We start from the raw sequence: 44,419 nt of genomic DNA on the forward strand, positions 1-44,419 counted from the left end.
GCCCCAGCCCCAGCCCCCACGAGTGTCGTAGTAGTCGACACGCGCACTGCGAACAAGCTCACCAAGATCCCAGGCTGCACCTTCGCCCACCGCGAAACGCTCCACCGAGAAGCACGATTCACCACTCTCGGCGTCTCATGTATCCGATAGACGGCAGGTAGCACAAACGAAGGTTTTTGCAACAGCCGAGGACCGCGGCTGACCGATTGGTGCGAAGCCGCCGACCCGAGCGCCCGAGTGTTCCGATAGGGCCATCCCTAGATTCCCCCTGTCCGAGAGTGTGCATCTGAGGGGGTTCCTACTTGCGTGGGGTGGGGTACACCCTATTTGCACTAGCACGGGCGGATCGGACGCGCATGCGAATAGGGTCGGTAACCGTCTTTTTGCCCACTTTGCGGGTAGGGTCTAGACATGCCGGGTCAAATCGTGGGGTACGCACGCGTCTCGTCGACGTCACAGAATCTCGCTAGGCAGCTCGAAGCGCTTGGGGGCGTCGATGAGCTGTTCACTGACCATCAATCGGGCAAGAGCCGAGCCGATCGCGCTGGCTTGTCGGATGCGCTGCGCTACGTGCGTCGCGGTGACACGTTGCGCGTCGCGTCGATGGATCGGCTCGCGCGATCGCTGGTCGACCTCGAGCAGATCGTCTCCGACCTCACCGCGCGCAAGGTGAGCGTCGAGTTCGTCAAGGAACGCCTCACCTTCTCACCCGACGCCACGGCCGACCCGTTCGCGACGTTCCAGCGCCAACTCATCGGCGCCGTCGCCGAACTCGAGCGTTCCCTCATCCGCGAACGCCAACGTGAAGGCATCGACCTGGCAAAAGTACGCGGCGTGTACAAGGGCCGCGCCCGCCGCCTCACCGACGAACAGGTTGCGCACGTGCGTCAGGCAGCAGCCGCCGGCGCGAACAAGGCCAAGCTCGCGATCGACCTTGGGGTCTCACGCCGCCTTATCTATGACGTCATCGCCGGCAACGGCGCCTACGCATCACCATCTCAGCCTGGACGCTGCGGTGGCGATGAGCTGACATCGGCGGGCAGTGACGGCTGAGCAATGCTCGCCGGATGGCGCGTGGGTGGTACAGCTAGGACTGGTCGTTCGGGCCAGAAAGCTGTAAGCAGTGGAAGCCGATCGGCATAGGTAGCTGACCGTTTTGCGACGCTGCGATGAGGAGCCACTGCACGCTCTGGTGCAGCTGCGCGAAGCCGGCGCCGCACAGCGCGATCGGCTTGCCTGGGCCCATGTGGTTGTCGGCAAGACGAATGCCCTGATCCTGCAGGAAAGCTTGGGTTTCTTGACTGGCGTGGAGAAGGTCGGTGCCTTCAGGGAAGACGATGATCATGCCTGCGGCTTGCAGGGGGCTGAGTAGGTGGGCATCAGGTACCGCGCGTTCGAAGGAGTCTTGTGGTGCGGTCATGACAAGGATTTCTTCGGGACACTCGCCCGCGTAGGTGCGGGGTCGGATGCGTGCCGTGGGGTGCCATGGCCCAGCCTTGGGGCGGCACTCCAACTCGGCATTGAGTGTTGTACAGGCTAGGGCGAGCCGCTCGGTGACGAGGTCGTCGAATCGGCCTGCGAGGAAGCGAGCCTGAAGCATCCTCAATTGATCCGGAGTTGCTGGTGAGGCGATCTCACCGTGTCGCACATAGACCGTGCCGGCCCGTGCTTTTCCGAAGTCGCGTTGGAGGACACGTAGCGGATCGCCGTCAGCGGGAGGAGCTACTTCGATCACGAGGACTGTCTTTTCCCCCCTGGCTACGTGGTGCGCTGTCCAGGCGGGCGCTTCAAGGCCAGTTCCTAAGAAGGTCGCCAGTTTTTGCTGTATCTCGGTGGCGCTGAAGGCGGGTGCGCCGTGAAGGCCGGACTCGCTCGCTCCGACGACAAGGTAGCCGAACCCCCCGTAGTCAGCTTGTGCCGTTGAGACGTCGCGGTTGGCCAGAGCGAGTATCTCTTTGGCGAACTCGAATATGCCAGCTTTGGCACCCAGGTCGCATTCGCTCTTCCACTCGAGCCAGTGAGTCTCTCCATGCTTGTCCGCGGCGGTGATGATGGCGTCGATGAGATCTTCACGGCGCTGCGGCGTCGCGATGGGGATAGTGGTGTCGAACGCGACCGGCATGACCGTTCTCCTTCAGTGGGCGACGAGAGAACTCGTACTGTCGAGGCTGGCTTTTGGAAGGGCCGCGTGCACGAACTTGCGGCTCTTGAATTGCGACCGCGATCCGTGTGCACGGTGCACCCGGCCACATCGACGCCGTCAGAACTCGTCACGCTTCGCTTGCGAGCCGTGCCGAGGTTCTTGTTCGCCACGCCATCCCCTGTAGGTGTTCATCTCGTGTGAGGTGCGTCCTGCCCAATTATGGGCCACGACGGGCCGCCTAGGTTGGCTCACCCCGGCTCAGAGCCCCCATCCACCGACGTGGGGTAGCCGTAGCGGCGGCGGTGGTCATCCCAGCTCGACGCGTACGCCTGACGCAGGGGCTCAGCCAGATTCGCGAACCACACGCGTCGCTCCTCACGGCGCCGCTCGAACTCGCGTCGATCCTGCGCCTCGAGCCAGTCCGCATGTCGCCGCGACGGGTCGAGACCACGGCGTAGGTTGCGTTCCTCCCACACACGCTTACGCTGCTGTTGACGCCACACACTCAGACGCGAAAACTCCCCACTCAGCCGCTGCACCCGCTGCACCCGCTCACCCGCGTCCAGACCCGCCCACCAGCGCTGCGCGCTCCTGACACGCAGCGACCGACGCGCGCCGCGCCAGCACCCAGGTCGACGCACGCTCACGAAAGACCTGTCGTTCCAACGAGATTCGGTCACGCACCACCTGCTGCCCGACAGACGCCGCCTCGAGCGTCGGCAGGGTCTGGGGGCGCGTCCACTCGCCGTTCGCCGAGACCTGCGCCAACCCGTGCGTCTGCAGGTGCGCCAGATGACGCAGCACCTGCCGTCGCGTCCACCCCGACACCTCACCAGGGGTGGGGCACAGTTGCGCCTTCAGCGCCACATCCTCGACCGCCAGACCCACCCGCGAATCCAACGAGGCCAGCACCAACCACGCAGCAGGGGGAGTTCACCGGGGAGGGCGGCGGCCAAGGGGATGTGATGATCGCGGCGCTCGTGCTGCTGGGGTTGGGTTGGAACGCTGGATTGCTGGCCGGCACGACGATGCTCGTCGACGCCACCTCCAGCGCCACCCGCGCCTGCACGCAGGGCACGTGCGACGTCCTCGTCTCGCTTGCCGGAGCGGGCGCGGCATCGGCGCAGGCTTCGTCGCCGGCGCCACGACCTACGCGACGCTGTGCTGCCTCACCGTCGTCGCAGCCGTTGCGCTGCTCGCATTCGTGCCCCGCCGAAAGTCGGCGTGACGTTTTATTCATCGTCATGACACAAAGGCGTTAGGGTGAACGTCATTCCTTTCTTTCCCATGTGACGAAAAGAGCGGCGCCATGACGGTCCGTCCCACCCCACTCTCGGCTCCCGCGAGTCGAACCGAGCGGCTCGATCGGTTGCCGTTCACGGCGCGTCATCGCTCGATGCTCGTCGGTTCGGGCGTCGGCTGGGCGCTCGACGCGATGGACGTCGGGCTCATCAGCTTTCTCATGGTGGCGGTCAAGAAGGAGTGGGGGCTGACGACCGGCGACCTGTCGGTGCTCGCCTCGATCGGCTTCGTCGGCATGGCGATCGGCGCCGGTGTCGGCGGCGCCCTGGCCGACCGCATCGGCCGCCGCACCGTGTTCGCGGGCACACTCGTCGTCTACGGCATCGCGACGGGTCTGTCGGCGCTCGCGCCGAGCTTCCTCGTCCTGTGCGCCCTGCGCTTCGTCGTCGGGCTCGGCCTCGGCGCGGAACTCCCGGTGGCCTCGACCCTGGTGAGCGAGTTCGCCCCGAAGCGCCTGCGAGGACGGATGGTCGTCGCCCTCGAGTCGTTCTGGGCGCTCGGGTGGCTGCTCGCGGCCGTCATCGGATTCACGATCGTGCCGCACGACAACGGGTGGCGCTGGGCGATGGCGCTCGGGCTCGTGCCCGCTCTCTACGCAATTCACGTGCGCCGCGGGTTGCCCGAGTCGGTGCGCTTCCTCGAGAAGGTCGGCCGCGACGACGACGCCGAACGCATCGTGCGCTCGTTCGAGGCCGCGGCGGGTCCGGCGCAGCGCAGCGGCGGCGCGCACCTCGACGACGCTGCCGACACCCACGCGGGCGCGCAGGGAACCACCGTCGACGTCGAGACGACCAGAACGTCACAGCTCGCGAGCCCGTTCTCCGCGCCGTATCGAACGCGGACGGCCGCTCTATGGGCGACGTGGTTCGGCGTCAACTTCGCCTATTACGGGGCCTTCTTGTGGATCCCGACATTCCTCGTCGCGAACGGCTTTCCGGTGGCGAAGTCGTTCGGTTTCACCCTCGTCATCACGATCGCACAGTTGCCCGGATACGCGGTGGCTGCGGTGTGCGTGGAGAAGATCGGGCGTCGACCGACGCTCGCGATCTTCCTCGCAGGTTCGACGGTGTCGGCGCTGCTGTTCGGTCAGGCCTCGTCGGAGACGGCGATCATGGCCGCCGGGTGCGCACTCAGCTTCTTCAACCTCGGCGCGTGGGGTGCGCTGTACGCCATCACGCCCGAGATCTACCCGACGCTCATGCGCGCGGGCGGCGCCGGCGGCGCGACGGCGTTCGGGCGCATCGCCTCGATCGTGGCGCCGCTCGTCGTGCCTTGGGTGTTCACCCATCACGGCGAGGGCTGGACGTTCGGTGTCATCGCCGCAGCCTTCGCGGTCGCGACCCTCGCCGCTCTCGCGCTGCCCGAACGTCGGGGGCAGGCGCTCGACTGACCCGGCGGGGACGAGGCGTCAGCTCTCCTGTGGGTCGCGCAACGCCGCGGTGAACGTCAGCCCCGTCAACAGCAGGCCCGCGACGAACGGCAGGATCATCGCGCGCTGGATGCCGAAGTGGTTGCTGAGGAAGCCGATGATGCCGGGCCCGGCGAGAAACGCGGTATAGCCGAAAGCGGTGACGATGGCGAGCACGCGGCCGCCGCCGATGTGGCCGGCGATGGCGTAGATCTGCGGGGCGATCATGCCGACACCCAACCCGACGAGCAGCCAGCCGACGAGGATGAGCGGCAGCGACGACGTGGTGATGACGACGCCGAACCCGGCCACCGCGACGGGCGCGCCGAAGCGCACGACGGCGGCGCGCCCGAATCGTGCCACGAGTGAGTCGCCGAGCAGCCGGATGACGACCATCGTCGCGGACACGCAGACGAGACCGGCGGCGCCGACCCCCGGGTCGACGTGCGCGACGTCCGTGACGTGGATCGAGGCCCAGTCGATCGCGGTGCCCTCCGTGAACCCGAAGAACAGGGCCATGACGCCGAGCAGCCACGCCTGCGACGGGATGCCGGGTCGCGGCGGTGCGTCGCCGCTCGTGGGGCTGATCGGCGCGGCCTCGTCCGTGCTGTCCTCGACATGCGGTGCCTGCGGCGTCAGAGCGAACAGTGCGGTGAGCCCCGCCCCGGCAAAGATCGCTGCCGCGACGAGGGCCCACCTCGGATCAGCCCCGTCGCCCTGCAGTTTCGCCGAGCCCATGACGAGCAGGGCGCCGAGGAAACCTCCGAGCGAGAAGAACGCATGGAACCGGCTCATGACCGCCGTACCGGAGGCCCGCTCGGCGTCGACGCCGAGGGCATTCATCGCGACGTCCATGACACCGTTGCACGCGCCGATCATCACGCCGCCGACCACGAGGGTGGGGTAGTTCGGGGCGAACGCGACCACCAGCAACCCGATGGCGAGGCCGACTCCGCCGACGAGTGACGGCAGGCGCGGTGTGAGCCGGTCGGAAACGCGGCCGCTCACCTGCATGGCCACGATCGCGGAGCCCCCGGCCAGCAGGAGGACGAGCCCGATCCCCGACGCGTCGGTGTGCAGGCGTTCACGGAGGCCGGGCAGCGAACCGCCCCAGGCCCCGATCATCAGGCCGTTGACGAGAAAGATGCCGAACACCGAGCTGATGAGGGCGTGGCTCTGCGCTGCGGTGAACGACGTCGTGGGAGTCGAGGTGGGCATGCGCTCCATTGTCACCGCTGCCACCTACCCTGGTCGAATGGACGACAAGGCCACGCTGAAGACGTACCTCGACTCGCTGCGTTCGGCGATCCTGTGGAAGCTCGAGGGCCTCGACGAGTGGCAGCTGCGCTGGCCGATGACGTCGACGGGGTCGAACCTGCTCGGCATCGTCAAGCACCTCGCAGCGATGGAGTACGGCTACCTCGGGCACGTCTTCGACCGCCCCGGCGAGGAACTGCCGTGGATGGGGCAGGACGCCGAGCCCAACGCCGACCTGTGGGCGACGTCCGACGAGACCGTGGAGAGCGTCGTGCGCCTCTACCGCCGGGCCGTCGCACACGCCGACGAGACGATCGCGAGCCTCGACCTCGACGCCACCGGCCACGTGCCGTGGTGGCCGCAGCCCGACGTCACCCTGCACCGCGTACTCGTCCACCTGAGCGTGGAGGTGGCCCGCCACGCGGGGCAGGTCGACGTCCTGCGCGAACTGCTCGACGGACGCGTCGGCATGCGTGAGGCGAACCCCAACCTGCCGTGGGGCGACGAGTTCTCCTGGGAGAGCTACGTGGAGAGGCTTCGTCAGATCGCGATCGACGCGCAGTGGCCCGGTGCCCGACCCGGTCTGTACGGGTTCGCGGGCCCGCAGCGGGACGCGCTGCTCGCGCCGATCCTTCGCGGTGCCAAGACGGCGACATCATCCCTGGCAGCCGCGTATTCAGCGGACGATGAACTGCCGCGGGTCGGTGAGCGCGAGGTGCTCATCTCGTCGGCGGGGATGCCCGTCGGCGTCACCGAGACAGTCGAGGTGCGCGTCGTCCCGCTGGGAGAGGTTGACCTCGAGCACGCCGTCGACGAGGGGGAGGGGTTCCGCAGCGTCGACGAATGGCGCGGGGCGCACGAACGCTTCTGGGCCTCCGACGCGATGCGGGCCGAGCTCGGCGACCCCGACCTCGTCGTCGACGATGCGACGCCCGTCGTGCTGCAGCGCATCCGGCTCGTCGAGACGCTCTGACGGGTGTGCCGGCGCGGTGGCACTGGAGGTTCGCCGGTGTCGAGATGCCCGCCATTCCGAGGACCGCGGGCGCTCGTGGACCGAGTGGTTCGAGGCGCAGTGACGACGGAGCAGCGCCTCGCCGATGCGTCGTGATGACGCACCACGCGCCGCGCCCGGCGCCGTCATCACGCCTGATGCCCGGTTGTCCTGGTCAGCGTGGGCGCGTCATAGCGCCCTGATCGCCGCGCTCAGGCGAACAGGTCGTCCTGCTCGGCGTGCTCGTTGCGCAGCGACTCGAGGAAGCCGACGAACGTGGCGCCGAGCTCGCTGAGCTCCTCGCCGCTGTCGCGCTCGACGTCGACCCAGCGCGTCGGGTGACCGGGGACGACGCCGAAGTCCCAGTCCTCGCCGCGGCCGAAGACGACGATGTCGCCGGTCTTGGTCACCGAACTCGGGTGCAGCACGCGCAGGTAGGGCCCGTCGGTGCCGTCGGCCATGTGGACGTTGCCGTTGTACGTCGCCGTCGTCAGCCAGAAGGCGCGCAGGTCGTCGGGAAAGGTAACGCCGAGCTTCTCCTCGGCGTGCGTGAGGTCGTCCTCGGTGGCGGGGGAGTCGAAACGGTCAGGGCTGAAGTACTCCGTAAAGGACATGCCGTCAGCCTAGGGCCTGCGACCCGTGAGCGGGCCGCGACGAACGACGAAGCGAGTAGCGCGATGGTCCGTGGGTGCTTCCGCCCCGTGAACCGGGCCGCGACGATCCCAGCGTCCTGTCGGCGCGATCCACAGCGTCTTGTCGGGGCGATGCGTCACAATGCGCTCATGATTCGTCCTGCTCCGCTTCGCTCGAACCCCCCGCGCGCCGGTGAGCCGTCATGATCGAGGGTCTCGATATCGCTGACGCGCGGGTGTGGCGCAGGAAAGAGGCGAAGGCGCGCTCCATCGAGGCGGGTGCGCTCGCCGACGCGATGCGCGACGAGGAGAACCTCGTCTGGGTCGACCTGCTCGACCCGTCGCCGGAGCAACTGCGTCAGCTCGTCCTGCGGTTGGGCGTGAGCGGGACTGTGGTCGAGGATGCTCTCGCTCCGCACGAGCGCGCCAAGGTGACGGCTCACGCCGACCATCTGTTCTTCACCGTGTACGCCACGCAGCTCGCGACCGACACCCTCGCCGAGCACGCTGACGGGGGCAGCCACCTCAGCGTCACGCGCATCAGCGGCATCGTGCTGCCGCGGGCGCTCATCACGATCAGGGTCAGGTCGCCGCATTGCGAAGCGTTCGACATGGGTGAGGTCGTGAAGCGCTGGGATGATTCCGCCTCACTCATGACGCAGGGCAGCGGCGCGCTCGTGCACGGGTTGCTCGACTACGTCGTCGACGGCCATTTCGACACAATCCAGTCGCTCGACGACGCTCTCGAAGGCCTCGAGGAGACGTTGTTCGCGGAGCGGCGCACCGGCAGCGAGTTCGTCCGCACGACGTACGCGATCCGCAAGGATCTCGTCGCGCTGCGCCGCGTCGTCCTGCCGATGCGTGAGGTCGTCAACGCGCTCATGCGTCACCGCGGGCGCACGGGCGGGCCGCTCGACGCCTGGTACGACGACCTGTACGACCACGTGCTGCGTGCCTCGGAGTGGACCGAGTCGCTGCGTGACATGGTGAGCACCGTCTTCGAGACGAACCTGTCGCTGCAGGACGCGCGGCTCAACACGATCATGAAGAAACTCGCCGCGTGGGCCGCGATCATCTCGGTGCCGACGGCCGTGACGGGCTGGTTCGGCCAGAACGTGCCCTACCCCGGTTTCCAGGCGCATTCGGGGCTCGTCATGAGCGTCGTCGTCATCGTCGCGTTGTCGGGCGGGCTCTACGCGATCTTCCGCCACAACGACTGGTTGTGACCTCCCGCCCACCTGCGTCCAAGTGCGCCCGGGTGCATCTGGACGCAGAGGGTTACGGCTGGGCGCTGACGACGAGGGTGGCCTCGCCGCGCACCCCTCCGGGCGTTCGCGATCGTGGTGAGGCGTGCCTAAGCTGGAGGCATGGTCAAGCGCATCGAAACCGACAGCATGGGTCAGATCGAGGTCGACGAGAACGCCTACTGGGGCGCGCAGACGCAGCGCAGCATCGAGAACTTCGACATCGGCCGTGACACGTTCGTGTGGGGGCCCGTCATGGTGCGGGCACTCGGCATCCTCAAGAAGGCCGCCGCGCAGGCGAACGCCGATCTCGAGCAGCTCCCGAAGGACGTCGCGGAGCTCATCGAGAGGGCCGCGGACGACGTCATCGACGGCAAGCTGAACGATCAGTTCCCGCTCGTCGTGTTCCAGACAGGCTCGGGCACGCAGTCGAACATGAACGCCAACGAGGTCATCTCCAACCGCGCGATCGAACTCGCCGGCGGAGAGCGCGGCTCGAAGAAGCCCGTTCACCCCAACGATCACGTCAACCGCGGTCAGTCGTCGAACGACACGTTCCCGACGGCGATGCACATCGCCGTCGTCCTCGACCTCGTCGAGCGCCTCTATCCGGCCGTCACCGAGCTGCGTGACGTGCTCGACGCCAAGGCGAAGGAGTTCGACGACGTCATCTGCGTCGGGCGCACCCACCTGCAGGACGCGACGCCGATCCGTCTCGGTCAGGAGATCGGCGGCTGGGTCGCGCAGCTCGACTTCGCGCTGTCGCAGGTGCGTCAGGCCGAGCAGGCGACGCGGGCGCTCGCGATCGGTGGCACCGCCGTCGGTACGGGGCTCAACGCGCACCCCGACTTCGGCATGCTCGCCGCGCAGAAGATCTCCGAGATCACGGGCGAGAGCTTCCACCAGGCCGACAACCTGTTCGCGTCGCTGTCGGCGCACGACGAGCTCGTCGCCGTCAGCTCGTCGCTCAGGCTGCTCGGCGGGGCGCTCATGAAGATCGCGAACGACGTGCGTTGGCTCGCGTCCGGGCCGCGCAACGGCATCGGCGAACTCGTCATCCCGGAGAACGAGCCGGGCAGCTCGATCATGCCGGGCAAGGTCAACCCGACGCAGTGCGAGGCGATGACGATGGTCGCCACCCGCGTGTTCGGCAACGACGCGACGGTCGGTTTCGCCGGCTCGCAGGGCAACTTCCAGCTCAACGTGTTCAAGCCCGTCATGGCGCACGCCGTGCTGGAGAGCATCCGCCTCATCTCGGATGCGTGCCGTTCGTTCACCGCGCACTGCGCACGTGGCATCGAGCCGAACCGGGAGCGCATCGACGCCAACCTCGCCTCGAACCTCATGGTCGTGACGGCGCTCAACCGTCACATCGGCTACGACAAGGCCGCCGCCATCGCGAAAAAGGCGCACAAGGAGGGCACGACGCTGCGCGAAGCGGCGCTCGCGTCCGGTGACGTCACGGGCGAGGACTTCGACCGCTGGGTCGTGCCCGCCGACATGACGCACCCGTCCGCCTGACGAGCCCTCCCACCGGCGAAGGGGTTGTGGAGGTTCGTGCGCTCAGACGCGCAAACCTCCCCAACCCCTTTCGTCGTCTGTCGTCGTCTCGGAGCGTTCAGTCGCGTAGCCCCGTCGAGTCGACGACGCCGCTGAGTACCTTGGCGGAGTGGGCGAGGGCGTCGCGTTCGGCGTCGTTCAGGTCGAGTTCGACGACGCTCTTGACTCCGCTGCGCCCCAGCACCGTGGGCACACCGATGAACAGGTCGTCGATGCCGTACGTGCCGTGCAGCTTCGTCGAGACCGGCAGTGCGGTGTACTCGTCGCGCAGGATGGCGCGGGTGATGCGCGCGAGGGCCATGCCGATGCCGTACGACGTCGAACCCTTCGCGTCGATGATGCGGTAGGCCGCCTCACGCGTGTCGGTGAAGACACGCTCGATCTCCTCACGGCGCCCCGGCACGCTCTCGAGGTCGCGTGACAGCGGCGCGCCCGCGACGTTCGCGGACGACAGTGCGGCCACCTCGGTGTCGCCATGCTCACCGATGATCGACGCGTGCACGCTCGACGGTGCGACGTCGTACAGCTCGCCGAGCATGAAACGCAGGCGCGCCGAGTCGAGCGTCGTGCCCGAACCGATGACACGCTCGGACGGCAGACCGCTCAACTTCCAGGTGGCGTAGGCCATCACGTCGACCGGGTTGCTGGCGACGAGGAAGATGCCGTCGAAACCCGTATCCATCACGGAGCCGACGATCGAGCGGAAGATCTCGACGTTGCGCCCGACGAGGTCGAGCCGCGTCTCACCCGGGCGCTGCGCCGCACCCGCGGTGATGACGACGAGGTCGGCGTCGGCGCAGTCGTCGTATGACCCCACCGTCACGCGCGTCGGCGACGGCGCCCACACGACGCCGTGGTTGAGGTCCATCACCTCGCCCGTCACCTTCTGAGTGTTGATGTCGATGATGGACAACTCGTGGACGAGACCCTGGTTGACGAGGGCGTACGCGTACGCCACCCCGACGTCACCGGCACCGATGAGAACAACGCGATCGCTCATGACCTCAACGCTACGCCGCCGGCCCGGTCTGTTCCGTCGTGTGGAGCACCTTGCCGGTGCAGTGAACATGAACATCGAATGACAGGCGGGGAGGGCTCGTCACGTGACCGCTGGCCTCAGAGGCCCGAGCTTGGGAGTTTGGCAGCCGACCCGCGACCCCGCGGGCCTCCGGGGCCCGAGCTTGGGAGTTTCCGCCGCGTGTATTCAGGCTGTACTGCCTCGACAGGAGCCCGCGGGGGTGCGGTGCCGCGCCGCCCCGCAGGGTCAAGGTGTCGCGATCTGCACCGTAGAGTTCGTCACTGAAAAGCGAACAGCAGCAAGGGAATCGACGATTGCGTCGGCGTCCGTTGTCGCGTCGAGGTTGGCGACGTTCGTCGTCGACGTCAGCGCGAGCGTCGCGCATCCTGCGGCCTTCGCCGCGCGCAGACCGCTTGGTGCGTCCTCGACGACAAGGCATTCTTCGGCGGCGACCCCGAGACGCTCGGCAGCCACGAGGAACGGGTCGGGGTGCGGCTTGCCGTGCTCGACGTCGTCGAACGTCACGACCACGTCCGGGAGCGGGATGCCCGCGGCCTGCAGGCGCGCCAACCCAAGTTCATGCGTCGCCGACGTCACGACCGCACACCGACGGGGCAGCAGCGCCGCGACCGCGTCGACGGCTCCGGGCAGCGCGACGACCCCGTCCGTGTCTGCGAGTTCCATCGCCGTGATGCGGGCCAGCGCGACCTCCGCCTCGCCGGGGCTCAGATGCGGCGCGATCTGCGCGATGATGCCCGACGCCGGCACCCCGTGATGCTGGCCGAGCAGGTGCGGGTCGATGTCGTACTCGCGCGCCCACGCCACCCATGAGCGGATGACGGCGGGCGTCGAGTCGACGAGCGTGCCGTCGTTGTCGAACAGCACGGCCGCGAACGGGCGGCCGGCCAGGGCGGAGAGGTCACCGAGTCGAGGCATGGCTCGATCCCATCACGCCGCCACGCGACGTGCGAGTCCGTAGGCCTCCGCCTCTGGGGTGACCTGCCGAGACGTCGGTGATCGCCTGCCGCCGGGTGGCGGTCCTCCGCTTCCTGGGGGACGACGCCTCGTGGACGTACGCTTGAGGCCGTTTTCGAGGAGGAGGCCCTCATGCTGCGCACCCTGATGCGAGCCAAGATTCACCGCGCGACCGTCACGCACGCCGACCTGCACTACGTCGGCTCGTGCACCATCTCGTCCGACCTCATGGAGGCCGCCGACCTCGTCGAGGGCGAGCAGATCGACATCGTCGACGTCGACAACGGCCACCGACTCACTACCTACGTCATCGCCGGCCCTGCGGGTGAGGGGCGCATCGGCATCAACGGTGCCGCCGCTCACCTCGTCGGGGTGGGGGACACCGTCATCCTCATCGCGTACGGAATGTTCGGTCCCGACGAGGTCGCGACGCACGAGCCGCGTGTCGTGTTCGTCGACGGCGACAACCGTATCGTCGAACGCGGCACCGACCCCGCCCACGCGCCCGAGGGCTCCGGTCTCGTCGACCCGCGCGACGGCTGAAGCCCCCGCGGCCGGTGCACAGGCCCGACGCTGACGTGCGGCCGGCGGGCCGGCGGATCAGCTGCTCGACTTTTGTGCATCTGCACGAGGAATGTGCCGCACATTCCTCGTGCAGATGCACATTTCTCGTGCAGCTGGGCTCTCGTGGCGCGGTGAGGCGGGTGGCCCGCTCGTTCAACGGCGCGGCGGGTGCCCGCCCGAGGTCGCTCGTTCAGGAGGCTCGTGCCGCAAGCGCGACGGCCTCGCGCACGAGTGACCTCACGCGCTCGTGGTGGTCGAGGTCGCGGTAGAGCACGCGGACGACGTGGTAGCCGAGTCGCTGCAGGGCGACCTCGCGGAGCTTCTCGCGGCGCAGCGCTTCGCGGTCGGTGTACTTGAGCAGCCCGTCGACCTCGACGATGACGTTCGTCCCCGCCACGAGGAAGTCGGCGCGCGCCACGAACCGTCCGTGCGCGTCGTACACCTCGAACTGCGGGATGACGGTGTACCCCAACGTCGCCAGCACCCAGCGGGCCCGTGATTCCGCAGCCGACTCGGTTCGCGGATCCGCGAACCGTGCCACCGTTCGTGCCTGATGAGCGCCCGCGCGAGTTCCGAAGGCGTCCGCCGCGGCGACGAGGGCATCGGCGTCGAGGCCCAGACGGCGAGCTGCGTCGGCGACGACGAGACCGTCGGGGATGCCGTGGTGGGCCGCGATGTCGATGCCGACTTGGGCCAGGCCCTGCACGGGCCGCGCGATGCCGGCGAGGGGGACGTCGGCCGGCCCGGCGCCCCACGGCCGACGCATCGCCAGGCCGGGGCGGGTGCTGGGTCCGTACGGGCGACGGGACATCTCGACCGTGGTCGGCATGGTGAGCACCGGCAGCTGGTGGGCCAGCGCGGCCGTCACACCGGTGAGGTAGCTGCCGGGAATGGCCTCGAGCAGTGCGACCGCCCGCCGCAGGTGATCCTCACGGGCTGCCTGCCAGGGGTCGTCTGGCCCATCTGTGCGCGTGACGCCGCCGGCCATGCCGGGCGCGGGCTGTACGGCGTAGAGACCCTGACCGAGGCGGGTCAGCACACCCGCCTGCCCCCAGCGTCGCAACTGCGAATCGGTGACGCCCGCGCCCAGGGCCTGCGCCCGCGTGAAATGCCCCAGCCGTGACAGTGCGAGGAGCACGTCGGGAATCGTCACGCCGGGGGCGCTCGCGTCGGAGGCGGCCGCACCACGGGCGTTCGGTGAGGGGTCGGTATCGGGGTCGACCGGGTGGTGGACGCTCGCGGCGGTGTCGTTCGGAGTGAAGGCCCGAGCGCCCTGAGGGGCGGTGTCGGAGCGGACCGCGCCGCCGGCGCTCGCGCGGGGGATCGTCGTCATGAGCCCAGCCTGGTCGAGAATGAGGCCCGGCCGCTGAGGCCCTGTGGACAACTCGTCACATCGACGCGGACGGCGCAGCACCTCGTGTCCTGATGGAACTCCCCGCGGGGAGCCAGCCATTCACTGAACCAAACCCAGCTGCGCGAGAAATACGCATCTGCGCGAGGAATGTGCGTCACATTCCTCGCGCAGATGCGCAAAAGTCGAGCAGCTGCAGCGTCAGCCGGGCAGATGCGGACACCCGGGCAGACCCACCGGTCGTACAGGTCAGACAGCCGCTCAGGTCAGACAGCTCAGGCGACGCCCGTGCCGACGAGCGAACCGACGCCGAAGGTGATGGCCATGGCGAGTACGCCGCCACCGACGTTGCGGGCGACGGCGCGTCCACGCTTCGCCCCGCCGATGCGGGCGCTGACGAAGCCGGTGATCGCGAGCGCGATGACGACGGCGACAACCGTCACCGGCACCCTGAGCGACGGCGACGGCAGCAGGATCGCGAGTAGCGGGATGAGAGCACCGAGGGCGAACGACACGAACGACGCACCGGCGGCCGTCCACGGGTTCGCGAGGTCGTCGGGGTCGAGGTTGAGTTCGGCGTCGGCGTGCGCACGCAGCGCGTCCTTCTCGGTGAGCTGGACGGCGACCTCGCGAGCGAGGGGTTCGTCGAGACCCTTGTCGACGTAGATCTGCGTGAGTTCGGCGAGTTCCTCGTCGGGCATCGTGGCGAGCTCGAGCTTCTCCTTGGCAAGGAGCGCCTTCTCGCTGTCGAGCTGCGTCGAGACGGAGACGTACTCGCCGACGGCCATCGACAGTGCACCAGAGACGATGCCCGCGACACCCGCGATGATGATGGGGGTGCGCTCAGCCGTCGCTCCGGCGACACCCATGACGAGGCCGGCGACGGAGACGATGCCGTCGTTGGCTCCGAGAACGCCGGCGCGCAGCCAGTTGAGCTTCGCGGCATGCCCGGCATCGTGGGCCTCGCCGCTGTGGGGAGTCGTGGTCGTCATGACGCGCATCGTGCGCGATCGACGATGCGAGCGCCACGTAGGTGAGGCTTCGATGAGTCCGGTCACGTTGGCTTCGGCTCGGCCCGTACCCCGAGGGCGCGGCCTTGCGGCCGGTCGAACCATCAGGTGCGTCCATCATCCGCACCCCGAGGGCGCGGCCTTGCGGACCCTCGGATGGACCGCGTCCCCGGCAGGTCGAAAACCCTGCGACAATGGCAAGCATGGCTTTGAAGTCTCGTAACGACGTTCGCAACGTCGCCATTGTCGCCCACGTCGACCACGGCAAGACCACCCTCGTCGACAAGATGCTCTGGCAGGCCGGCGTGTTCGCCGAGCGCGCCACCGTCGAGACCACCGGAGAGCGAGTCATGGACTCCGGTGACCTCGAGCGTGAGAAGGGAATCACGATCCTCGCGAAGAACACCGCGATCCACTACGCGGGCCCCGCCGCGAAGGAGGTCGCGGGCCTCGACGACGGTGAGTTCGTCACGATCAACATCATCGACACCCCCGGTCACGCCGACTTCGGTGGTGAGGTCGAGCGCGGTCTGTCGATGGTCGACGGTGTCGTCCTGCTCGTCGACGCCTCCGAGGGTCCGCTGCCGCAGACGCGCTTCGTGCTGCGCAAGGCCCTCGACGCGAAGATGCCCGTCATCCTGTGCATCAACAAGGTCGACCGTCCCGACAGCCGCATCGCCGAGGTCATCGACGAGGTCTACGAACTGTTCATGGATCTCGACGCGGACGAGGACCAGATCGAGTTCCCGATCGTCTACGCGTCGGCGAAGAACGGCATCGCCTCGACCGTGCGTCCCGACGACGGTGGCCTGCCCGAGGGTGACTCCGTCGAGCCGCTGTTCAAGACGATTCTCGAGACGATCCCCGCCCCGACGTACGAGGAGGGCACGCCGCTGCAGGCGCACGTGACGAACCTCGACTCGGACAACTTCCTCGGCCGACTCGCGCTGCTGCGCGTGTTCAACGGTGAGATCGCCAAGGGCCAGCAGGTGACGTGGTGCAAGGCCGACGGCACGCAGCAGAAGGTGAAGATCACCGAACTGCTCATGACGGAGGGCCTCGAGCGCAAGCCGTCCGAGAAGGCCGCGGGCCCCGGCGACATCATCGCCGTCGCCGGCATCCCCGACATCACGATCGGCGAGACCCTCGCCGACGCCGAGAACCCGGAGCCGCTGCCGCTCATCACGGTCGACGAGCCCGCGATCTCGATGACGATCGGAACGAACACCTCGCCGCTCGTCGGCAAGGAGCGCGGCACGAAGGTGACCGCGCGTCTCGTCAAGGACCGCCTCGACAAGGAGCTCATCGGCAACGTGTCGCTGCGCGTCCTGCCGACCGAGCGTCCCGACGCCTGGGAGGTGCAGGGCCGCGGTGAGCTGGCGCTCGCCATCCTCGTCGAGCAGATGCGCCGCGAGGGCTTCGAGCTGACCGTCGGCAAGCCGCAGGTCGTCACGCGTGAGATCGACGGCAAGCTGCACGAGCCGTTCGAGCGCCTGACGGTCGACACGCCCGAGGAGTACCTCGGCGCCATCACGCAGCTGCTCGCTGCCCGCAAGGGCCGCATGGAGCAGATGACGAACCACGGCACCGGTTGGATCCGCATGGAGTTCGTTGTCCCCGCGCGTGGCCTCATCGGCTTCCGCACCGAGTTCCTCACCGAGACGCGCGGCACGGGTATCGCGCACTCGACGTCCGAGGGCTACGAGCCGTGGGCGGGCACCATCACGACGCGCGTCGCCGGGTCGCTCGTCGCCGACCGCACGGGCCCCGTCACGTCGTACGCGATGGTCAACCTGCAGGAGCGCGGCACGCTGTTCGTCGAGCCGGGCACCGAGGTGTACGAGGGCATGATCGTCGGCGAGAACAGCCGCGCCGACGACATGGACGTCAACATCACCAAGGAGAAGAAGCTGACGAACGTTCGCGCGTCGTCCGCCGACAACTTCGAGAAGGTCATCCCGCCGCGTCAGCTCTCCCTCGAGCAGAGCCTCGAGTTCTGCCGTGAGGACGAGTGCTGCGAGGTCACCCCGACGGCCGTGCGCATCCGCAAGGTCGTGCTCAATGCCGGTGAGCGCGCGCGCACCGCGTCGCGTGTTCGCAACGCGAACAAGAGCTGACCTGATCAGCTGATGATCGACGAACGGCCGGCCACTCTCGAACGAGGGTGGCCGGCCGTTTCGCGTGCGGCAGAGTGGGGCCATGAAGAAGAACCGGGAGGGCGTCTGGATCGTTCAGCACGACGAGACGCCCCACAACACCGTCCTCGGGGTGTTCGCGACGGCCGAGGAGGCGGCAGAGTACGCCGACGCGGTGCATGTGAACTACGCCGATGGCGTCATCACCATGGCGTTTCCGATCGGGTTCCGGTTCGAGGACGGGGCGGCGCGCTACCGCCGCTGAGCCTTCGACCCCAGGCATGCAGCCACTGCGCTCTTTGCGTTTCGGCGCGTGGAGGACGAAGGTTGACCTCATGGCTCGGCTTCTCTTCGCGCATGCGCATCCTGATGACGAATCGCTGTGGACGGGTGTGACGATGGCGCATCACGTCGCGCGGGGTGACGAGGTGCACGTGCTCACGTGCACGCTGGGGGAGGAGGGCGAGGTCATCCCTGACGACCTCAAACACCTCGAACTGCCCGCCGGCTCAGCGCGTCCCGACGACGTCGCGGACGAGCTCGCTCCGGTGCGTCGCGAGGAACTGCGCCGCGCGATGACGGCGATGGGGGTGACGTCGTCGGTCGTCCTCGGTGACGACGCCTTCCGCGCCCTCGCGAACCGCCCTGAGGCGCGCACGTACCGCGATTCGGGCATGGCAGGCACGCCGTCGGCATCCCACCCCCGGGCGTTCACGGGCGCCGACATCGAGGCCGTCGCTGCCGACGTCGCCGCGTACGTCGACGCGCTCGCGCCCGACGTCGTCGTCACGTATGACGAGCAGGGCGGCTACGGCCATCCCGACCACATCCGCGCACACGAGGTGACGGTCGCCGCGCTCGCCGCATCGACCGCGCGTCCGAGGCTGTTCATCACCCTGACGCCGCAGTCGTGGGCACAGGAGGACCGCGCCTGGCTGCACGCGATGTGCTCGCCCGAGTTCCTCCGGGAGACGGGCTTCGTCGTCCCCGAGCGCGGCGACGCCTACCCGCCGTCCGTCGTGCCCGACGACGAGGTGACGCACGCGGTCGTCGATGACGCGGCCGTCAGCCTCCAGATCAAGGCGCTGCGCGAGCACCGCACGCAGGTCAGCGTCGCCGACGAGGTCTACGCGCTCTCCAACGACGTCGCCGCACGTCTTTCAGGACGTGAGGGGTTCACCGAGTACGACGCCCGCGCTCGCCGCCGCATCGTCGGCGCCGAGAACGCCACGCCGAGCGCGACCCGCCCGGAGCTGATCGCATGACCTCCCACCACGAACCGGTCGACCCCGACCACTACCGCAAGGCCATCGGCCGTCTCGCGACGGGCGTCAGCGTCGTGACCACGCGCGTCGGCGACATCGACCACGCCATGACGATCAACTCGTTGACGAGCGTCTCGCTCGACCCTGTTCTCATGCTCATCAGCGTCGAACGCGAGGCCCGCTTCTTCGAGGCGGTCATGGAGCGCGGCGAATGGGCGGTCTCCGTGCTCGGTGCCAGTGCGAAGCCGATCGCGTCGTGGCTCGCGACGCGCGGGCGTCCGCTGCACGGCCAGCTCGACCGCGTGCCGCACCACCGCGGTGACGCGACGGGCCTCGCCCTCGTCGACGACGCCCTCGCGGAGTTCGAGTGCCGCACGGTCTCGACCCTCGACGCGGGCGACCACACGATCGTCGTCGGTGAGGTGCTGACGCTCGCCGTCGGCGACGCTCCCGAGGACGCCCTCACGTATTACCGGGGCGCATTCGGCCGGTTGCGCTGACGCGTCGCTCGTGCCCAGATCGTCGGACGCCGCCGTTCGTGGTGCAATGGTGCGACCCGTGGCGCGGGGCTTTCGCGGGTTCGAGACATGCAGGAGGTCACCGTGGCGGACGACGAGCAGGTGCAGGCGACGCAGCCGGACGGCACGCGTCGGCGCAGGCATCTGGCCTGGTTCGGGGGCGCCGGTGTGCTCGCCGTGGCGGCGATCGGCTACGTCGGGGCCTGCTACCACTACAAGGACACGATCGCGGGCGGTACGACCGTCGCGGGCCGCAGCATCGGCGGGATGACGATGGAACAGGCCTCGCGTCAGGTCTCCGGCCTGCCGGGCCCGGGGGCGCAGCAGCAGGCCACCGTCACGGCCGACGGGCAGAAGTTCGCGTTCGAGCCGTCCAGCGCCTGGAAGCCGGACGTGGCGCGCACGCTCGACGGCGTCACCGGGTTCAGCCTGTCGCCTACCCGCCTCATCCATCACATCAGCGGTGACGGCGGCGCCGTCACGCCGCGGTACACGGTCGACGAAGCGGCGCTGGCGCGTCTCGTCAAAAGCTCGGCGGGCACCTCGATCAAGGGCGCGCCCACGCAGGGCAAGGTGAAGTTCATCACCGGTGAGGTCGTCGTCGTCAAGGGCGCGCCGGGCAAGAGCGTCGACGAGAAGGCGGTCGCGAAGGACGTCGCTGAGCACTGGCCGGGCACCACGGCCTACACCACGAAGCTCGTCGACAAGCAGGCCGACGCGACGCAGGACGCCGTCACCGCGTTCGCGGCGGGCGATGCGAAGAAGGCGATGTCCGAGCCGCTGCAGGTCAAGGCCAATGGCGAGACCGTGACGATGAAACCCTCCGATGTCTCCGAGGTCATCTCCTCCGACACGGACGCGCACGGACAGCCCTCCATCAAGGTCGACGCGGACGCACTGCTCGCCCACGTCCTCGAGCGCAGCACCGACATGCAGAACGACATCGCGACGGACGCGAAGGTCGTGTGGAAAGACGGGAAGCCGAGCGTGCAGCCGGGCAAGGCCGGCCAGCAGATCGACGCCTCGAAGGTGCAGTCGGTCGTCGCGGCAGCACTGACGGGCAACCACGTCGCGAACCTGCCCATGAAGCCGATGCAGCCGCAGGTGACCGAGAAGGACATCGACGTCTCGTCGCTGCCCACCACATCGATGGCGCACTTCGAGTCCAAGTTGCCCGGCGGCGCCGAGAACGCCGCGCGCACCCACAACATCGAGACGGCGCTCGCGACGCTCAACGGGATGGTGGTCAGACCCGGTGAGCAGTTCTCACTGTTGCGTGCCCTGGGGTACTCGTTGACGAAGGAGAAGGGCTACGTCGAGGCGGGCACGCTGCAGGGCGGCATCCACGTCGACGGCATGGGCGGCGGCGTCTCCCAGGTCTCGACGGTGCTCTACAACACGGCGTTCTTCGCGGGCGTGCAGCTCGACGAGCACACCCCGCACGACGTCTACATCGATCGCTACCCGATGGGTCGTGAGGCAACCCTGTGGAACCCCGGCGTCGACAACACGTGGACGAACGACACCGGCCACCTCATCCTCATCAAGGCGGGCACGAGCGGCAACAAGGTCGTCATGGACTTCTACGGCACACGCCAGTACGACGTGTCGACGAAGACGGGGCCGAAGACCGACGTGGTGCAGCCGAAGCAACGCACCGTGAAGGACGTCAAGGGGTGCGAGAACTCCGTCGGAAACGGCACGCCAGGCTTCCAGGTCGACGTGTGGCGCACCCTCAAGAAGGGCTCGAACGTGGTGCGCACCGACAAGATCCACACGAAGTACCAACCCGACGACATCATCACCTGCGTCGGCTCGTGATGTCGGCGCGCCGGTCTTACAGGCCCGCGTGCTCGATGACGAGGTCGGCGACGTCGCCGGCGTGCGAGCGCACGGCCCAGTGCCCGGCGTCGAGAGGCCGCACGCGGGCCGTCGCGGCGTAGGCTGCGCCGTACGTAGCGATGGGTTCGCGGACGTAGCGGTCCTTCGTCGGCACGACGATCTGAGTCGGCACGTCGGTGCGACGAGGCCCGGAGGTCGCGTCCGCGCTGGAGCCGTGCCGACGCAGCCCCATGTTGGCGCGGTACAGCTCGAGGCCGTCGAGCATGTCGCGGCGCTCGCGCTCGGCGCCGTCGCCGCGCTGCAACAGCCGCCCGAACGCGCCGCTGCGGATGGCGAGTTCCGGAAGCAGCGGGGTCTGGAAGAACGCGATGTACGTCGACGACGCGGCCTGCTGCGCGAGGAGCAGACGATCGTGGGTCGAACCACGGGCCATCGCGTGCATCCAGCGCGACGCATGATCGAGACATGGGCCCGAGATCGTCGTGAAGCTGCTGACGCAGGAGGCCGCGCCGTCGTCCGTCACGGCCTGCCAGGCCTGGATCGAACCCCAGTCGTGGGCGAGCAGATGGACCTCATGCCCGTTCTCGGCGGCTGCGGTGACGGCCCGATCGACGTCGCGGCGCAACTTGTCGAGGGCGTAGCCGTCGCGTGACGGCGGCGCGTCGGAACGGCCCGACCCGCGGGTGTCGTAGGTGAGGACGTCGGCGCGCGGGATGAGGTGGGGGATCATCGCGTCCCAGACCCGCTGGTCGTCAGGGTAGCCGTGCACCGCGATGACGACGGGACGCTTCGGCGTGCGGCCGGTCGGCATGCCTTCGTCAGACGAGTCGCCAGCCGACGATTCGTCAGCCGACGAGACGGCGAGTCGGTGCCACGTCGCGGCGAGCGTCAGGCCGTCATCGGTGGTCAGGGAGGTCTGTTCGACAGTAGCTTCGTGCGTCGCGGTCGTCATGACGCCACTGTGCCGTACCAACCCGGGGCCTGTCTTGATCTGCGACGCTGCCCGACGCGCCCAGGGGCGGCGCGGCACAATGAACGCGTGAGTACGCCGAGCATCCCGTTCACGCCCGCCGCCGACGTCACGGCGCATGCCGCCACGATCGACGTCGGGCGCATCGCGCACGAGCTGCGTCATCACGAGGTCACCGACGTCCTCGTCAGCGGTGTCGAGCGTGCCGCGTACTCGAGCGACGCGAGCCTGTACCGCGTGCTGCCGCGCGCGATCGTGCGTCCGCGCCACACCGATGACGTGCTCGAGACCCTCGCCGTCGCGCGCAGTCTGGGCGTGCCGATCACCGCACGCGGCGCGGGCACGTCATGCGCCGGCAACGCCGTCGGGCCCGGCATCGTCATGGATTTCAGCACGCACATGAACAAGGTGCTCGACCTCGACGTCGCGAACCGGCGCGCCGTCGTCGAACCCGGCGCGGTGCATCAGAGCCTGCAGCGCGCGGTACTGCCGCACGGGGTGCGCTTCGGGCCGGACCCGTCGTCGCACACGCGATGCACGATCGGCGGGATGATCGGCAACAACGCGTGCGGGTCGCGGGCGTTCGCGTATGGCAAGACGAGCGACAACCTGCTCTCGCTCGAGATGGCGACGGCCGGGGGCGAGCTCGTGCGCCTCGATCACGGGGCGTCGCGCGACGCGCTGACCGCCGCGCACCCCTACCTCGGGCGCCTCGACGACCTCGTCGGCGCGAACCTCGCGACGATCCGGCAGGAGTTCGGGCGCTTCGATCGTCAGGTCTCCGGCTACGCGATGGAGACGCTGCTGCCGGAACGCGGGTTCGACGTCACACGCTTCATGGCCGGCACCGAGGGCACGCTCGGGGTGCTGACGGAGGCCACTGTCGGGCTCGTGACGGAACCGGCGTTCCGCATCCTCGTCGTCCTCGGCTACGACGACATGCCGGCCGCCGGTGACGCCGCGCCGCTCGTGCGTCAGTTCACGCCGACGGCGTGCGAGGGCATCGACCGGCGGCTCGTCGACGTCCTCATCGCGCGACGCGGCGCGCAGGCCGTCCCGGCGCTGCCGAAGGGGTCGGGGTGGCTGCTCGTCGAGATCGCCGGCGACGATCGCGACGAGGTGCTCGCGCGCGCCGAGGCGTGTCTCGTCGGCTGCGGGGCGATCGACGGGCGCGTCGTGCTCGACGCCGCGGAGACGAGTGCGCTGTGGAAGGTGCGTGAGGACGGCGCCGGCCTTGCGGGGCGCTCGCCGAAGGACCTGCCCGCGTGGCCCGGCTGGGAGGACGCCGCCGTCCCGCCCGAAAAGCTTGGCACGTACCTGCGTGACTTCGACGCGTTGCTCGACACTTACGACCTCTCCGGGTTGCCGTATGGACACTTCGGCGACGGGTGCCTGCACATCCGCATCGACTTTCCGCTCAGCGCGCCGGGCGGCACGCAGGTGCTGCACGAATTCCTCGACGAGTCGGCGCAGCTCGTGGCGCGCTACGGCGGGTCGATGTCCGGTGAGCACGGCGACGGGCGCGCCCGCAGCGAGTACCTCAGCTCGATGTACTCGTCGCAGGCGCTCGCGTTGTTCGCCGGCGTCAAGGAGATCTTCGACCCGACGAACCTGCTCAACCCGGGCGTCCTCGTCGATCCCGCGCCGGCGGCGGCCGACGTCCGCATGGCGCACGTACCGCCACTGACGAAGGACCTCGCACTCGCGTACGCGCATGACGGCGGCGACTTCGCGCGCGCCGTCCACCGCTGCACCGGCATCGGCAAGTGCCGCGCGAGCACGATCGGGACGACGAACGTCATGTGCCCGAGCTACGCGGCGACCGGTGACGAGAAGGACTCGACGCGCGGACGCGCGCGGCTGCTGCAGGAGATGGTGCAGGGCGGGCTCTCCGGCGGTTTCGTCAACGACGGTTGGCGCTCGCCGGAGGTGCACGAGGCGCTCGATCTGTGCCTGTCGTGCAAGGGCTGCACATCGGACTGCCCGACGGGTATCGACATGCCCGCGTTCAAGTCGGAGGTGTTGCATCAGACGTACAAGGGGCGCGTGCGTCCGCGCTCTCACTACGCGTTGGGGCAGCTTCCGCGCTGGGTTCGGTTGGGACACAAGGCGTCCGGCGTGTTCAACCTGGCGCTCGCGGTGACGGGCAAGGTGCCGGTGCTCAAGAAGCTCGCCGGCGTCGATCCGCGACGCTCGGTGCCGTCATTGGCGCGTGAGTCGTTCCGTGACTGGTGCCGCACGAACGATGTCGGGTTCTTCGAGGACGCCGACCGTCGTGGCGTGGTGCCGGAGAACGCCGTCGTCATCATGGTCGACACGTTCACCGACCATTTCTCGCCCGAGGTCGGTCAGGCCGCGGTTCGTGTGCTGCGGCGCGCAGGCTGGGAACCGTTCGTCGTAGAACGCGCCGGCTGTTGCGGTCTGACGTGGATCTCCACGGGCCAGCTCGACGGGGCGAAGAAGCAACTGCGCGGGTTGATCGGCGACCTCGCGCCCGTCGCGCGTCGTCACGTGCCCGTCATCGGGCTCGAACCGTCGTGCACGGCCGTGCTGCGCGGTGACGCCGCCGAGCTACTGCCCGGCGACGAGGACGCCGCGCTGGTGGCGCGCTCGACGTCGACGCTCGCGGAGTTCCTCGCCGGTGACGACCGGTGGACGGCGCCCGACCTGTCCGGTGTCGACGTGGTCGCGCAGCCGCACTGTCACCACCACGGCGTCATGGGGTGGTCACCCGATGCGGCGCTGTTGCGCGACGCCGGCGCCAACTTGCAGCAACTCGGCGGATGCTGCGGCCTCGCAGGCAACTTCGGCGTCGAGCAGGGGCACTACGAGGTGAGCGTCAAGGTCGCCGAACAACAGCTGCTGCCGGCGATGGACGCCAAGCCCGACGCTGCGCTGCTCGCCGATGGGTTCTCGTGCCGCACCCAGATCGCCGACCTCACCGAACGTCGCGGCATCCACCTCGCGCAGTTGCTCGACGACGCTCAAGGTGGTCAGGGCGTCTGAGCCCTGAGTGCAGGCAGGGGGTCAACGGCGTCTCTCGAGGCATCGCCCTGCCTGCGCGCGTGGATCTCTGACCGGATTCGCGTCGTGCGCGACGCGTTTCCGGGCGATGATCGCGGAGGCCGGTGCCTCGGTGGTCAGTTCGGCTGGAGGTAGACGTACCTGTGGTGCGTCGTGAAGCCGAGCGATTCGTACAGAGCGATGGCCGGTGCGTTGTCGGCGGCGACCTGCAGGTACATCGACGAGGCGTCGGCGCGGAGCGCTTCGTCGGCGCAGGCGCGCAGGAGTTGTCGTGCGAGGCCCTGACGGCGGGCGTCGGGGCGGGTGGCGAGGGCGAACACTCCGGCCCATCCCGGCGACAGCGCCAGGCGAGCGTGGGCGACGGCTCCCGAGGGCGCGCCCGCCGCACCGGAGGTGATGCCGTCCGTGTCAACGGGCGGCGTGAGCGCGAGGAAGACCTGCTTCTCGGAGCCCTCCAGGACGCGCCGGGCGTCGCTCTCGTGCGTGCGGGCCCGGTCATCGGCGAGCGACCACCACGCGTCGTCGAGGGCGGGGGAGACGTTCGTGCGCATCGAGCTGGTCGACGTGCGCCGCGCAGCCGCAGCGACGTCGGCGCTCGCGGCCGTCATGACACGTACCGGGCGGAGCGCCTCCCAGCCGAGAGTGGTGGCCTCCTGGACGAGGGGGTCGTCGTCGGCCGAGAAGCCGGGTGAGAGAGGCACCTGGATCAGGGGCGGCAGCGCTCGAGCGTCGTACCAGCGTCGAACGGTGGCAAGCGAGTCGGCCGTCGACGGGCCGGGTTCGCCGAGGACGAGAGCCGAGTTGGCACGCCCGGTGTAACCGCCGGCAGCCCGCAGCATCCAGCGTCCGAACCACTCACGTTCGTGGGGCGGCCAGCCGTCCGTCATGAGCTCTTCGAGATCCTCGACGGAGACCGCGCGATGCGGCGCGCCACGCCGGCCGGGGCGTGGGCCGAGCGCCTTCGCCGTCACGATGTGCGTGATGGCGACGCGCACCTCGCCGCGCCGGGTGTCGACGACGACATGGCCAACGTCGACGGAGCGGACGGTGCCGACGATGTCCGTCAGGGTCGCGTTCGCGTCGAGCGTGCCTGCGGCGGCGGCGATCTCGCCGGCTGTCAGCCGCCGGCGAATCATGACCCGTGCGCCCTCTCGCAGGGTGGAAGCAAGGGTGGGCTTGTTTTCGGCGGAGTCGCGCACATCGGCATACTAGGAGGCAACCATCCGAACATCGCACCGTGACGCTCGGATACCAAGAACGTTCGCTGTCCGCATCTCGCCTCTGCACGGGTCGGCCGGCGGGCGCAACGCGACCACCGAGGAGCTACCCGTGACGTACGTCATCGCCCAGCCCTGTGTCGATGTCAAGGACAAGGCCTGCATCGAAGAGTGCCCCGTCGACTGCATCTACGAGGGTGAGCGTTCGCTCTACATCCACCCCGACGAGTGCGTCGACTGCGGCGCGTGCGAGCCGGTGTGCCCCGTCGAGGCCATCTACTACGAGGACGACACGCCCGAGGAGTGGGCCGACTACTACAAGGCCAACGTCGAGTTCTTCGACGACCTCGGCTCGCCCGGTGGCGCCGCCAAGATGGGCGTCATCAAGAAGGATCACCCGATCATCGCTGTCCTGCCTCCGCAGAACCAGGACTGACGACCAGGGGTGGTGGGCAGGGCTGACGGACGGTGAGGCCTGACGAGGACCGGCAGGCCGACGTCTGTGCCCCAAAGGTGCTGGGCGCTTGCGTGCCTGCACGCGAACCTCGCTCGCGCCAACAGAATCCTGCCCTTTCGAACCCCGCGCCAATCGAACCCCCGCGCGAGCTGCTGACGGCTCGTGCGGGGGTTCGTCGTGTCCCGCACCCATCTGCGATCTACGTCCACCTTCGCGATCTACGTCCCCTCCGGCGATTCCTGTCCACATCGGCGATTGTCGTCCACATTTACGTCGTCGCCGCGGCACGGGGGTCGACCGCGAAGATGGACGAAAATCGCGACAGTGGACGAAGATCGCAGCGGGGGAGGCGGTTCGCAGAGATGGACGGAAATCGCGAATGGTGACGAAGATCGCAGGAGTGGACGCCGTTCGCCGATGGGCACGCGGCCCTGGCGGCGCGGGGGTTCGGGCAGGGTGGGGATGTCGGTGGCAGGTGCGAGAATGGCGGCATGGCGCTCAACCTTCCTGACTTCCCCTGGGATTCGCTGGCCGCGGCCAAGGCGCGCGCGAGTGAGCACCCTGACGGCATCGTCGACCTCAGCGTCGGCACGCCCGTCGATCCGACGCCGCAGATCCTGCAGGACGCACTCGCGGCCAACGCCGACGCCCACGGATACCCGCAGGTATGGGGGACCCCCGATCTGCGTGAGGCTATCGCCGCCTGGTACGCACGCCGCCGCAACGCGAGCCACGTCGACCCCGACGGCGTCATGCCCACGGTCGGTTCTAAAGAACTGGTCGCGTGGCTCCCGACGCTGCTCGGCCTGGGCGCCGGGGACGTCGTCGCCTTTCCCGAGGTCGCCTACCCGACGTACGACGTCGGCGCTCGCCTCGCGGGCGCGACGCCGCGTCCGATGCGGGGCCTCACCGAGTTCGGGCCGCAGGCGCCGGAGCTGCTGTGGATGAACAGCCCCGGCAACCCGAACGGCAAGGTTCTCGGTGTCGAGCACCTCAAGAAGGTCGTCGACTGGGCACGCGCGCGTGGCGTCATCGTCGCGAGCGACGAGTGCTACGCCGAGCTCGACTGGCGTGACGGCGCCGGCGAGGCGGGGCAGCTGAGCGCCCCGAGCATCCTCGACGACCGCGTGTGCGGTGGAGATCACACCGGGCTGCTGTCGGTGTACTCCCTGAGCAAGCAGTCAAGCCTTGCCGGATACCGAGCCAGCTTCGTCGCGGGTGACCCAGCGATCGTCAAGCAGCTCGTCGACGTCCGCAAGCACGCCGGCATGATCGTGCCGTGGCCGGTGCAGCGGGTGCTCAAGACGGCGGTCGAGGACGACGCCCACGTGGCCGCCCAGAAGGCGATCTACGCGCGCCGCCGCGCCGCTCTCAAACCTGCGCTGGAGGCGGCAGGCTGGCGGATCGACGATTCCGAGGCCGGTCTGTACCTGTGGGCGACGCAGGGACGCCCCTGCCGCGAGTCGATCGACGCGCTCGCCGAGCTCGGCATCCTCGCTGCGCCGGGCGACTTCTACGGCGTCGCGGACGAGCAGCACGTCCGCATCGCGCTGACGGCCACCGACGAACGGATCGACGCCGCTGTGAGGCGCCTCACAGCGGGTTGACGGAGAGTCAAAGTTTTTACTCTACCCGGTGGTAGCGGATTAAAAGCAGCGGAAATTCTCAGGTAACGTCTCATTCGCTAACCCGGTACACCCCTGCCGGTCCGCAAGGAGGAAAACCCACATGACTTCTCAGGGCAACGCCACGTTCACGGCCGACGACAAGGAACTCGAGTTCCCGATCGTCGAGGCCGTCGAGGGCTGCAGCGGCTACGACATCTCGGCGCTCATGAAGGAGACGGGCAACGTCACCCTCGACGTCGGCTTCGTCAACACCGCGTCGTGCAAGTCCGCCATCACCTACATCGACGGTGACCAGGGCATCCTGCGCTACCGCGGTTACCCCATCGACCAGGTCGCGGAGAACGCCTCGTTCCTCGAGGTCGCCGCGCTCCTCATCGACGGTGAGCTGCCGTCGCAGGCTCGTCTCGACGAGATCACCCAGGCCGTCGCGAAGGCGTCTGTCCTGCCCGAGGGCCTGGAGAAGATCTTCGACGCGTTCCCCAAGGGCGCGCACCCGATGCTGATCCTCGCCTCCGTCGTCCCGGCGCTCGGCACGTACTACGCCGACGCGCTGTCGGTGAAGGACGACGCCGCGATCGACCAGGCGACGGCCGTCCTGCTGGGCGCCGTCCCGACGCTTGCCGCGTACTCGTACCGCAAGTCGATCGGTGAGTCGTTCATCGCGCCCGACGCCTCGCTCGGGTACGTCGAGAACTTCCTGCACATGATGTTCGGCGGCGACGTCGACCAGGCCACCGCCGATGCGCTCGACATGCTCTTCACGCTGCACGGCGACCACGAGCAGAACTGCTCGGCCTCGACCGTCCGCATGGTCGGTTCCGCCGAGGCGGACCTGTTTCAGTCGATCACCGCCGGCATCGGCGCCCTCTCGGGCCCGCTGCACGGTGGCGCGAACTCTGCTGTTCTCGAGATGCTCGAGAAGATCCAGTCGACGGGCGACTCGGCCGAGGACTTCATGGACAAGGTGAAGAACAAGGTCGACGGCGTGAAGCTCATGGGCTTCGGCCACCGCGTCTACAAGAGCTACGACCCGCGCGCCGCCATCGTCAAGAAGGCGACGCACTCGATCCTTGAGAAGAACGGCAAGGACGAGCAGCTCGAGCTCGCCATGGGCCTCGAGGAGCGCGCGCTGAAGGACGACTACTTCGTGCAGCGCAAGCTGTACCCGAACGTCGACTTCTACACGGGTCTCATATACAAGTCGATGGGCTTCCCGACGAACATGTTCACCGTCCTGTTCGCCATCGGCCGCATGCCCGGCTGGATCGCGCAGTGGCGTGAGCAGAACAAGGACGCGGCGAAGAAGATCGGCCGTCCGCGTCAGGTGTACGTCGGCGCGACCGAGCGCGACTACCCGACGAAGTGACGCCGGCGCGGCGCTGATCGCGTTCGCACCGTCGGACGAAGGGGCTGTTCACCATCGAGGGTGAGCAGCCCCTCTCTCATGCCTGACGTCCGGCCGGTACGACGGCCTTCCCCGCGTCAGGGACGGGGGGCGTCGCCCCACGCAAGAGCGCGCGCTGGGTTCGATTGGTCGCAGCGGCGAGCGGCGGGCGTCAGCCGATGAACGCGATCCCGAACGTCGCGAGCAGGCCCAGCAGCAGGAAAAGAGCGACGATGCGCTGCATCCTGCTCGCGCCGCTCATCGACGACGCGGCCTGCAGATCCGGCGCCGAGTAGGCGTCGAAGCCACTCTCGCGGACCTGGTCGCGCTCGCTGACGGGCACCCGCGTCTCGTGCAGCTCCCGCAGGTCCTCGCGTGGGGTCGGGCCGCTCAGGTGCGTTCGGTCGGGGTGGCTCGTCATCGTCGTCTCCTCGTGCGTGGGGCGCTCACAGTGTGACGCCTGGCTGACGGTCCGTGGGGTTGAACGGGTGATGAAATGCCGCGAGGCGCCGCGGCTCGGATGGTCGCGACCCCGCATGCCCGCCTGTGGCGTCAGTTCTTGTGCAGGTCCGCGTTGAGCTCGATGCCCCTGCCGGCGCGGGCGCGGCACTCGACGGCGCCCGTCTCGGAGTTGCGCAGGAAGAGCATGTTGGCGCCACCGGAGAGCTCGACGGCCTTGGTGACGGTGCCGTCGGGCATCGTCACCTTGGTGCCGGCGGTGAGGTAGAGGCCGGCCTCGACGACGCAGTCGTCACCGAGCGCAATGCCGAGGCCCGATTCGGCGCCGAGCAGGCAGCGTTCGCCGAGGCTGACGCGCTGCGTGCCGCCGCCCGACAGGGTGCCCATGATCGAGGCGCCGCCGCCGATGTCGGAGCCGTCGCCGACGACGACGCCCTGCGTGATACGCCCCTCGACCATGGAGTGCCCGAGCGTGCCGGCGTTGAAGTTGACGAAACCCTCCTGCATGACGGTCGTGCCCTCGGCGAGGTGGGCGCCGAGACGCACGCGGTCGGCGTCGGCGACGCGGACACCGCTGGGCGTGACGTAGTCGGTCATGCGCGGGAACTTGTCGATGCTGAAGACGCTGACGGGGCCACGCTGACGCAGACGCGCGCGCGTCATCTCGAAGTCGTCGACGGCGCACGGGCCGAAGTTCGTCCACACCACGTTGGCGAGCCGGCCGAAGATGCCGTCGAGGTTGATGGTGTTCGGCAGCACGAGGCGGTGGCTGAGCAGATGCAGGCGCAGGTACGCGTCGGGAACGTCGTCCGGGGCGGCGTCGAGGTCGATGACGGTGCGCACGACCTTCGTCGTCACCGTGCGCGCGTCGTCCTTCGTCTCGAGGGCGGTGAGCGCGGACGGAGCCTTGGTGGCGTCGTCGGGCGTGCCGAGCGCGGGGGAGGGGTACCACGTGTCGAGCGTGGTGCCGTCGGCGGTCACGGTGGCGAGGCCGTAGCCCCAGGCGGTGCGTGCATCAGTCATGCCGCCCAGGCTACCGAGGGGTTCGCGGCTGTGGGTGGGCTCGTCCGGGTGGCGGGCCGACTCGTCTGCGATTCGCGCACACATTCGCTCCCCGGGCGATGGACGTTCCTCTCCCGTGCCACGGTTGTCGGCGACGGGTCATAGGGTGTGGGCATGGCTTCTCTGGACCTGACGCAGGACGTCGTCGCGCTCACCGAATCGGTGTGCAACATCGAGTCGGTCTCTCTCGATGAGAAGAACCTCGCCGACGCGATCGAGGCCGAGCTCGCGACGCTCGACCACCTCGACGTCGTACGCGACGGCAACACGATCGTCGCCCGCACGAACCTGGGGCGTGACGAACGCATCGTCCTCGCCGGCCACATCGACACGGTGCCGCTGACGAAGGATCCCGCCAACCTGCCCGTCAAGCGTGTCGGCGGCAAGCTGCACGGGCGCGGCACGACCGACATGAAGGGCGGGGTGTCCGTCCAGCTCAAGATCGCCAAAGAACTGACGGAGCCGAACCGCGACATCACCTTCGTCTTCTACGAGGGCGAGGAGATCGAGGATCAGCACAACGGTCTGGGGCGCATTGCGCGCACCCGACCGGAGCTGCTCGAGGGGGCCGCGTTCGCCGTCCTGCTCGAGCCGACCAACGGCGGTATCGAGGGCGGCTGCAAGGGGACGCTGCGGGTTCACGTGCGCACCAAGGGAATCGCCGCCCACTCGGCGCGGCCCTGGAAGGGTGACAACGCCATCCACAAGGCTGCCGACATCCTCAACCGGTTGCGTGAGTACGAACCGCAGACGGTCACCGTCGACGGTCTCGACTACCACGAGGGCCTCAACGCGGTGAACATCTCCGGCGGCATCGCGGGCAACGTCATCCCCGACGCGTGCACGGTGACGGTGAACTACCGCTTCGCGCCGGACAAGAGCGCCGAGGACGCGCTCGCGTACGTCACGACGTTCTTCGATGGTTTCGACATCGAGTGCGACGATCTCGCCGGGGGCGCCCGTCCCGGTCTCGACCGCCCGGCGGCGAAGGCGTTCGTCGACGCGCTCGGCCTGCCTGTCGTCGCGAAGGAGGGGTGGACGGACGTCGCGCGCTTTTCCGCCGTCGGCGTGCCTGCGGTCAACTTCGGCCCCGGGGACCCGAACGTCGCCCACATGGACGACGAGTGGTGCCCCGAGGATCAGATCGTCACCGCGCTCGAGCTGCTCAAGGGATGGCTGGCCTGATGGCGCACCACGACGACGAGCGCGACGCGCGTAGCGCCCGCGGGAGCGAGGAGATGGTCGACGTCGCGTCGCAGCCCGGCCCGGTTGCCGATTCGGGTCTCGCGGCCCGCCGTGACGAGGCAGAACGCCGCAAGGCCGGCCCCGAGCACGACTACCACAAGGGTGCGGTCACGCTGCGCGGCAAGCACGTGCCGCGCACGACGACCGACCAGCGACTGCTCGACTCGAACTTCGAGGCGGACTGGGTCCACACCGACCCATGGCGCGTCATGCGTATCCAGGCCGAGTTCGTCGAGGGCTTCGGCGCGCTCGCCGAGCTGGGGCCCGCCATCAGCGTGTTCGGCTCGGCGCGGCTCAAGTCCGAGCATCCGGCGTACGCCGTGGGCGAGCAGGTGGGGCGCGCCCTGGTCAAGGAGGGCTTCGCCGTCGTCACCGGCGGGGGCCCGGGCGCGATGGAGGCCGCGAACAAGGGCGCCTTCGAGTCAGGCGGCACGTCCGTCGGGCTCGGCATCGAACTGCCCTTCGAGACGGGGCTCAACCGCTTCGTCAACCTCGGCGTGAACTTCCGCTACTTCTTCGTGCGCAAGACGGTGTTCGTCAAGTACACGCAGGGCGCCATCGTGCTGCCGGGCGGTGTGGGGACGCTTGACGAGATGTTCGAGGCGATCACGCTCGTGCAGACGCAGAAGGTGACGCACTACCCGATCGTGCTCGTCGGCACCGCGTTCTGGAGCCCGCTGCGCGAATGGTTGCGCGCGACGGTGCTCGCCGAGGGCATGATCTCCGAGCGCGACGTCGACCGCATGGTCATCGTCGACACCGCAGAAGAAGCCATCGCGTTCATCCGTGACGCTCACCGCGCCGCTCGCGCGGGCGAGCGTCCCGTCGAGGCCTGAGGAGCACCATCATGATGATCGTCCTCATCGTCGTCCTGATCGTCATCATCGGGGCGCTCGTCGCGGTTCTCGCCGGACGCATCGGCGTCGACTCGATGTCGGGCCCGAGCAGCACGTCATCGTTCGAGTTGCCGCCCGGCCCCCTGGGCGCACAGGGCGTGGACGCCGTTCGTTTCGACCAGGCACTGCGCGGGTACAACATGGGTCAGGTCGACGCGGTGCTCGACCGCCTGTTCGAAGAGATCGGTGAGTTGGAATCGCAGCTCGGCGAGAAGCCCGACGGTGCGCGCGCCACGACGGCTCGCCCTGACGCCGTGGCCGACGCGGAGGGTGCGTCTCGTAGCCGCCCGGCCGGTGACGAGGCGGCCGAGATCGTCCAGTTCCGGCGTCGCGGGCGCCGCTCGCTCGGGCACGAGCGCGAGGACGAGGCGTCTGAGACCGCGGCGCGCGAGGCCGTGGCGCTCGACAAGGGCGATGAGCCAGTTGGCAGTGATGAGCCGGGAGGCCGGCACGCGGCGTCGCGGGAGTCGTCGAGCGACCGCCACGCATGAGCCTGCTCATCGTCGGTGACGACGGTGTCGCCCGCTGCGCATGGGCCACGAGCGCACCAGATTACGTCGCCTACCACGACGACGAATGGGGGCGACGGGTGCGCGGTGAGCGGGAACTGTTCGAGCGGCTGACGCTCGAGTCGTTCCAGTCGGGGTTGTCCTGGCTGACGATCCTGCGCAAGCGTGAGGCGTTCCGGGCGGCCTTCGTCGGGTTCGAGCCGGATGCCGTGGCGGCGCTCGGGGCCGCCGATGTCGAGCGGTTGATGGGCGATGCCTCGATCGTGCGTAATCGCCGCAAGATCGAGGCTGCGGTGATGAACGCGCGCGCCGTCGTCGAGCTGCGTGCCGACGGTGGGCTCGAGGCGCTCATCGACACCTTCCCGCCTGCGGCGCACGAGCGCCCGGCGACCGTGGCGGACGTCGTCGGGTCGTCGGACGAGTCGACCGCGCTCGCGAAAGAACTGAAACGGCGCGGCTTCGCGCACGTCGGACCTACGACCTGCTACTCGCTCATGCAGGCGTGCGGGTACGTCAACGACCACGCAGCAGGGTGTGTTGCCGGCGACGCCATCGAACGTCTGGCGGGGTGAGGTCGAGGCGCCCGGTGCCCGGCGCCGTCGCCGGGTCAAACGTGAGACGGCTGCGTCGTCGGCGTGAGCCCTCCGAGCATCAGGTTGACGGCGGGGGTGCGCGCCGAACGCAGGCAATCTGTGCCGTGCCCCCTAGGGACCGTCGCTCGGCACCCCCTCGGCACCCCAGACTACCGGCGGGGGCGACCGTCAGACACAGGGTGCCCTTCGCGCGGCTCTGGGAGCCCCAGCCTGCGAACGGAGGGAGCGACGGGCCGCCGTCGCCGTAGGCGAATGTGGAGGAACATCGCCGATGGGTCAGCGGCCCTCGAAGGTCGGGGGCTGCTTGGTGAGGAAGGCGTCGACGGCGCGTCGGTGATCGTCGCTCGATCCCGTGCGGATCATGAGCGGCTCCTCGTGGGCCAACGACTCCACCAGCGAGTGGTTCGACGCGAATTCGAGCGCATCGCGCATCGCGGCGTAGGCGAGGGTCGGGCCGGCCGCGAGTCGGGCCGCCCATGACTGCGCTGCGGCGAGGGCGTCGTCCTCGATGCGGTTGACCAGGCCGATGCGCAGGGCCTCGTCGGCGTCGATCGTCCGCGCATCGAAGAGCAGTTCGCGCGCGCGGGCCGAGCCGACGAGTCGCTGCAGGCTCCAGCTCGCGCCCGTGTCGCAGCTGAGCCCGATGCCCGCGAACGCCGTCGTGAACTTGGCCGTGGGCGCGGCGATCCGGAAGTCGGCCAGCATCGCGAGCGACAACCCGGCGCCTGCCGCCACGCCGTTGACGGCGGCGATGACGGGCTTCGGCATCTGCGCGAGCGTCGTCGCGATCGGGTTGTAGTAGCGCGACACCGATTCGAACGGGCCCTTCGACCCGGCACCGAGCTGCTCGGCGTGCTCGCGCAGATCCTGGCCGACGCAGAATCCGCGCCCGGCCCCCGTCAGGACGAGGGCTCGGATCGACGCATCGTCGGCGACCTGCCTGACGGCGGCGAGCAGCGCGGTCTTGCTCGTGTCGGTCAGTGAGTTGAGCGAGTCGGGGCGGTCGAGCGTGACGGTGGCGACGCCGTCGCTCACGTCGACGAGAACTTCAGAGGTGGCAGACATGGTGACGAGTTTCACACATGGATTTCGTCTGCCTGGCAGGACGCGCAATAATGGTGGGTAACAAGCTGATCGACGAGCACACCGGCCCCCTTGCGAGAGCGGGGAGTCGTGTTCGGCGCGACGGAGGATCGCGGCACGCTTCGACGATGTGGCAGAACCTAGCGCGCCGTGTGGCGCGTTCTCGAAAGGGGTCAACCCATGGCAGCGATGAAGCCGCGGACCGGTGACGGTCCCCTTGAGGTCGCGAAGGAAGGCCGCAGCATCCTGCTGCGCATGCCGCTCGAAGGCGGCGGACGTCTCGTCGTCGAGATGAACGCCGACGAGGCCAAGGCCCTCGGCGCCGCGATCACCGACTGCGTCGGCTGACGCGTTCGTCACGCACCGCTCGAAACAGGCGCCTCATCCCTCCGGGGATGAGGCGCCTGTTCGCGTCGTGCCAGCGCCGGCGGCTGGGTGGCAGCGCGACAGGCAGCCGCGCTGTGTGCCGCCACTCCTGTTTGCGCAACTCGTGGCCGAGGGTGAGCAGGCGGGCGACAGCGCTTGGCGCGCCTCGTGCCCGCGCAACTCGTCGCAGAGGGCGCGCAGGCCGGCGTCAGCGTTTGACGCAGACGAGGAGGCCGTCGCCGACGGGCAGGAGCGTCGTGAGCAGGTCGTCACGTTCGCGCAGCTCCTTGCCGAGGGCGCGCAGACGCTTCGTCGTCTCGTCGCGCACCGCGGGGTCGGCGACGCGGTCATGCCACAGCATGTTGTCGAGGACGATGACGCCGCCGCGCCGCACGAGACGCAGCGCCTGCTCGACGTACGCGGGGTATTCGTCCTTCTCACCGTCGACGAGGACGAGGTCGTAGGCGGCATCCGCAAGGCGCGGCAGCACCGTCAGGGCGCTGCCGGAGATGATGCGGGTGCGCTGGGGCGGGTAACCCGCGCGCTGGTACGCCGCGCGGGCGGCGCGCTGGTGTTCCATGCTGATGTCGATCGTGGTGAGCACCCCGTCAGCCGGCATGCCGTCGAGCAGCCACAGCCCGGACGAACCGGCGCCCGTGCCGATCTCGACGACGGTGCGCGCCGCCGTCGACGCCGCGAGCATGCGCAGGGCAGCGCCCGCGGCGCTCGTCACCGGGGTGGCGCCGAGGTGCTCGCCCTGGATGCGGGCAGCCTCGATGTGCTGGGGCTCGTCGGCGAAATCCTCGGCGTACGCCCAGCTCGCGGGCTTGAAACTGGTCATGGGGGACATCCTAGGGGCGCTCGCAGCCCCACCCGATCCGTGGGTCGGCACGCGGCTGTGCGCCGATGGCGGCTCCAGGCCCAGTGCAGCCGACTCTGCGCGCAGTGCGGCGCCAGCCCCTGTGCAGCCCACTGTGCGCGGATGACGGCCGTCGAGCTCCGCGGCCCGAGGCGCTCGACGTCTCAGCAGCAGGGCAGCGTTCGGAATGCGCGACGAGAATGCAGCATCCGCAATGGGCCCCACGAATTCTGAACGCAACTGGGCCTCAGCCGCACGAGGCGGCCAGCCGGCGGGTCCCTCAGCAAGTCCACAGGCATGCCGGGGATAATGAATGCTCGCGGCGCGCCAGCGCCGAGATGCGGTCGGGAGGACCCATGTCGATGTCGAACCCCCGGGGCGCAGTTGCCGACCCCGTTCACCCCGTCAACACGCGCTCGCGTGTGCATGTCGCCGAGCAGGCGCCGCCTGGCTGGCAGCCGCCGACGTGGGAGGAGATCGTCACCGAGCACAGTGCGCGCGTCTACCGACTCGCCTACCGCCTCACCGGCAACGTCCACGACGCAGAGGACCTGACGCACGACGTCTTCGTGCGCGTGTTCAATTCGCTCGGTTCGTACCGTCCCGGCACCTTCGAGGGCTGGCTGCACCGCATCACGACGAACATGTTCCTCGATCGCATGCGCCGCAAGCAGCGCATCCGCTTCGACGCCCTGGCCGACGACGCCGACGGCCGGCTGCCCTCCGGAGCGGCCGGGCCCGAGCAGGTCGTCCTCGACGCGCAGTTGGACGACGACGTGCAGCGCGCGCTCGACGCGCTGGCCCCCGACTTCCGCGCGGCGGTCGTGCTGTGCGACATCGAGGGCCTCACGTACGAGGAGATCGCCCAGACTCTCGGACTGAAGCTCGGCACGGTGCGTTCACGCATCCACCGCGGCCGGGCCGCCCTGCGCGAGTCGCTCGCGCATCGCTCGCCCGCCGCTCGTGAGGCGCGACGTCGTAGCGTCGTCCAGGCCGCGAAGGAGGGGCTCACGCGACGCCCGGCCGTGGGGCTCACGTGATCCGCCGGTATCGCTCGGGGCACCTGGGCGAAGCCATCGACCTGTACGTCGACGGCAGACTCGACGCGGTGTCGATGCGGTGCGCGGCGCGCCACCTGCTCGTGTGCTCGGTGTGCCGCCGTGACGTCGACGCGGAACGCGCCATCGTCCGTGAGGTGCGCGCGGTGCCCGTCGACCCCGACCGTCATGCTTCCCTCGTCGCAGGGCTGCTCGCTCTGGCGCCGGAGTGCGCGTCGCGGCCGCCGTCAGCGGCGCCTGGCTCCTGCGCCGACGAGGCCATGGTGCTGGAGGCGGCGCCCCACCGCGCTGCGGCTGGTTCCCGGGAGGACGAGATCGCGTGGCAGGATGCCACGCGCCAGCACCCGGCAGCGCGCCGGCGCCGCTCGAACGTGCGGGCGGGGCTCGTCGCGGGTCTCGCGGGCCTCGGCTCGACCGCGGCATGCGTGGGCGCGTTCGTGCTCGTCACACCGTCGCATTCCGCGCCGATGGCGCCGGAGCGCAGCCGCATGGCGAGCGTCGGAAGCGACAGGATCGCGCCCCCGACGATCGATGTCGCGGGCAGCCGCGAGGTCACGCACGGTGAGCGGGTGACGGTGAGTCGCGCCGGATCAGGCAGAATGGCCCCATGAGCGAGTTCGCAGGGGTGACGTACGCGTGAACATTCCATTCATCGACATCAACTCGGGCGAATTCATCATCATCGTCATCATCGCTCTCGTGCTCATCGGGCCGAAGCGGTTGCCGGGTTATGTCGACAAGCTGCGCACGTTCATCCGCACCGCGCGGGAGATGGCCGAGGGAGCGAAGACGCAGCTCAAGACGGAGATGGGCCCCGAGTTCCAGGACGTCGACTGGCGCCAGTACGACCCCCGCCAGTACGACCCGCGCAAGATCGTGCGCGAGGCGCTGTTCGACGATCCCGACGCCGACATCGCGGGCGAGATCGGGCTGAGAGAGCGCACCGCGCAGTCGACCGGCGCGACAGCGGCGGGCGCCGTGGGTGCGGCCGGCGCAGCTGCATACAGCAGCGATAGCGGAGCCGACGGCGTCGGGGCCGGAGGGATCGGAGCGGAGGGCACCGGCGGTGAGGACGCCTACGGCGTGCCGGCCGCCCCGCGCTCCCTCGTCACTGCCGAATACCACCCCGACCGCGTCACGCCCTTCGACGACGACGCCACCTGAGCTCGACCGAACCGGTGCCGGTCGAGCGCTGACCGACCTCGCGGGGGAGTTTCAGCTTCCGCGCACACCGACGAGAGCCGCAACCCTGACGTGCAGGGTTGCGGCTCTCGTCGGTGTGCTCGCTGTGCGCGAGCGGCGCGTCAACTCACAGCTTGGTACTCGGCGTCAGCCCGAGGCTGCGTCCGGCGAGGCCGCGAGCGCGCGTGCCGAGGCCCTTGGCGATGCCGCGCAGGGCGACGGCGGCGGGCGCGTCGGGGTGGCCGACGACGACGGGGATGCCGTGGTCGGCGCCCTCACGCAGGGTCGTGTCGAGCGGGATCTGGCCGAGCAGCTCGACGGGCGCGCCGATTGACTGCGTCAGCGATTCGGCGACGGTGGCGCCGCCGCCCGCGCCGAAGATCTCCTGGCGCGTGCCGTCGGGCAGCTCGAGCCACGACATGTTCTCGATGACGCCGGCGACGCGCTGCTTCGTCTGCAGGGCGATCGCACCGGCGCGCTCGGCGACCTCGGCGGCGGCCTGCTGCGGCGTCGTCACGACGAGGATCTCGGCGGTCGGGATGAGCTGCGCGACGGAGATCGCGATGTCGCCTGTGCCGGGCGGCAGGTCGAGCAGGAGGACGTCGAGGTCGCCCCAGAACACGTCGGCGAGGAACTGCTGGAGCGCGCGGTGCAGCATCGGGCCGCGCCACACGACGGGCTGGTTGCCGGGCACGAACATGCCGATCGAGATGACCTTCACGTCGTGCGCCTCGGGCGGCAGGATCATGTCGTCGACCTGCGTCGGGCGGTGCGCGACGCCGAGCATGCGCGGCACGGAGAAGCCGTAGATGTCGGCGTCGACGACGCCGACCTTGAGGCCCTGCTCGGCGAGCGCGGCGGCGAGGTTCGTCGTCACGGACGACTTGCCGACGCCGCCCTTGCCGGACGCGACGGCGTACACGCGCGTCATCGAACCGGGCTTGGCGAACGGGATCTCACGTTCGGGGGAGGAGCCCTTGAGCTGCTCGCGCAGGTTCTTGCGCTGCTCATCGTTCATCACGCCGAGGTTCACCTGGACGCCCGTGACACCGTCGACGGCCATCACGGCCTTCGTCGTGTCCTCCGTAAGCTTCGCCTTGAGCGGGCAGCCCGCGATCGTCAGGAGGATGGTGACGGCGACGTGGCCGGACTCGGAGACATCGACCGACTCGACCATGCCGAGTTCGGTGATGGGCTTGTGGATCTCCGGATCCTCCACGGTCGCCAGGGCAGCGCCGATGGCGTCGAGAGTGGGGGTGGTCATGCCCTCCATCGTACGGCGTGGTAGTGAGTGGCCTGAGTCACGTCCACCCGGGCACTCGCGCCCTTATGCCTCCGGGCACGCGTCCTTCTTGGCCTGCTTCTTCGCGGCCTTCTTCTCCTGCTTCGACGAGCCGGCATCGTCGTCCTCGGCATCGGGCATGGCGAGCATGCCGCGCTCCTCCATCTCCTCGAGCAGCGAACGCAGCTCGGAGCGCACGAAGTCACGCGTCGCCGTCTCACGCATCGCGAGGCGCAGCGAGGCGACCTCTCGGGTGAGGAACTCGGTGTCGGCGAGGTTGCGCTCGTCGCGCGAGCGATCCTGTTCGATGGCGACGCGGTCGCGATCGTCCTGACGGTTCTGCGCGAGCAGGATGAGCGGCGCCGCGTACGAGGCCTGCAGCGACAGCAGGAGCGTGAGGAAGACGAACGGGTACTCGTCGAACTTCAGTGGCGTCATGTTGACCACCACGTAGATGATGATGAAGCCCGACATCAGGATGAGGAAGTTCGCCGTACCCATGTAGCGCGCGAACTTCTCGCTCGCGACGCCGAAGCCCTCGGAGTCGAGGTCGATGCGTGGCAGCACGCGCGCCCGCTTCTCCTGCGGCTGATCGAGGCGGCCGGCGGCGTCGCGTTCGTCGCGTGAGTCCCGACGCGCCTCCTTCAATGCCTCCTTGCGACGCGATTCCTCCCGGGATTCCTTGGCGTCGCGACGCTCGTCCCGCTTCTCGTCACGCCCGCGCTCACGGCGCGAACCCACTTCGCGGCTCACTGCGTCACCCCCGGAAAGGTCTTGTCCTGGCGGAAGTCATGGCGCTCCTCGCGCCAGTCCTCGGGAAGGATGTGGTCGAGCACGTCATCGACGGTGACCGCGCCGAGCAGGCGCCCGTCGTCGTCGACGACCGGCAGCGACACGAGGTTGTACTGCGCGAGGGTGCGCGTCACCTCGCCGAGCGGCGCGTCGACGTTGACCGGGTCGACGGTCGAGTCGACGACGTTGCCGAGCGACGTGTGCGGCGGTTCGCGCAGCAGCCGCTGCGTGTGCACCATGCCGAGGAAGCGCCCCGTCGGCACCTCGAGCGGCGGGCGCACGACGAACACGGCCGACGCGAGCGCCGGCGCGACCTCTTCACGGCGCACGACGGCGAGGGCCTCGGCGATCGTCGCCTCCGGGCCCAGGATGGCCGGTTCGGTCGTCATGAGACCACCCGCGGTGTTCTCGTCGTACGTGAGCAGCCGGCGCAGGGGAGCGGCGTCGGCCGGCTCCATGCGCTGCAGCAGATCCTCGGCCGTCTCGGGCGGCAGATCACCGAGCAGGTCGACGGCGTCGTCGGGCTCCATCGCCTCGAGGACGTCGGCCGCGCGCTCGGTGTCGAGGGCGGCAATGATCTCGACCTGGTCGTCCTCGGGCAACTCTTCGAGTAGATCGGCGAGCGTGCCGTCGTCGAGGGCGCGCGCCACCTCGGCGCGACGCTTCGGCGTCAGGTCGTGGATGACCTCGGCAAGATCCTCGACGCGCAGGTCGTCGTACGTCTCGAGCAGCCGCTCAGCCGACTGCTCGGTGTGCTGCCGGTTGAGGCCGTAGACATCGCGGATGTCGTGCAGGCTGGTCGATCCGGTGCGCCGACGCGTCAGACGGTGCATGGCGCGCGAGGCGCCCGACGACTGCTCCTGCGCACGGACGAACACCTTCGTCATGTCCCAGTCGCGACGCTGGTTCTGCTCCATCGCCATGTCCTCGACGGTGCCGGTGAACGTCTCGCCGTCCGGCTCGCGGACCGTCACCTGGCGGTCGAAGAGTTCGGCGCATACGAGCGTCTCGTTGTGACGCTGCTCGAAGCGGCGCATGTTGACCAGGCCCGTCGTGATGACCTTGCCCGCATCGATCGACGTCACGCGCGTCAGCGGCAGGAACACGCGGCGCCGCTGCACGACCTCGACGACGAGGCCGATGACGCGCGGGCTCGGGTTCTTGCCGAACACGACGACGACGTCACGCACCCGCCCGACGCGGTCGCCGAGAGGGTCGAAGACGGTGAGGCCGACGAGACGGGCGACGAAGACACGGGTGCTCACGGGTTCACCCTATCGACGCCCGGTTGGGCGTTCGCTGGGTCGGCGGGCTTGCTGGACCCGCCGGGTTCCGGCGTCGCCTCCTCGGCACGCACGGCGGCGCGGTGCTCACGCTCCGCGGCGGCAGCGGCGGGGCGCGGTTCGCCCGGCGCGCTCGTGCCGAGATCGGCCGCGGGAGCGCTCTGCGCCGCGGCGGGGCTCGTCTGCGCCTCCGGGGAGGCACCTGCCGCGGCATTCTTCGCGGGCGTCGCTCTCGACCCGGACGCCGCTCTCGCTGCTGCCGGCGCCGGCCGGGACGTGGTCTCCTCCGCCTCCGCAGTGGCCGAGGTCTCTGCGTCATCTTGCGCCGGCGCATCAAGGCGCTCACCGCGCAGCACCACCGTCGCCAGGTCGGGGGTGAAGCGCGTGACACGGCACTCCTGCGCCCAGCGCGCGACGATGTCGTGGGCCGGCGCGTTGAGCCGCCCGGCCTTGAGGGCGAATGTCGCGACCTCCCACACCTCGTCCTCGGGCGTGATGACGTCGGCGTCCGCCTCGAAGGAGACGAGGCGAGCGCGGGACTCCTTCGAACGCGCCACCACCTCGACGCGGCCGAGGTGCTCGGGGGAGAACTGCTCGCCCGGGCCGCTCACCGTGTACGCGACCCCGGCGAGGTGGACGTGCCAGACCGGCGCCGAGCCGGCAGTCGAGGTGATCCACAGCAACCCCGACTTGGCGAGGGCCTCGGTGACAAGACGGTCGGTGGCAGGCTTCGCGGCAGTCATACCCTCATTGTTTCATCACGATTTCGTTGCGAACGACGGGCGCGAATCGCCGTGAGCCGAGGCCCGCAGCTCTTGTGAGACTGCGTCGCACCCCTGCAACGACGCGGAGAACGATCCCCACCCGCCCGTCGGCAGCTGCGCATCGCGGCGCAGGACGCCGCCGTCGAGCCCGCCCCCATTACCACGACCTCTGGCATGATGAGGAATCGGTGAACCGGTACGGATTCTGCACGACTCACGACGAGCCGGGGGGGAAACCGAGATCGGCCGGCGCGCGTCCCAGACGTACACGGGCCGCGCCAGAGCCCAGATCGCTCACCACGATCTCGATCGAAGGGAAAGTGACATGCAGCACCACGAAATCAGCCGCCGCGCCATCGTCACCGGCGCCGGCGCCACCGGCACGCTCGCCGTCGTCGGCCTCATCGGCTCGGGCACGGCGTCCGCCGCGAACCCCGTCCTGCAGACCGGCAGCAAGGGCAGCGCGGTCACCACCCTCCAGAAGCGCCTCAACGCCCTCGGCTATTGGTGCGGCAACCCCGACGGCGCCTTCGGCGCCCAGACCAAGCAGGCAGTCCTCGCCGTGCAGAAGGTCGCAGGCCTCGCCCGCGACGGCGTCGTCGGCGCCCGCTCATGGGATGCGCTGAACCGCGGCGTCCGTCCAAGCAGCCGTCGCGGCGGCAACCGCATCGAGGTAGACAAGAGCCGCCAGATCGTCATGGTCGTGCGCGGCGGCTCCGTCAAGTACAACTTCAACACCTCGACCGGCAACGGCCAGACCTTCACCTACTACGGCCGACGCATCAAGGCCGTCACGCCCTCCGGTGAATACAAGACGTACCGCTCCGTCACCTCCGGCTGGGACTACGGCGCCCTCGGTGGCCTCTACCGCCCGTTCTACTTCAACGGCGGCATCGCCCTGCACGGCTCCAACGACATCCCGGCCTACCCCGCCTCCCACGGTTGCTGCCGCATGTCCTGCGCCGCACAGGACTTCCTCATCGGCTCCAAGCTGCTCTACATCGGCGAAGCCGTCAGCGTGTACTGATTCCTCTCACGGGCCGGCTTCCGGCTCACCGTCGGGGGGGGGGGGGGGGGGGGGGGGGGGCGGG

At 69.2% G+C, this 44,419-nt stretch carries 43 protein-coding genes; 25 read left to right on the forward strand and 18 right to left on the reverse strand.

Annotation, left to right across the window (positions count from 1 at the left end; all coding sequences use genetic code 11):
• Positions 1-411: 411 nt before the first annotated feature.
• On the forward strand, positions 412-1,053 hold the full coding sequence (locus AC1RS9_RS01240) for a recombinase family protein (protein WP_006947465.1): 642 nt from the start codon (positions 412-414) through the stop codon (positions 1,051-1,053).
• Positions 1,054-1,087: 34 nt separating this feature from the next.
• On the opposite strand, the gene AC1RS9_RS01245 is transcribed toward AC1RS9_RS01240, so the two are convergent.
• Together AC1RS9_RS01245 and AC1RS9_RS01250 are read right to left on the reverse strand one after the other, a co-directional pair.
• Positions 1,088-2,122 (reverse strand): AlbA family DNA-binding domain-containing protein, encoded by a 1,035-nt coding sequence (locus AC1RS9_RS01245; RefSeq protein ID WP_006947413.1) that lies wholly within the window; start codon positions 2,120-2,122, stop codon positions 1,088-1,090.
• 573 nt (positions 2,123-2,695) lie between these two features.
• On the reverse strand, positions 2,696-3,058 hold the full coding sequence (locus tag AC1RS9_RS01250) for a hypothetical protein (protein WP_449759052.1): 363 nt from the start codon (positions 3,056-3,058) through the stop codon (positions 2,696-2,698).
• 163 nt (positions 3,059-3,221) lie between these two features.
• Here AC1RS9_RS01250 and AC1RS9_RS01255 point away from each other — a divergent pair, with 163 nt between their 5' ends.
• Both AC1RS9_RS01255 and AC1RS9_RS01260 read left to right on the forward strand, forming a co-directional pair.
• Positions 3,222-3,371 (forward strand): hypothetical protein, encoded by a 150-nt coding sequence (locus tag AC1RS9_RS01255; protein ID WP_156444873.1) that lies wholly within the window; start codon positions 3,222-3,224, stop codon positions 3,369-3,371.
• A gap of 81 nt (positions 3,372-3,452) precedes the next feature.
• Positions 3,453-4,835: an MFS transporter gene (locus AC1RS9_RS01260; protein WP_473957880.1), complete on the forward strand. Its 1,383-nt coding sequence runs from the start codon at positions 3,453-3,455 to the stop codon at positions 4,833-4,835.
• A gap of 18 nt (positions 4,836-4,853) precedes the next feature.
• Here the strand turns inward: AC1RS9_RS01260 and AC1RS9_RS01265 are convergent, their stop codons facing one another.
• Positions 4,854-6,071, reverse strand: coding sequence for an MFS transporter (locus AC1RS9_RS01265; protein WP_313489966.1), 1,218 nt, complete (start codon positions 6,069-6,071; stop codon positions 4,854-4,856).
• A gap of 37 nt (positions 6,072-6,108) precedes the next feature.
• Between AC1RS9_RS01265 and AC1RS9_RS01270 the strand changes: the two genes are divergently transcribed.
• Positions 6,109-7,083 (forward strand): mycothiol transferase, encoded by a 975-nt coding sequence (locus tag AC1RS9_RS01270; protein WP_313489964.1) that lies wholly within the window; start codon positions 6,109-6,111, stop codon positions 7,081-7,083.
• A gap of 230 nt (positions 7,084-7,313) precedes the next feature.
• Here the strand turns inward: AC1RS9_RS01270 and AC1RS9_RS01275 are convergent, their stop codons facing one another.
• A complete protein-coding gene (locus tag AC1RS9_RS01275; RefSeq protein ID WP_074040379.1) occupies positions 7,314-7,715 on the reverse strand; it encodes an SMI1/KNR4 family protein in 402 nt (133 codons plus the stop codon).
• Positions 7,716-7,936: 221 nt separating this feature from the next.
• On the opposite strand from AC1RS9_RS01275, the gene AC1RS9_RS01280 reads away from it, so the two are divergent.
• A complete protein-coding gene (locus tag AC1RS9_RS01280) occupies positions 7,937-8,959 on the forward strand; it encodes a magnesium transporter CorA family protein (protein ID WP_074040380.1) in 1,023 nt (340 codons plus the stop codon).
• Positions 8,960-9,100: 141 nt separating this feature from the next.
• A complete protein-coding gene (gene fumC, locus AC1RS9_RS01285) occupies positions 9,101-10,498 on the forward strand; it encodes a class II fumarate hydratase (RefSeq protein WP_062255828.1) in 1,398 nt (465 codons plus the stop codon).
• Between the two features lie 97 nt (positions 10,499-10,595).
• Here the strand turns inward: fumC and AC1RS9_RS01290 are convergent, their stop codons facing one another.
• Complete coding sequence (locus AC1RS9_RS01290; RefSeq protein WP_006947407.1) at positions 10,596-11,537, reverse strand: L-lactate dehydrogenase; 942 nt, start codon at positions 11,535-11,537, stop codon at positions 10,596-10,598.
• A 264-nt stretch (positions 11,538-11,801) separates the two neighbouring features.
• A complete protein-coding gene (locus AC1RS9_RS01295) occupies positions 11,802-12,491 on the reverse strand; it encodes an HAD family hydrolase (RefSeq protein WP_006947431.1) in 690 nt (229 codons plus the stop codon).
• Between the two features lie 171 nt (positions 12,492-12,662).
• Between AC1RS9_RS01295 and panD the strand changes: the two genes are divergently transcribed.
• Positions 12,663-13,073 (forward strand): aspartate 1-decarboxylase, encoded by a 411-nt coding sequence (gene panD, locus AC1RS9_RS01300; RefSeq protein ID WP_006947480.1) that lies wholly within the window; start codon positions 12,663-12,665, stop codon positions 13,071-13,073.
• A 211-nt stretch (positions 13,074-13,284) separates the two neighbouring features.
• On the opposite strand, the gene AC1RS9_RS01305 is transcribed toward panD, so the two are convergent.
• Together AC1RS9_RS01305 and AC1RS9_RS01310 are read right to left on the reverse strand one after the other, a co-directional pair.
• Positions 13,285-14,427 carry a type IV toxin-antitoxin system AbiEi family antitoxin domain-containing protein gene (locus AC1RS9_RS01305; RefSeq protein ID WP_006947436.1) on the reverse strand — a complete coding sequence of 381 codons (1,143 nt, stop codon included), beginning with the start codon at positions 14,425-14,427 and terminating at the stop codon, positions 13,285-13,287.
• 293 nt (positions 14,428-14,720) lie between these two features.
• Positions 14,721-15,446 (reverse strand): VIT1/CCC1 transporter family protein, encoded by a 726-nt coding sequence (locus tag AC1RS9_RS01310; protein WP_040015153.1) that lies wholly within the window; start codon positions 15,444-15,446, stop codon positions 14,721-14,723.
• A 212-nt stretch (positions 15,447-15,658) separates the two neighbouring features.
• Here AC1RS9_RS01310 and typA point away from each other — a divergent pair, with 212 nt between their 5' ends.
• The 5 genes from typA to AC1RS9_RS01335 all read left to right on the forward strand — a co-directional run bounded on the left by typA (position 15,659) and on the right by AC1RS9_RS01335 (position 21,194).
• Positions 15,659-17,572, forward strand: a complete 1,914-nt coding sequence (gene typA / locus AC1RS9_RS01315) for a translational GTPase TypA (protein ID WP_040015152.1) — start codon at positions 15,659-15,661, stop codon at positions 17,570-17,572.
• Positions 17,573-17,654: 82 nt separating this feature from the next.
• Entirely contained in the window at positions 17,655-17,855 is a 201-nt protein-coding gene (locus AC1RS9_RS01320) for a hypothetical protein (protein ID WP_473957380.1), read from the forward strand.
• Between the two features lie 70 nt (positions 17,856-17,925).
• Positions 17,926-18,855 (forward strand): PIG-L family deacetylase, encoded by a 930-nt coding sequence (locus AC1RS9_RS01325; protein ID WP_006947409.1) that lies wholly within the window; start codon positions 17,926-17,928, stop codon positions 18,853-18,855.
• Positions 18,852-19,355: a flavin reductase family protein gene (locus AC1RS9_RS01330; RefSeq protein ID WP_473957378.1), complete on the forward strand. Its 504-nt coding sequence runs from the start codon at positions 18,852-18,854 to the stop codon at positions 19,353-19,355. The genes AC1RS9_RS01325 and AC1RS9_RS01330 overlap by 4 nt, the downstream gene beginning before the upstream one ends.
• An 87-nt stretch (positions 19,356-19,442) precedes the next feature.
• On the forward strand, positions 19,443-21,194 hold the full coding sequence (locus AC1RS9_RS01335) for a VanW family protein (RefSeq protein WP_473957376.1): 1,752 nt from the start codon (positions 19,443-19,445) through the stop codon (positions 21,192-21,194).
• A gap of 16 nt (positions 21,195-21,210) precedes the next feature.
• Here AC1RS9_RS01335 and AC1RS9_RS01340 read toward each other — a convergent pair whose 3' ends face one another.
• Positions 21,211-22,167 (reverse strand): alpha/beta fold hydrolase, encoded by a 957-nt coding sequence (locus AC1RS9_RS01340; protein ID WP_074040384.1) that lies wholly within the window; start codon positions 22,165-22,167, stop codon positions 21,211-21,213.
• A gap of 87 nt (positions 22,168-22,254) precedes the next feature.
• Here AC1RS9_RS01340 and AC1RS9_RS01345 point away from each other — a divergent pair, with 87 nt between their 5' ends.
• A complete protein-coding gene (locus tag AC1RS9_RS01345; RefSeq protein ID WP_473957373.1) occupies positions 22,255-25,191 on the forward strand; it encodes an FAD-binding and (Fe-S)-binding domain-containing protein in 2,937 nt (978 codons plus the stop codon).
• A gap of 134 nt (positions 25,192-25,325) precedes the next feature.
• On the opposite strand, the gene AC1RS9_RS01350 is transcribed toward AC1RS9_RS01345, so the two are convergent.
• A complete protein-coding gene (locus AC1RS9_RS01350) occupies positions 25,326-26,345 on the reverse strand; it encodes a GNAT family N-acetyltransferase (RefSeq protein ID WP_074040385.1) in 1,020 nt (339 codons plus the stop codon).
• 193 nt (positions 26,346-26,538) lie between these two features.
• On the opposite strand from AC1RS9_RS01350, the gene fdxA reads away from it, so the two are divergent.
• From fdxA to AC1RS9_RS01365, 3 genes are all read left to right on the forward strand, one after another.
• Positions 26,539-26,862: a ferredoxin gene (fdxA, locus tag AC1RS9_RS01355; protein ID WP_006947414.1), complete on the forward strand. Its 324-nt coding sequence runs from the start codon at positions 26,539-26,541 to the stop codon at positions 26,860-26,862.
• Positions 26,863-27,374: 512 nt separating this feature from the next.
• The gene (gene dapC, locus AC1RS9_RS01360) at positions 27,375-28,490 is read left to right on the forward strand and encodes a succinyldiaminopimelate transaminase (RefSeq protein WP_492920262.1); all 1,116 of its coding nucleotides are present in this window, start codon (positions 27,375-27,377) and stop codon (positions 28,488-28,490) included.
• 121 nt (positions 28,491-28,611) lie between these two features.
• Positions 28,612-29,877, forward strand: coding sequence for a citrate synthase (locus tag AC1RS9_RS01365; RefSeq protein ID WP_006947473.1), 1,266 nt, complete (start codon positions 28,612-28,614; stop codon positions 29,875-29,877).
• 190 nt (positions 29,878-30,067) lie between these two features.
• Here the strand turns inward: AC1RS9_RS01365 and AC1RS9_RS01370 are convergent, their stop codons facing one another.
• Together AC1RS9_RS01370 and dapD are read right to left on the reverse strand one after the other, a co-directional pair.
• Positions 30,068-30,316 (reverse strand): hypothetical protein, encoded by a 249-nt coding sequence (locus AC1RS9_RS01370; protein ID WP_074040387.1) that lies wholly within the window; start codon positions 30,314-30,316, stop codon positions 30,068-30,070.
• 131 nt (positions 30,317-30,447) lie between these two features.
• The gene (dapD, locus tag AC1RS9_RS01375) at positions 30,448-31,377 is read right to left on the reverse strand and encodes a 2,3,4,5-tetrahydropyridine-2,6-dicarboxylate N-succinyltransferase (RefSeq protein ID WP_062257071.1); all 930 of its coding nucleotides are present in this window, start codon (positions 31,375-31,377) and stop codon (positions 30,448-30,450) included.
• 153 nt (positions 31,378-31,530) lie between these two features.
• Between dapD and dapE the strand changes: the two genes are divergently transcribed.
• Genes dapE through AC1RS9_RS01395 form a run of 4 tightly spaced genes read left to right on the forward strand, consistent with a single transcriptional unit; the run spans position 31,531 to position 34,638 of the window.
• Positions 31,531-32,601 (forward strand): succinyl-diaminopimelate desuccinylase, encoded by a 1,071-nt coding sequence (dapE, locus tag AC1RS9_RS01380; protein WP_074040388.1) that lies wholly within the window; start codon positions 31,531-31,533, stop codon positions 32,599-32,601.
• Positions 32,601-33,497: an LOG family protein gene (locus AC1RS9_RS01385; protein ID WP_243754982.1), complete on the forward strand. Its 897-nt coding sequence runs from the start codon at positions 32,601-32,603 to the stop codon at positions 33,495-33,497. Before dapE ends, AC1RS9_RS01385 begins: the two co-directional genes overlap by 1 nt.
• An 11-nt stretch (positions 33,498-33,508) precedes the next feature.
• A complete protein-coding gene (locus tag AC1RS9_RS01390; protein ID WP_006947425.1) occupies positions 33,509-34,048 on the forward strand; it encodes a DivIVA domain-containing protein in 540 nt (179 codons plus the stop codon).
• Positions 34,045-34,638: a DNA-3-methyladenine glycosylase I gene (locus tag AC1RS9_RS01395; protein WP_062257075.1), complete on the forward strand. Its 594-nt coding sequence runs from the start codon at positions 34,045-34,047 to the stop codon at positions 34,636-34,638. The genes AC1RS9_RS01390 and AC1RS9_RS01395 overlap by 4 nt, the downstream gene beginning before the upstream one ends.
• A gap of 297 nt (positions 34,639-34,935) precedes the next feature.
• Here the strand turns inward: AC1RS9_RS01395 and AC1RS9_RS01400 are convergent, their stop codons facing one another.
• The gene (locus tag AC1RS9_RS01400) at positions 34,936-35,724 is read right to left on the reverse strand and encodes an enoyl-CoA hydratase-related protein (protein ID WP_040015157.1); all 789 of its coding nucleotides are present in this window, start codon (positions 35,722-35,724) and stop codon (positions 34,936-34,938) included.
• 198 nt (positions 35,725-35,922) lie between these two features.
• Here AC1RS9_RS01400 and AC1RS9_RS01405 point away from each other — a divergent pair, with 198 nt between their 5' ends.
• On the forward strand, positions 35,923-36,090 hold the full coding sequence (locus tag AC1RS9_RS01405; protein WP_006947428.1) for a DUF3117 domain-containing protein: 168 nt from the start codon (positions 35,923-35,925) through the stop codon (positions 36,088-36,090).
• Positions 36,091-36,316: 226 nt separating this feature from the next.
• Here the strand turns inward: AC1RS9_RS01405 and AC1RS9_RS01410 are convergent, their stop codons facing one another.
• Positions 36,317-36,949, reverse strand: coding sequence for an O-methyltransferase (locus tag AC1RS9_RS01410; RefSeq protein ID WP_038567255.1), 633 nt, complete (start codon positions 36,947-36,949; stop codon positions 36,317-36,319).
• Positions 36,950-37,323: 374 nt separating this feature from the next.
• On the opposite strand from AC1RS9_RS01410, the gene sigE reads away from it, so the two are divergent.
• The 3 genes from sigE to AC1RS9_RS01425 are packed head-to-tail and all read left to right on the forward strand — an operon-like array spanning position 37,324 to position 39,189.
• Positions 37,324-38,007 carry an RNA polymerase sigma factor SigE gene (gene sigE / locus AC1RS9_RS01415; protein WP_006947438.1) on the forward strand — a complete coding sequence of 228 codons (684 nt, stop codon included), beginning with the start codon at positions 37,324-37,326 and terminating at the stop codon, positions 38,005-38,007.
• Positions 38,004-38,636, forward strand: a complete 633-nt coding sequence (locus tag AC1RS9_RS01420) for an anti-sigma factor (RefSeq protein WP_062257077.1) — start codon at positions 38,004-38,006, stop codon at positions 38,634-38,636. The genes sigE and AC1RS9_RS01420 overlap by 4 nt, the downstream gene beginning before the upstream one ends.
• 25 nt (positions 38,637-38,661) lie before the next feature.
• Positions 38,662-39,189: a twin-arginine translocase TatA/TatE family subunit gene (locus AC1RS9_RS01425; protein WP_074040392.1), complete on the forward strand. Its 528-nt coding sequence runs from the start codon at positions 38,662-38,664 to the stop codon at positions 39,187-39,189.
• Between the two features lie 145 nt (positions 39,190-39,334).
• On the opposite strand, the gene AC1RS9_RS01430 is transcribed toward AC1RS9_RS01425, so the two are convergent.
• From AC1RS9_RS01430 to AC1RS9_RS01445, 4 genes are all read right to left on the reverse strand, one after another.
• Positions 39,335-40,471 (reverse strand): Mrp/NBP35 family ATP-binding protein, encoded by a 1,137-nt coding sequence (locus tag AC1RS9_RS01430; protein ID WP_006947406.1) that lies wholly within the window; start codon positions 40,469-40,471, stop codon positions 39,335-39,337.
• A gap of 63 nt (positions 40,472-40,534) precedes the next feature.
• Entirely contained in the window at positions 40,535-41,242 is a 708-nt protein-coding gene (locus AC1RS9_RS01435) for a DUF1003 domain-containing protein (RefSeq protein WP_370447730.1), read from the reverse strand.
• Positions 41,239-42,546: a magnesium transporter MgtE N-terminal domain-containing protein gene (locus AC1RS9_RS01440; protein ID WP_492920268.1), complete on the reverse strand. Its 1,308-nt coding sequence runs from the start codon at positions 42,544-42,546 to the stop codon at positions 41,239-41,241. The genes AC1RS9_RS01435 and AC1RS9_RS01440 overlap by 4 nt, the downstream gene beginning before the upstream one ends.
• A complete protein-coding gene (locus AC1RS9_RS01445) occupies positions 42,543-43,307 on the reverse strand; it encodes a hypothetical protein (protein ID WP_062257083.1) in 765 nt (254 codons plus the stop codon). The genes AC1RS9_RS01440 and AC1RS9_RS01445 overlap by 4 nt, the downstream gene beginning before the upstream one ends.
• A gap of 346 nt (positions 43,308-43,653) precedes the next feature.
• Here AC1RS9_RS01445 and AC1RS9_RS01450 point away from each other — a divergent pair, with 346 nt between their 5' ends.
• The gene (locus tag AC1RS9_RS01450) at positions 43,654-44,355 is read left to right on the forward strand and encodes a L,D-transpeptidase family protein (protein WP_473957362.1); all 702 of its coding nucleotides are present in this window, start codon (positions 43,654-43,656) and stop codon (positions 44,353-44,355) included.
• Positions 44,356-44,419: the final 64 nt, after the last annotated feature.

The sequence above is a fragment of the Dermacoccus sp. MPR-E5 genome (assembly GCF_058809565.1).

Excerpts from the sequence above, each read along its gene's own strand:
- AC1RS9_RS01350 (WP_074040385.1), bottom strand. The coding sequence starts at position 26,345 with ATGATTCGCCGGCGGCTGACAGCCGGCGAGATCGCCGCCGCCGCAGGC.
- AC1RS9_RS01240 (WP_006947465.1), top strand. The coding sequence starts at position 412 with ATGCCGGGTCAAATCGTGGGGTACGCACGCGTCTCGTCGACGTCACAG.
- AC1RS9_RS01325 (WP_006947409.1), top strand. The coding sequence starts at position 17,926 with ATGGCTCGGCTTCTCTTCGCGCATGCGCATCCTGATGACGAATCGCTG.
- fumC (WP_062255828.1), top strand. The coding sequence starts at position 9,101 with ATGGTCAAGCGCATCGAAACCGACAGCATGGGTCAGATCGAGGTCGAC.
- AC1RS9_RS01245 (WP_006947413.1), bottom strand. The coding sequence starts at position 2,122 with ATGCCGGTCGCGTTCGACACCACTATCCCCATCGCGACGCCGCAGCGC.
- dapD (WP_062257071.1), bottom strand. The coding sequence starts at position 31,377 with ATGACTGATGCACGCACCGCCTGGGGCTACGGCCTCGCCACCGTGACC.
- AC1RS9_RS01265 (WP_313489966.1), bottom strand. The coding sequence starts at position 6,071 with ATGCCCACCTCGACTCCCACGACGTCGTTCACCGCAGCGCAGAGCCAC.
- AC1RS9_RS01290 (WP_006947407.1), bottom strand. The coding sequence starts at position 11,537 with ATGAGCGATCGCGTTGTTCTCATCGGTGCCGGTGACGTCGGGGTGGCG.
- AC1RS9_RS01395 (WP_062257075.1), top strand. The coding sequence starts at position 34,045 with ATGAGCCTGCTCATCGTCGGTGACGACGGTGTCGCCCGCTGCGCATGG.
- AC1RS9_RS01335 (WP_473957376.1), top strand. The coding sequence starts at position 19,443 with ATGCAGGAGGTCACCGTGGCGGACGACGAGCAGGTGCAGGCGACGCAG.
- dapE (WP_074040388.1), top strand. The coding sequence starts at position 31,531 with ATGGCTTCTCTGGACCTGACGCAGGACGTCGTCGCGCTCACCGAATCG.
- typA (WP_040015152.1), top strand. The coding sequence starts at position 15,659 with ATGGCTTTGAAGTCTCGTAACGACGTTCGCAACGTCGCCATTGTCGCC.
- AC1RS9_RS01400 (WP_040015157.1), bottom strand. The coding sequence starts at position 35,724 with ATGTCTGCCACCTCTGAAGTTCTCGTCGACGTGAGCGACGGCGTCGCC.
- dapC (WP_492920262.1), top strand. The coding sequence starts at position 27,375 with ATGGCGCTCAACCTTCCTGACTTCCCCTGGGATTCGCTGGCCGCGGCC.
- AC1RS9_RS01405 (WP_006947428.1), top strand. The coding sequence starts at position 35,923 with ATGGCAGCGATGAAGCCGCGGACCGGTGACGGTCCCCTTGAGGTCGCG.
- AC1RS9_RS01310 (WP_040015153.1), bottom strand. The coding sequence starts at position 15,446 with ATGCGCGTCATGACGACCACGACTCCCCACAGCGGCGAGGCCCACGAT.
- AC1RS9_RS01280 (WP_074040380.1), top strand. The coding sequence starts at position 7,937 with ATGATCGAGGGTCTCGATATCGCTGACGCGCGGGTGTGGCGCAGGAAA.
- AC1RS9_RS01260 (WP_473957880.1), top strand. The coding sequence starts at position 3,453 with ATGACGGTCCGTCCCACCCCACTCTCGGCTCCCGCGAGTCGAACCGAG.
- AC1RS9_RS01410 (WP_038567255.1), bottom strand. The coding sequence starts at position 36,949 with ATGACCAGTTTCAAGCCCGCGAGCTGGGCGTACGCCGAGGATTTCGCC.
- AC1RS9_RS01320 (WP_473957380.1), top strand. The coding sequence starts at position 17,655 with ATGAAGAAGAACCGGGAGGGCGTCTGGATCGTTCAGCACGACGAGACG.
- AC1RS9_RS01370 (WP_074040387.1), bottom strand. The coding sequence starts at position 30,316 with ATGACGAGCCACCCCGACCGAACGCACCTGAGCGGCCCGACCCCACGC.
- AC1RS9_RS01330 (WP_473957378.1), top strand. The coding sequence starts at position 18,852 with ATGACCTCCCACCACGAACCGGTCGACCCCGACCACTACCGCAAGGCC.
- AC1RS9_RS01445 (WP_062257083.1), bottom strand. The coding sequence starts at position 43,307 with ATGACTGCCGCGAAGCCTGCCACCGACCGTCTTGTCACCGAGGCCCTC.
- panD (WP_006947480.1), top strand. The coding sequence starts at position 12,663 with ATGCTGCGCACCCTGATGCGAGCCAAGATTCACCGCGCGACCGTCACG.
- AC1RS9_RS01385 (WP_243754982.1), top strand. The coding sequence starts at position 32,601 with ATGGCGCACCACGACGACGAGCGCGACGCGCGTAGCGCCCGCGGGAGC.
- AC1RS9_RS01305 (WP_006947436.1), bottom strand. The coding sequence starts at position 14,427 with ATGACGACGATCCCCCGCGCGAGCGCCGGCGGCGCGGTCCGCTCCGAC.
- AC1RS9_RS01430 (WP_006947406.1), bottom strand. The coding sequence starts at position 40,471 with ATGACCACCCCCACTCTCGACGCCATCGGCGCTGCCCTGGCGACCGTG.
- AC1RS9_RS01390 (WP_006947425.1), top strand. The coding sequence starts at position 33,509 with ATGATGATCGTCCTCATCGTCGTCCTGATCGTCATCATCGGGGCGCTC.
- AC1RS9_RS01340 (WP_074040384.1), bottom strand. The coding sequence starts at position 22,167 with ATGACGACCGCGACGCACGAAGCTACTGTCGAACAGACCTCCCTGACC.
- AC1RS9_RS01270 (WP_313489964.1), top strand. The coding sequence starts at position 6,109 with ATGGACGACAAGGCCACGCTGAAGACGTACCTCGACTCGCTGCGTTCG.
- sigE (WP_006947438.1), top strand. The coding sequence starts at position 37,324 with ATGTCGATGTCGAACCCCCGGGGCGCAGTTGCCGACCCCGTTCACCCC.
- AC1RS9_RS01295 (WP_006947431.1), bottom strand. The coding sequence starts at position 12,491 with ATGCCTCGACTCGGTGACCTCTCCGCCCTGGCCGGCCGCCCGTTCGCG.
- AC1RS9_RS01450 (WP_473957362.1), top strand. The coding sequence starts at position 43,654 with ATGCAGCACCACGAAATCAGCCGCCGCGCCATCGTCACCGGCGCCGGC.
- AC1RS9_RS01275 (WP_074040379.1), bottom strand. The coding sequence starts at position 7,715 with ATGTCCTTTACGGAGTACTTCAGCCCTGACCGTTTCGACTCCCCCGCC.
- AC1RS9_RS01365 (WP_006947473.1), top strand. The coding sequence starts at position 28,612 with ATGACTTCTCAGGGCAACGCCACGTTCACGGCCGACGACAAGGAACTC.